A 45365-nucleotide genomic window follows, 5' to 3' on the forward strand; every position below is an offset into this window, starting at 1 on the left:
TGAGACAGGTTTTTTCGTTCACTTTCCCCCAATAATCCGCTTATATAGTTCCTAAACTCCCGTTTTTGGGCTTGATGCGTCAATATATCATCAAAGCGTTTGCACCATCTATTGAAACAAGGGGGCATGGCGGCGGGAGTTGTCTCTTTCATTTATCACACCATAACGTGAAATGGTTGCCATGTCTGTATTATACCTTTTTAGAGTCTTGTTTTTCGTTTAAGCACCGTTAATGTAATTCTCTGCCTTCTGTTGCTTCGAGGTTGGATAAGTGCGTTGAACTGCCTCGCGTGCGATGAGTCCACCCATTGAATGGGCAATGATATTCACCTTGGGCTTAAAGCCTTCCTTTTGGACTGTGAGTTCCCGAATAAAGTCGATCAAGCGAACGAGAGCTTCACCATACACGTTAAATTTTCGCTCGTCCAAGTCGTAGTACCGAAATACCCAGAGAGTTTGCCAGGGTTGCTCCACCGTTTCCAGCAGATGTAGCGCCATGCCGGGGTCGATAATGATCTTATTGCCAGAAAAATAGCCCAACTCCTTCAAGCGCATAAATTTTTCCACGATATCCTTATCTGTGGAGCGCTTCAGTTTCTCCGGTAGCAGCGGTTCGTAGGCATAAGTTTTACCGTAGTACCCGACGACGTTAGTGGTGTCTTGGTACTTCCAGTTCGACTTCATAAACCGCAGAATTAGCCCCTCGTAGATGTAGTTTTCACCTTGTTTTTGAGGGTAAACGGTACCAACATTAAATCTCTGGTAGGTGTCTTTTTTCTCGTCGGCAACGTCGAGTCCACCAAAACCTCGAATTAAAATGATTGGTTGGGGACTTCTTGTGGGTTCAGACATTGTGACCTCTGTACTTTGGGTATGAAGCACTATTGTCTACCTATTGGAGGAACCAGACTCCAGAGTTGTTTGCAGATGTTAATAAGCGCGATCGCATCTCTTTCTACTGCGATCGCGTTTGCATGAAGTGCTGTTCGTTGCTTCGCAGCAGCTTCGGCTTGAGCTGTTGTCACTTCTGCTTGAGCGGCTTCAGCTGGCTCTTCAGGAGGCGATCGCATCGATAAACCAGTCGATGTTATTTTCTACGCATCGCTCGCAAACATGAGAGAGCGATCGCGCATTGCGCCCATTTACCTGGAAAAAGCTCCCTATAAGCTCCATTCAGCCAAACCTGATTTTATTGTTGTCATATCTATTCCGGCTTTTTATGCCAGTTCCCATCATCTCCCTTTTCGTAATCGCGCTTTACTGCACTCCAAGCAACCTTGAAGGCAGTTTCTTCCTCTGTATACTCTTCGTTAGCATTGTTAAAGGCAGCGAGAAAAATTTCTTGGGCGTGCTTGGGTAGGTGATTTTTTACCGAATCTGGTAATTCGTCAGTTTGTTTATAAGGCATAAATTTAATCACCTGATTCATGTAATACTAACTTGCAATTTTAAAATTTTAAAATTCTATCTCTAAAGACCTATTTTCTAATTTAATTAACTAGAGATAGCAAATAAAATAACTTGAGTCTCTCTAGAACCTGAATCGATAATCTCATTATGAACCTCTACCTTGGCATTGATTTTGGCACCTCTGGCGCACGAGCCGTCGCAATTCACGCGGATGGGACGATCCAAGCTGAGGTGGAATATCTCTTTGAGGGAGCAGCATTGGCTGCAAGCTGGGAGAAAGCTTTGTTTTCCTTGATTGAGCAAATCCCTTTGGAAGTACGCGGGGAAATTAAAGCGATCGCGATTGATGGAACTTCTTCCACAGTGCTGCTGTGCGATGACGCTGGTAAACCTGTTACTGAACCTATCCTCTATAACGATGCGCGAGGGGTGGAAGTCATGGCGCAGTTGCAGGAAATTGCGCCCCCAAACCACACGGTATTAAGCGCTACCTCCAGCCTCGCCAAACTTTTATGGTTGCTTCAAAATTCAGAGCAGGTACAAGGGTCTACTCCTATAATTCAAAATTATTACTTCCTTCATCAGGCAGATTGGCTGGCATTTTTATTACATGGAAAACTGGGCATAAGTGACTATCAAAATTGTTTAAAATTAGGCTACGATGTCGAAAATTTATGTTATCCAGAATGGTTAGTAAATCTCAAGTTACCCGTTCATCTTCCTGAAGTTATTGCCCCAGGGACACCTGTTGCTGAACTAAAACCTGAAATTACTACTAAGTTTGGATTACCCAAAGATTGCGTAGTGTGTGCTGGCACTACGGATAGTATTGCGGCTTTTATCGCTAGCGGTGCCAAGTCTCCCGGTGAAGCAAGTACCTCCCTCGGTTCAACGCTAGTGCTGAAGCTGTTAAGTCGCACTCGCGTAGATGATGCAAAATACGGGATTTACAGTCATCGCCTAGGAGATTTGTGGTTAGTTGGTGGTGCTTCTAATACGGGTGGTGCAGTGCTGCGAAAATTTTTCACCGATGCTGAGTTAGAAAGCCTCAGCAGTCAAATTGATGCAGAAAAAGAAAGTTTACTGGATTATTATCCGTTGTTAAAAGAAGGCGATCGCTTCCCCATTAACGACCCCCATCTACCGCCACGACTGGAACCCCGTCCCGATAATCCAGTAGAATTTCTACATGGTTTGCTCGAAAGTATTGCCCGTATTGAAGCACGAGGATATCAACTTTTACAACAACTCGGTAGCACTCCTCTAACTGGCATTTATACGGCTGGAGGTGGTGCGAAAAATCCCGCTTGGGCAAAAATTCGTGGTCGTTATCTACAAGTCCCAATTGTTCCGCCAATGCACACAGCCGCTGCATATGGTTCGGCGTTATTGGCTATGCGCGGACTCGATATCAAGTGAGAATGTTTCCTTTATTATGTAGAGACGTGATATATTGCGTCTCTACATTTTTTTTACAAATTTGTACATCAATACACTATCGATATACTTACCTATTGCTAATTTCATATTTTTAGGACATCTTCCTTCTTCTTCAAAGCCAAATTTTTTGTAAAGAGCGATCGCGCTGCGATTTGTAGAGAATACTGCTAGAGTCACTTTTTCTATCAGCGGCTCATTAGCTGCCCAATCAAGCAGTTCTTGCAGCAAAAACGAGCCGATGCCTTTTCCTCTCCATTCTCTGCCAACAAAAATGGAGAGTATCCCACTATGAGAGGTGCGTCTTCGGTTTCCGTTCTCAAACTCAACAAATCCGACAACTGTGTTGTTAATCTCAGCTACCAAGTAAAGCTGCCCTGGTTGCTGAGAATGCTGTTCAATTGTTTCTTTTTCCTCCGATTTGGTTAAGTTAAATTCCTCAGCCTCAGTCACCATATACTTGCCTTCCTGAGCGACTGAAAATTGAAGATCGACGAGAGCTTTTGCATCCTCAATCAAGGCACTCCGGACTGTAACAACATCTCCAGTTTTCGACTGGTATTCCTTTGGGGCGATTTTACTCACGACTCAATCAATTGTTTTGAGTTTTGAATGAATCAGCTCTCCTGACTGTTTATTCCGCTCGTTGCAGTTGAGCAATCTTAGGATCGATGATTTTTATACCGATGCCAGGAAATCTCACAGCGAGAGTAATTTTGCTTCCTTGCCCGAAAATGTTCGTAATTTGACCGACACCAAACGCTTTGTGGAGGACGCGATCGCTCACGCTCCAATTCTGCCCTAGACTGCTGGCACCATTGGATGTTTGTCTCGGAGATGTTGACGCCATACCAGCGCGACTATTAGCAGTTGCCTTGGGTAAATTACTACTCAGCAAATCTGCGGGTAACTCCTTGAGAAACTGAGAATGAATGGCTGGTTCGCGGGAACCCCAGAGGCGACGTTCGCGGGCATGGGTGAGATAGAGTCGTTCTTGAGCGCGGGTGATGCCCACATAACAGAGGCGGCGTTCTTCTTCCAGCTGCGCCGGATCGTTGAGAGTCCGAGTATGAGGAAGCAATCCTTGCTCCATTCCTACTAAAAAGACGACTGGAAATTCTAGTCCTTTGGCAGAGTGCAACGTCATCAGCGACAAGCGCGATCGCTCTTCTTTCACATCATCCAAATCAGAAGATAGGGAAGCACTTGCGAGAAAACCCTCTAAGCTTGAATCTTCGTTTTCTTCCTCAAATTGCAGAACAGCGTTTTTGAGTTCGAGGACGTTTTCCAATCGGTTTTGCGATTCGTCGGTGCCTTGACTTTTCAAATCCTGAATATAACCAGAATCTTGCATCACTCCCTGCACGATTTCCGAAGCTGGCAGAGTGTCCAATTGTAGCTGCCAGTGGCAAATCATCTGCACAAAACTGTTAATAGACTTCGCCGCCCGTCCAGCTAAAGTCTTCACAGAGGTTTCGTCTTTGAGGATTTCCCACATCGATACGCCTAATTCTTGGGCGACATCCGAGATCGCATCCAAGGTCGCTTTGCCAATACCGCGCCGTGGAGTATTAATGATTCGCGACAAACTCAGCGCATCCGCTGGATTCACAATGAGCCGCAGATACGCGATCGCATCTTTAATTTCTTTGCGGTCGTAAAATTTTAAACCCCCAACAATGTTGTAGGGAACACCCGCACGCACCAAGCACTCTTCAAAAGCACGAGATTGAGCATTCGTGCGGTAGAGAATCGCAAAACTCCCCCAGTCTAACTCTGGATCTTTATGTTTCAGGTTGCGAATTTGATGCACGACGAACTCAGCTTCTGTAATCTCGTTGTCGGCTTTGTGACAAAAAATTTGTTCGCCTGCCCCGCGTGTCGCTTTGAGAATTTTATCAATCCGCTGAGTGTTATTTTCAATGAGTTTATTTGCCGCTTGGAGAATATTTTCCCTAGAGCGATAATTTTCCTCCAGCTTCACCATCGTCCGCGTATCGTCATCCGGCAAACCATCCCCAAAATTTTCTTGAAATTCTAGCAAGATAGTGAAATCTGCCATGCGGAAAGAGTAGATGGATTGATCTGCATCACCAACTACAAAAACTGAGCGATTTTTCCAATCCCACTCATTCTTCCTAGTTTCTCCATTCGTCGTCAGCAGGCGAATCAGATCGTACTGAATCCGGTTGGTATCTTGATATTCATCCACCAAAATGTGACCAAATTTTCGATGCCAGTAACCTAAGACTTGCTCGTTTTGTTGAAATAGCTTTACCGGAATCGCAATCAGATCGTCGAAGTCAAGCGCGTTATTTTCTGCCAGCCTATCTTGGTATTTGCTGTAAACTTCCGAGATTACCCGTCCGCGATAATTTGACTGTTCTGCCTCAAATTCTTTGGGGGGAAATCCCTGATTTTTGGCGTTGCTGATGGCATAACGAACCGAACGCGGCTCAAACTTTTTCTCATCCAGGTTCATTTGTTTAGTGACAATCTCTTTCACCAAACTTTGAGCGTCGGACTCGTCAAAAATTGAAAAATTGCGGCTCCACTTACGTCCTCTTTCGTCTTGATATTTCTCGATATCGTATCGAAGGATACGAGAGAACAGACTGTGAAAAGTACCAATCCACAAGTCTTTGATGTAAATTTTATAAACGCGCGATCGCAATCTTGTTTGTTCATCCGCTGGTAACGCTGTCAGCGGCTTCCCATATTCTTTTTCAGCGAGCTGTTCGGCAAACAGCTTTTCCATCCGCTGCTTCATCTCCCGCGCGGCTTTGTTGGTAAAAGTCACCGCCAGGATATTTTCCGGATCGACCCGGTGCTTCAAAATGAGATTGGCAATTCGATAAGTCAGCGCCCTCGTTTTGCCGGAACCAGCACCGGCAACAACCAGCAAAGGCCCGCAGAAATGCTCGACAGCGCGACGCTGGGAGGGGTTGAGGTGGCTAAGGAAGTCAGTAGTGGTGGTCATGGTTCAACTGGAGGGATGCGACGCAAGAGCGTATTTTAGCAAGGCTATCCCATACTACCTAACCTGGTTGACCACCATTGCCGTCCCTCCCTTAAGAGAGTGCGATCGCCCAGCATTAACTTTATCATCCCGAATGTGCCACTACGGGTAAGATTCATGCAGACATTTCGCCTGCATCAAGTCCCCACTCGTGCTTCAGAAAGGACTTGTACATATTTTCTTTGACAATCATTTGCTCGTACAGCATAATCAAAAATTCCTGTGCTTGTTCGCGGGACATATTTTGCACTTGGTCTGAGAAGCTTCTAATACTGAATTTTTGCTCTAAAGATAATTCAATTGGCTGATTCATAGCGAGTTCCTTTACTCGTCATAAGATGAAATTTGAACCGATTTTTGATTCTCCCTTGTTGTTTGTTATTGACCAGGGAAATGACTGGTTTTTAAATGTTGTGTAGCATCAACAAGAAAACTTGGTATTAGACGCACAGTAACTTAACCGACACTCAACGCCATTTTTGTAACCTGCATACAAGGGAAATCTGAGACAGAGACTTCGTGAAACTCAATTCACGCTCTTGTAAACTTGTCAAGTCCAAACACCGGATTTATGCAATTTTTTAAATAAGTTAACATTATCTAGCAACGGTCACAGCAATAACTATTTGCAACGCCTCTGCTGCCGTATCCAGCAAGGCTACAAAGTGACAATTCCTTGTTCAAGTGAAGTCTAATATTGATACTATGGCACGCATTTCTCCAGGACAAACGCTGCTAGAACGCCATCGGCAGCAATTTCCAGCTCTCGCGAATAAAGCCTATTTCAACTATGGCGGTCAAGGCCCAATGCCTCAAGCAGCATTGGATGCGATTTTCCAATCCTATGAATACGTGCAGCGTGTGGGGCCGTTTTCTAATGAGGTAGGGAGTTGGGTAGTACGGGAGGCAACGGAAACGAGAGGTGCGATCGCGTCTTCCCTGGGTGTTCCCACCGAAACCATTACCCTGACTGAAGATGTCACCGTCGGCTGCAATATCGCCCTCTGGGGCATGGACTGGCAAGCCGGAGAACATTTACTAATTTCTGACTGCGAACATCCAGGCATTGTGGCAACTGTGCAGGAACTCCAACGGCGCTTTGGAATTGAAGTATCCTGCTGTCCGCTCATGGGAACTTTGAATGAAGGCGATCCCGTAGCAGCGATCGCAGAATATCTGCGCCCCAAGACCAGAATGGTAGTGCTGAGTCATATCCTCTGGAACACGGGTCAAGTCTTGCCGCTGGCTGAAATTGCTGCCGCCTGCCGCAACCATTCCACCGAAAATCATCCCATCAGAATTTTGGTGGATGCAGCTCAATCCGTGGGGTCAATGCCGCTAAATTTGACAGAATTGGGGATTGATTTTTATGCTTTCACGGGTCACAAGTGGTGGTGCGGGCCAGAAGGCGTCGGTGGTCTGTACGTGCGACCGGAAGCTTTAGAAAGCCTGAATCCCACGTTTATCGGCTGGCGCAGCATTCTTTACAATTCATCCGGTCAACCGATTGGCTGGCAACCGGATGGGCGAAGATATGAAGTCGCGACTTCTGCCTATCCCCTCTATGCTGGGCTTAGGGCAGCGATCGCTCTTCATCAGCAATGGGGAACCCCAGAATCTCGCTTCCAAAAAATCCTGGAGTTGAGCCAATACCTCTGGCAACGTTTAGCCGAACTTCCTCACATCAAATGTCTGCGAAATGCACCGCCGGAATCCGGTCTTGTCTCCTTCCAGCTTTCAGGAGAGGGCAATCACCAGCAATTAGTACAATCTTTAGAAAATCAAAACTTGCTGGTTCGGACAATCCGCAATCCCGACTGTGTACGCGCCTGCGTTCACTATTTCACCCTGCCATCTGACATTGACCAACTTGTTGAAGCCATTCAACAATTGAGTCAGTAGTTATCGATCGTTAGACCTTAGGAATTAGCAACTAGACTCATGACTAATAACTACTGATTACGAACGAATGACTGCTAAACATCCAATTTTATACATCGCTATCACCAATCATGGCTTTGGTCATGCAGTCCGGGCGGCATCCGTCGCGGCGGCAGTTCAGCAAATGTATCCGGAAATTTTGCTGATTCTGGTAACAACAGCACCCCGCTGGTTACTAGAATCTTATATTCCAGGAGATTTTATCCATCGCCCCCGCGCTTTTGATATCGGCGTTGTGCAAGCTGATAGTTTCGCAATGGATAAAACCGCGACTTTGGAAAAAGTGCAACAAATTCGCGCTCAAGAAAAATCTATCATTGCCAGTGAAGTAAACTTTATCCGTCAAAACCGAGTGGGTTTGATTTTGGCAGATATTCCACCGTTAGCAGCGTCAATCGGCAAAGCCGCTGGGATTCCTTGTTGGATGCTGAGTAATTTTGGCTGGGACTTTATCTATCGGGCGTGGGGAGGAGAGTTTATTGCAATTGCGGATTGGATAAGCGAATGTTATGAAAAATGCGATCGCTTGTTTCGCTTGCCCTTCCACGAATCGATGAGCGCTTTCCCACAGATCGTCGATGTCGGTTTAACCGGCGGCACTCCCCGCCACAGCCCAGACACACTACGATCTAAATGGGGAATTACCACACCGACCGAGCAAACCATCTTGCTCACCTTCGGCGGCTTAGGGTTACAAGAAATTCCCTACGACAATTTGCTAAAGTTTTCCGATTGGCAATTTATCACCTTTGATCGGAATGCACCCGATTTACCCAATCTCATAAAAATTACAGATCAATCTTACCGCCCAGTCGATTTTATGCCAGTATGCGGGCGCGTCGTTTCCAAACCTGGATACAGCACTTTTGCCGAAGCTTTGCGATTGGGAGTACCGATTGTGACGCTAACACGAGAAGACTTTGCCGAAGCGCCTCTGCTGCTTGAAGGTATCCAAAATCATACCTATCATCAAATTCTAAAACCTGCTGAGTTCTTCCAAAGCAACTGGGAGTTTTTGCATCAACCAATGCTTCCACCCCATCAGTCTCAGATGGTGGCGACAGATGGAACCGAAGCGATCGCCCGTGCTGTCGTCAGCTATTTCCAAAACCGTTAATTTTTTCGAGCCGCAATGACTCATTACCAACAGATCCTGACCGTTCAAACTCCTGGCAAATCTTTATACAAAATTACGCCCAAAGTTCAAGCGATCGTTACAGATTCGCGTATACAGACTGGACTTTGCACCCTGTTTTTGCGTCATACCTCAGCCAGTCTGCTGATTCAAGAAAATGCCGATCCAGATGTTCTCAAAGATTTAGAGAACTTTTTAACAAAACTCGTGCCGGAAAGCGATCGCTACTTCCACAATGCAGAAGGCCCTGATGATATGCCAGCTCACATTCGCACTGCTGTGACTCATACTTCTGAACAAATCCCCATCGCTGGCGGTAAATTGCTATTGGGAACTTGGCAGGGAATCTATATTTGGGAACATCGGCAGCGCGGTCATTATCGAGAAATTGTTGTTCACATCGCGGGTGACTAAGCTAGATGAGCGTTCCAAAACGCTAGTGACTTCAATCCGTAACTGCGACACAACTTTGTAACTAGCGATTGATTGCTTCTGGGTGGCGCTCAGCGCTGCTGGTTTCTACTTCTATTGGGTCTTGCTCGACAGGAAGTAATTTGAGCAGCTGTAAACCCAAAAGAATCAAATAAAGAGGATTAAGTAACCAATAGCGCTTCCACAAGCGTTTGGGTTCCTGTAAAAAGCGGAAAAGCCATTCTAAACCTAAGCTTTGCATCCAGAACGGAGCTTCAGGAATGTTGCCAGAATGAAAATCAAAAGCAGCACCCACCGCAACGAGCGGACAATCTAGCTGATGGCGATGATTAAAAGCCCATGCTTCTTGGCGCGGACAACCCAAAGAAACAAAGACAATTCCCGCGCCAGATTCCCGAATTTGTTTAGTGTATGCCGCATCTTCTTGCGGCGTTAAAGGGCGAAACGGAGGAGAAACTGCTCCGGCAATTATCAATCTGGGAAATTTTTCTTGTAGATTCTTCTGTAAAGTTTCCAGAACTGCTTCCGTAGAGCCATATAGAAAAATACTTATTTCTTTAGCAGCAGCTTGTTCGCAAATATTTAACATTAGCTCTGGACCCCGCACCCGCTCCGGGAGTATCTCTTCATCACGATTACGAAGAAGATTGAGCGCCCAACGCACCGGCTGACCATCAGGGGCAACTAGAGTAAATTGATTGAGTTGATAACCATGACCGTCTGGGTCAAGATAACCGGAGGTAATGCTATGGACATTCACTGCTGCAACGGTACAAGATTGGCGTGATTGGGCACTTTGAATAATCAAATCCGTACAGTCTTTATATTTAGTACGACTGACTCCAATTCCCAATATATTTGTCTTAATTGGAGTTGTTTTTAAAGTTCGGGTGTTCATCTTTACCTTGAACTCACATATATTTTGTAGAGCGATCATAATTTACCTTTGCAGTATAACTTTGCAAGTACTTTTACGAAATTTATTTTTAATGATTTTTAAGTATTGCTCTTTGAAAATAGGGCAAAAACTGAATCAACTAGCTGTAGCTTAAGATTTCTATGTCTATTTTTTTATTCCTCAGTGAAATAGGTAATTTATTACCAACTTTTATTTTTTATTTCATCAGCAAAATTGCTGAATTCAAATTGGTAGACGGGAAATGATTTTATCAACTTGGCTAGGTTCTTTCACTGTCTTTCACTTCTCCTTAGAGTTTTCAATGAATGATTATTTTCTCGTCGTTAAAGGAAAATAAATGGCTCTGATTCTAAGAAAAGTTAGGAAGCGAGCGAGCCGCGAAGCGTCTAGGGGCATTTTTGCCGAAAGCAAAGCAACCACAGACCTTACAGCCTTTATGCAGACAAGTTTATGCGAGAGTGCAGTGGCAATATATGCGTGTAATCACTGAAACCTGGAAGGGACACTCACAAATATTCAGTGATGTTCCTCACGCAATATAGACAGGAAATTAGGGAGGATGATAACAGAAGAGTTCTCACAAGCCTTTTGTCTGTCAAGTCGGCATCCGAGATTAACCGAGCAAAGAACAAAAAATAGCGATCGCGCGTCAATGATTAAGTAAGTTTAACGGTCAAAGTTTCTAGAAACGCTCAAATCTCACAGCCAGCATCCGGTAAAAGCAGAGTCGCAGTTGTAGATAAAGGACAGACAGTTAAATTTAGCTTTTTGAAGACTTGAAAACGTAACACAGGAGAAGCATCATGAATGTATCCCAGTATACAGTAAAAAATATTTCCCTGACAAGCTGGTTCTGGATGCCTCAAGAAGAGGTTTCCCAAAAGGTAGCCCCGATTCAACAACCCACAAAAGCACGGACGCGGTTGAACTTCCTGCAACCTCTGCGCGAGTGGATTGACAATATACAAGTGCGCGATCGCGAACTCGCTCATCGCCTGTGCAAGTCAATCCCCTCCCAGTGCCCCTTTGAGCGCGATATCAAAGTATTTGGTCGCACCCTGTTTCACATTCCTCCAATGTGCAAGCTGAATCCGCTTTACGAAGAAGTCGTAAGCCTACGTTTCCGGGCACTTTGCTATCTAGCAGATGAATGTGGAGAAGATGTCACCGCATACTGCTAAGATTCCTTCTCAGGCGTCTTAAATTAAAGACGTGAAGATTCTGTGCATTATTGATAAGACATCATGGCTATCATTGCCCTGAGAGGCTGGTATCTCCAAGAGTATGAGCCGATTAAAGAATTAGAGAAACGTCCCCACGATCTGCGATTGAGCAAAAATAGCTTGCTGAAGTCTGGATTACGGGCAGATTTTTTAGAAGACAGCCAGGATGTTAAGCGCTCAGCTTGGTTTGGTCGTTATCTAGAAGGGGAATCGGTAGAGTTTTACATCGAAGGCAGCGGTGGCTACATAATCTCCAACATTGACCTGACAAGCCACGAGATTTATTTCACTAAACAGACGGTGATGGCGAATCTGGAACCGATTATCTTCCTCTGCCATCAGACTGAATATGCGGCGTCGAGTGAAGCCCTGCGAGAGGGACTGGCTAACGCCCTAGAAGCATTAAACACGCGATCGCGTCTTCCTTTGACGCTAGAAGTATCCAACCGCCCCACAGGTGCCTCAAATCGCCTCAACACCACGCAGATGCGAAAAATTCGGAAGAGTCTGCTATTTGTTGCTGATGGGACACCTATCACTAGCATTTCCAGGGAAGAAACGCCCCTACTCATTCCTAGTCCGAATGTTTGTGTAGAAATTGGCTACGCCTTTCAAAGTAAGCGTTCTGAACAAATTCTGCTAGCTCAAATGGAGCGTTCGGAGATGTCGGGACAGTTTCCCTTTGACCTTCCCAACCATCAACAACTGTTGTTTAACAGTGCGTCGGAACTGCATCAGACTTTACCGCCCCTGCTAGAAACCCTGCTGCATCGGTTTAATCTGTTTTCCTAGTCATTCGTCACTGGTCATTACAGTATATAAATTTCAACCTGTGAAAACAGGTTCTAGCCGTGAAGCCTGAATTTTAATTCAAGGCTCTGAAGCCAGTGCTATTCGTCATTCGTTGGTTGCTACAGACTAATAACGAATGACCTTTTGAGAAAATTCTGTAGAAATAGCCTGTTATTTTCGACCATTCTCAGCTCATAATAATCAGGACGGATTGAAAATCAATCGACTGTATGCCGAGAACTCCCACCGAATACGCTGTACACCTGATGATAGAAGGTGGTCACAAAGCAGAAGTGCGTTTTGCAACCATTCAAGAGTTTCAGAAGTGGTACAGCGGCGAGCTGATGCCCAAAGCCGCCTCCACGGACTTTATCAGTGTGCCGATCAAAAATATCCAGGGCGAGTACATGGTTATACGTCCCGTCAGCATTAGGGCAATCCGAGTGGAACCTGTCTTCGCCGGAAGTGTCGATAGAAGTGACTACGAATAGCTATCACTTTCCCTTTTGGTGTAAGTAATGAGAAAGACATTGGCTTTACTGTCCCTGAGTTTTGGTGTAACTCTGGGAAATGTCACTTTGCCTGCCCTCGCTAAAGATCCCCTGTCCGTTCCGCTGATACCAGTCAACTCAAACCTTTTAAATCTCGTCTGTTGCCGGTCAGATGCACTGGGACTTGATGAGCAAATCTGGGGGCAAAACGGTCAAGCCGGAGACCGAAAAGCTTTAATCGCCTCGATTGATAACAGTCTGCGATATTTACAGACAAACAGTGCCGCTCAAGCCTACCAGCAGTATCCGGTGCCGGGAATCACCCGCGATCGCGTCCGCCGATCTTTGGTTCGCTTTCGGCAGCTAGTTCTCAACTCTGGTTCGGCTGCCGAACTGCAAGCCGCAATCAAGCGTGAGTTTGTCTTGTACCAGTCTGTAGGCAAGGACAACAAGGGGAACGTTCAGTACACCGCCTACTACGAACCAACCTATACAGCCAGCCGCAAGCAGACGGCAGAGCATCGCTATCCTCTCTATGGGATGCCGTCAAACTTCAACTCTTGGCCCAAACCCCACCCCACACGGGTTCAGCTAGAAGGGGAGGATGGCTTGCTGGGAGCGAACAGTCCGCTAAAAGGGCTAGAACTCGCTTGGATGAGCGATCGCCTGGAAGCATTCTTGGTACAAATCCAAGGTTCTGCTCAGCTCCAGATGACTGATGGAAGCGTGATGACGGTCGGTTATGCGGGTGGAACCGATTACCCCTACACCAGTGTTGGGAAAGAACTCGCTAAAGATGGCAAACTGCCCCTATCCGGTCTGACGTTACCTGTGCTGATCAAATACTTCCAGCAAAATCCTTTAGAGCTGAGTAACTATATCCCGCGCAATCAGCGCTTTGTTTTCTTCAACGAAACCAATGGTGCCCCAGCGATGGGAAGCGTTGGGGTGCCGGTCACAGCTGAGCGTTCGATTGCAACCGATAAATCTTTGATGCCTCCGGGTGCCTTAGCTTTAATTCATACAAGAGTTCCCTACTTTAATCGTGCCGGTAAGATCGAACAGCGTCTGGTGAGTCGCTACGTACTCGACCAGGATAAAGGAAGTGCAATTCTGGGTCCCGGTCGCGTAGATTATTTTATCGGAACGGGTAAACGGGCGGGCGATCGCGCGGGTGTTACCGGCGGCAACGGGCAACTGTATTACCTGCTGCTAAAACAGTAAATTTTTTAGCGTCCCCCAACCTAAGAAATTGAGGCGATCGCGTCCTAATCCTACCTAGAAATTAAAAGTAAAAAGGCAAAAGTAACAAGTTTTTACTTTTGCCTTTTTAAGTTTTTACTCTTTCCTTGTGTCCTATTTAATAAGGAGGTTCGCCGTACTCAAATTCATCGTGATAATCGTATGAACTAGACACCCCTGCCATCTCCATTTTGGGCGCGGGGGTTTCCTCTTTCGGTTTTTCTTTTCCGAAGTCTTGGTACTCCTCAAAAGTCTTGCAGATAAGCGCAGACTCGTCAGAACTGGAAGAAATTAGATATTCTGTCAAATTCTTAGCAGTAGGATGCTCATAATCTACTGTACTAGCCACCAGAGCCGTATTTGTGCCACTGCCCCTTTCCTCCATTTCAATTAACGGACAAAAAATTCCATGAGCATGAAACAACGGCCCTTTTGGTGTTAAAGGCTGCTTGCGATACTGAGCATAAGCCTTTTCCAATTCAGCAATAAATCCACCGACGACTTGACCTTGTTTCATCTCGCAGTAGGATTTTCCAAAACTAGCACCTGCTGCACCATTCACCGTCAATTGCAGTGGCAAGTGATGCAAAAGCTTTTGTTTCTCCCCGACTAAAAAAATCAAGTGGCGAGTGAACGTCTTAAACTTGAGCTTGTCTGCCAAGAAAGCATCGTAGTTATCTTTAAACGTACCCAATTTCATCCCAGTTTCACGGTCTTTCACAGACAATGGACCCCGCCTCACGATGACTAAGCGGGGGGTAGTAGTGATAAACAGCGTTTCGACTCCGGTGCTAAACTCATGCTGCACCTGGTCCCAAGTGGCATCCGGTTTAAAGCCAACCGCATTAGCGTTATCTAGCTTAATTGCCAATCCGTGCGGCTGGATGCCAGTTTTCCCATATCGAGGATTGATCATCTGGCACCAAGGGATAACTTGAGAAGGTGGTGCATTGAACCTGTCGTCGTCGAAGTCAAAATTCGCAGATGCGTTCATGGTCTTAGGCATCCAAGTCGTGTGCTGATCAAGTTTACAAGTCTGGAGCAAGTGGTGATATCCGAAAAGATACCGTAGAAATGATAAAAGTAACACAAGTGCAGCTAACCGGCTTTATTGACACTCCTACTCCAGTTGAATGCCAGCAAGAAGCAGTGTTTCTTAGAACAGCTTGCTAGGATCGAACCAGCACAGTAGGAAGAGGTTCTTTGCGTTCTGAGTGCAGGAACGGTTGTCCAGTGAGAAGATTTGGGGGAGTTGCTGCTGGATTTTTCTCAACAAACGGATTGAAAAGCGTGGTTGAAAGGGCAAGCAATTCAGTAAAGGAGCGATCGCACTTTTCTTCTGTGCGCTTTTGGCATCTACTCTGTATACCCTGTTTGCATCACAGACAAATTTTTGCTTTTTCAGTAGATTTTTAGACCGACCGTGTATCATAGACTACAGATATTTGTCTCAAAATATCCGATGCAAAGACAGGTTGACTATTGCATAGCAGCCAGGAAGGGTTAATATTTACTATCCTTTACCAAAGATATTGATATTGATAAAACTTCGTTGGTTTTATCAAAATCTACAACATGGAAACATCCTTTGAACTAACCCTGCAAATCGTTATCACGGTTGTTGCAGGTATCAGCGCCCAGGTTTTAGCCCAATATCTTCAGGTTCCTAGCATCGTCTTTTTGCTGCTGTTTGGCATTCTCCTGGGACCTGATGGCTTGCGCCTGCTACACCCGCATTCTCTAGGTACGGGCTTAGAGGTCATTACTGCTCTGGCAGTGGCAGTGATTCTGTTTGAGGGGGGGCTGAACCTAGAGCTGAGAGAGTTGGGAAAGGTTTCCGGCAGCCTGCGAAACTTAGTGACGCTGGGAACGCTGATCACGCTTCTGGGCGGCGGTATGGCAGCTCACTGGCTGGGTGAATTTCCCTGGCCTATCGCTTTTCTCTACGCTTCCTTAGTGGTCGTAACGGGACCAACCGTGATCAGTCCTCTGCTGAAACAGGTGCAAGTAGACCGGCAAGTAGCAGCACTTCTGGAGGGAGAAGGCGTCTTAATTGACCCGGTAGGGGCTATCTTGGCTGTCGTCGTGCTAGACACCATTTTGAACGCTGATACCGACCCCATCGAAGCTTTCATCGGTCTCGTCTTGCGCTTAGGCATCGGCGGCGGCATTGGCGTTGTCGGTGGCTGGTTGATGGGTTGGATTATCAAACGCGCCAAGTTTCTTTCAGAAGACTTAAATAACCTGGTCGTTCTGGCTGGGTTGTGGGGCTTATTTGGTTTGGCGCAAACAATCCGCAGTGAGTCGGGGTTGATGGCAACCGTGATGGCGGGAATTGTTCTGGGTGCCTCCTCAATCCCAGAAGAACGGATGTTGCGGCGATTTAAAGGACAATTAACGATTCTTGGCGTTTCGGTTTTGTTCATCCTGCTGGCAGCTGACTTGTCCATCGCAAGTGTATTTGCGCTGGGGTGGGGAAGTTTGTTTACAGTTCTGGCACTGATGTTTATCGTGCGACCGATAAACATCGGCTTATGTACCTTCAATAGCGACCTGAACTGGCGGCAGAAACTGTTTTTGTGCTGGATTGCTCCTAGAGGAATTGTTTCGGCGTCGGTTGCTTCTCTATTTGCCATTTTTCTAACCCAGCGGGGCATCAACGGCGGCGATTCTATCAAAGCGTTGGTCTTCCTGACGATTATCCTGACCGTATTTTTGCAAGGACTGACAGCACGTTGGGTCGCTCATTGGCTGCAAATTAACCTCCAGGAAGCAACGGGCGCTGTAATTATTGGTTGTAATCCCTTAAGCCGCCTGATTGCCCGTTTGTTTCAAGAACAAGGAGAGTCTGTAGTGCTGATTGACACAGACCCCGAAGCGTGCCAAAAAGCAGAGCAGGAAAATCTGCGGGTATTCTTAAGCAGTGGTTTGGATACGGAAGTTCTGGAAGAGGCGGGACTCGACTCGATGGGAACCTTCCTGGCAATGACCAATAATGGGGAGGTGAATTTAGTGTTGGCGCAGCGTGCTTCTGAGGAGTTTCGTCCTCCTCGTGTGTTGGCAGTATTTCCCCAAGCAAACACACCGACTAATAATAGTAAGGTTCACCAAGCTTTCATTCCTAATTTATCAATTAAGAATTGGAATCAATACCTGAACGATGGACAGGTGAAGTTAGGCAAAACGTCACTCAAAGAGCCTGGTTTTTCGTTTCAACAAGCCCATCTACAAGCCTTAATTCGTTCTGGAGAGCTAGTACCCTTACTATTTTTACGGGAGGGGCGTTTCCAAGTGGTGCCTGCGACAGAGGATTGGGAAGCGGGAGATCAGATTATTTATGTGCTGCATGACCCTCGACCAAAACTCTTGAAGCGTTTATCGGGTGCGAGTCCATCTTCTCGTTTGGCGCTAGAGAAACTGCCGGAAGTCGAGGAGGTGCCCATCTCATCTGCAAGTGTGGGTGTCCTTTTGGGAGAACTCAAACCAGAACCTCAAACAGAACCTACAGAAGCCTGACAAAAGACAGTCGCGGCTACGCCAATCTGCCTGGGAAGCAAGAAAAGCGATCGCATATTCTTGCAATCGGCGGTTGAAACCGCACAGCGACAGCAAGCACACAACCGAAACCTGCCAGGAGCAGGCTACTAAGTGGAACTAGATTTGAGACTATAAATTTGCTATTTCTGTGACTCAGCACTGCTAAGGCTGAGAGATTTGGGATCGTTCTGTGCTTGCGCGGATTCTGACTCGGCAGCTAAGTTAGTGGCAGCTAATTTTATCTGAAGCTGCTTTTGCTGTCTTTCCTGGACTAATAACCCGCCTAGATGAATCAGTGCGATCGCGATCGCTCCCCCGGATAAAATGTAGCTGTGTAGGGTGTAGAGGTGTTCAACAGTAGCTGTCGTGATAGCTCCACCACCTGTAACGATGTCTCGCAGTTGAGAGCCAATAAAAGGAATGGCTTCGATGGTTCCCAATTCAATGCTCAGACGCCAGTAGCCGAGTTGAGTCCAGTCGAGAATCATCGCCGTCCAACCGAGCGCGATCGCAGTTAATGTCAATAAAATGCCACTAATCCAAGCGGTTAGCCAACTATTCGTAAATTGTCGCCCCAGAAACATCACGACAATTTCGATTAAAGACACGGCAATTAACCCATTTCCGGCGAGATCGTGAACGCGGAGAATCACCCAGCCATTAGAAACTTCATTTGCGATCGCTTGCAGGGAATCATAAGCACCACCCGCCGCCGGTTCGTAGTAGAAAGCTAACAGAATTCCAGTCACAGCAGCGATTAGGCTCAAGGTTAGAATCCCAACAGCCAGGATCGTAGCCAGACGCCGAAGGACAAATTCATACTGCTCGGTTTTCATGGCTAAACTTTACTTTTCTTAACATTAGTCAAATGCTAGCCAGTTACAGAAGGAATTTCGTTGTCCTAACAGCGTATGCCTAAAGGCTGAATCGTTGTGATGAGTCATGAGTGATTCGCCAACCGCCAATGACTCATCAGCATTACCCATGTCATGCCAAATACTCCGCCCAAGACGGTAAAGCGACTGGCGAACCGTACCAAATTCCAGGAGTTCTGGGTGAGTGCTTGACACCTTCGATAACCAGATTGGTTGCTCCCTCCAGATGAGCGGCTTCAATCGGCGTAATCCCATCTCCCCAAGTGTTACCAATCCCGCAGGTAAGTTTGTAACTGCTATAGGCTAGCCACTGCCCCGGACGCCTCGCCCCGAAGATAGATTTACCGGCAACGCAGATGTAACGCACCGTTGAGTAGAAGGCTCCTGGATAGTTCATCTTGACAAAATCTAGATTTTTCCGCGTCCAGCGTTCCCCGCTGATATGGGGCGTTCCCAAGGTGACAAGCGTGGCAACATAAGGGTGAGCGTGCCACAAACCAGCGTCTTCTGTGACATCTCCGTGAATAGAATAAGGTTTTTCCCCCAGGTAGATCCGGGAAATCCAGCCGCCAGCGGAGTGACCAATCAGGTTAAGCTGAGAAACGTTGTATTGCTGCAACATTTGTTTTACCGTGCGGTCGAGTTGCCGCAAAATCGGAATCATCGACCGTCCTCCTACAGTGGGCACCCAATCCCGACTTCGCAAGGGTACGGTTACAGTGGGGAAACCCGATTCTTGTAGAGATTGTTCGAGTGGACGGTAGGCGATCGCGCCTTCGAGATATCCGGGCAAAATGACAGTCGGTAAAGGCATTTGAGATTTTAGGTTTTGGCTTTTAGATTTTAAATTTTATTGTGCAATCAGGTATCTTGTACGGCATTGGCGTGGGTCCCGGCGACCCAGAACTGATTACTGTGAAGGGACTCGGTATTTTGCAACGGGTGCCGGTGGTGGCTTTTCCCGCTGGGTTACACGGTAAGCCAGGAATCGCTCAGCAGATGGTGGCTCAATGGTTGAATCCCCGCCAAGTGCAATTAGCGTTAACTTTTCCTTACGTACAAGAAAGCGAGATTTTGACTCAGGCGTGGCAAGTGGCAGCCCAAGAAGTCTGGCAATCTCTAAAATTGGGTCAAGATGTGGCTTTTGTTTCGGAAGGCGATGTCAGTTTCTATAGCACGTTCACCTATTTGGCGCAGACGCTGCAACAACTGCATCCTGAAGTAATAGTGCAGACAGTGCCGGGAATCTGTTCCCCTTTGGCGGCGGCAGCAGTGTTAGGAATTCCACTGACAATTCGCGCTCAGCGCCTCGTTGTGTTACCAGCGATCTACACGGTAGGAGAGCTGGAAGCCGTTTTAGAATGGGCAGATGTGGTGGTGCTGATGAAAGTGAGTTCAGTTTACGAGCAAGTTTGGAAAGTGTTGCAGCAGCGTGGGTTGCTGGAACGTAGCTGGGTAGTGGAACGGGCAACGCTACCAGAGCAGGTAATTTATGCGGGGTTAAGAGATCGCCCGAATCTGAAATTGCCTTACTTTTCTTTATTAATTGTGCAAGTAAACGAGTCAGTGGATTAATTTCTTCAGGAACTTGAGGAGAGTGGCAACTTTTGGGCTTTTTTTCCAGTCTTGGCGATTGGGTCAGAGAACCTGAAAATTAACTTTTAAGCATTTTAGACTGAAATAATTGAGATTAAAATTCAGAATCTGAAACTAATATAAAAGCGGAGTGCTTGTTTTGATCGCGATCGCGTGCTTGCCGCACGTACCCACCTGACCTGATTCCCAGCCTGTCCTGTCGCTGAGGAGTGTAACTTACCTGCTATGTCCTATCTCTCATTCATTAGAAACCTGCCTGAAAAGTTAACTCAGCCGCCTCTGATTGCAGCTTTGGCTTCCGTGGGCATCCACGGAGTGCTGGCGATGACCCTTCCCAGTTTATCCGCGTCCTCCAAACCGGAAGAGCAGAAGCCGCGAGGGACTGTCAAAGTTGTGGAGTTAACACCGGCAGAGCAAAGCCGCATTCCGCAACTTGCACCGCCGCCCGTGTCGCTGCCACCGAGTCCCAACCAAACCCAGCTGTTGCCACCTTTGCCGCCGCCGTCTTCCGTATTGCCGCCGATCCCTAGCTCCCCACCCTACAAATTTCCGCTGAACTCCACACCGCAACCTAACACTGGGGCTGGGTTGCCGGAGATTTTTCAGAGATCGAGCGATCGCCGTCAGCAAAGAGCTAGGCAAAATCCTTTCAATCCCAACAACCCAAACTTTATCGTAGGACGGCTTCCCGATCCCCCCAAAGTTCCCCAATCGGGTTCTCGGAAAGTTACACAGCAAGAGATTCGCCGTCGCCTGTTTCAGGGATTGCCCGCTGGTGTCCAGCCGGGGCAGGACGACATTTCCGCTCTATTTCCGCCGCCACCGCCCACTTCCGATCAACAGACACCTTTCAACCCTTCTGAGGAATCTTCTGGAAAACAGCCCCCTATCGATTTTGGACAACAGACGCCTAGCAATCCCAAGCCACAGAGGTCAATTGATTTTGGACAACAGACACCGAATTCGGAACCACAAATAGCAGCGAATTCCGAACAACAAACGTCTAAAAATTCTGAGCAACAACCTCCAGCGACTTCCGGACAACAGACGCCTCCTCTTTCTCCACAACAAATAGCAATGGCGCGGCGCGAACTGCAACGGCAGCAAGTCCTTGCTGATATACGGCAGCAACGTCGAAACTACGCCTATGACGGCAATGGCACTCGTGATGACGATTACAGACAAAAGTTAGCGGGTTGGGGTTCTAGACTCAACAAAGTCCCATCGAAAGAACAAGAAATTACGCTGACTTCTCAATTTCGTGCGTGCTTTATTAAGAAGCCGGAAGCAACTGCTTTAGTTGGGGCGCAGGTGGATGCTAAAGGTAGTGTCACGACCGAACTGCTTAGGAGTTCTGGTTACAACATTTTGAATGAGAAAGCGCAGGAAGTCGTTAAGGCTCATTCTTTTGGTGCAAAGGAACAAGTTTATGTTGTTCAGGTCAAGTTTGCGTACAACGAAAAAGATTGTCCGCCGATGACAGCTTCACGAGAAGCTCGAAATTCTCAAGAAGTTCAAGATTCTAGAAAACCACGAGATTCTCAAGAATCCTCTGAGCCTCAAAAACCACGGGATTCTCAAAATTCCCAAAACTCACCTGCGCCGAGAAAACTACGAGATTCTCAAGAAGCTCAAGATTCTAGAAGACCACGAGATTCTCAAGAATCCTCTGAGTCTCAAAAACCGCGGGATTCTCAAAATTCTCAAAACTCCCCTGAGCCGAGAAAACCACGAGATTCTCAAGAATCCTCTGAGTCTCAAAAACCACGAGATTCTCAAAATTCTCAAAACTCCCCTGAGCCGAGAAAACCACGAGATTCTCAAGAAGCTCAAGATTCTAGAAAACCACGAGATTCTCAAGAATCCTCTGAGTCTCAAAAACCACGAGATTCTCAAAATTCCCAAAACTCCCCTGAGCCGAGAAAACCACGAGATTCTCAAGAAGCTCAAGATTCTAGAAAACCACGAGATTCTCAAGAATCCTCTGAGTCTCAAAAACCACGGGAATCTCAAGAATCCTCGGAGTCCAAAAAACCGCAAGATTCTCAAAATTCTCAAAACTCACCTGAGCCGAGAAAACCACAAGAATCTCCGGATTCTCAAAATTCTCAACAGACACCCTGAACATAGTTCACAAGAAGCGAAGACAGTATTAGACAGTCAGTTGGGTTGAGGAACGAACCCCAACCAATACTTATGCGTGTTGAGGTTCGTTCTTCAAGCTAGCCTACAACTCTCAATAAACTCAAAACTCACGTGGGAGTAAGCGGCTAGTGGTTGGAATCCATCTGGATTCATTAAAAGCGCCCTCTTGCAGGATAATAAACCCTTGGACTTTTGCGACTTCCTCTATGGCTTTAGATGCTTCCTTCTTGGCTCAGCTGCAAAATTCATCTGAGCGCTTAATTCAGCTACTGGATAACTTTGCCCAAGCACGGGTGCTGGTTGTCGGGGATCTCACCCTCGATGAGTTTCTGACGGGTCAAGTGGAACGAATTTCTCGTGAAGCACCTGTGTTGATTCTGCGCCACGAAAATACCCGGCAGGTACCTGGGGGTGGAGCAAATGCCGTCTATAACCTGGCAACGCTGGGGGCACAGGTGAAGGTGGCTGGATTAGTCGGAAAGGATGACCAAGGGCAAGCATTGCGCCATATCTTTGAGGCATCTGGAATTGATACCAGTGGAATGTTGCTCGATCCAGACCGCCCGACGGTGACGAAAACCCGGATTTCTGGTCATGCTCGGCAGTCGGTGACTCAGCAGATTGTACGAGTTGACCGGAAATCGGATGAGTTGCCAGATCCAGATTTGCAGCTACAGCTTGCTGAGTATATTCAGCAACATCTAGATACAGTGGATGCAGTAGTTTGCTCAGATTATGGCGATGGCGTTTTTACTCAGCCTGTAATTGAGGCGGCGTTGTCTCACCAGAAGACAATAGTGGATGCTCAAGTCGGTCTCCAAAGATACCAAGGAGCGACGCTGTTTACGCCAAATTTGCCGGAGGCGGAGCAAGCGGTGGGGTATGCGATCGCGTCTGGGCAAATCACCCAAGCTGGACGCGACCTCTTGGCACTGACTCAAGCTCAGCAAATGCTGATTACTCGCGGTGAAGAGGGCATGAGTTTGTTTGACCGCAACGGGACGGAGCAGCATATCCCAGCGTTCAACCGTACCGATGTGTTTGATGTGACTGGGGCTGGAGATACTGTGGTGGCGGCGCTGACGCTAAGCTTAGTTGTTGGGGCATCATTTTGGGAAGCGGCGGTGTTGGGAAATTTGGCGGCTAGCATCGTGGTACGCCAATTTGGAACGGCAACCACTAGCCCAGAAGAGATGAAGGCGGCTTTGCTGGCGTTGTTAGAAGAAGAATAAACGAACCGCAAAGACGCAAAAGACGCAGAGGGAAGAAAAGGAGAGAGTTTGATGAGAGGAAGCCGTCGGTTGTTGGTGACGGGTGGGGCTGGGTTTATTGGTTCCAATTTTGTGCATTATTGGTGTGAGGCTTACCCTAACGATCGAGTGGTGGTATTAGATGCGCTCACTTATGCAGGGAATCGGCATAATTTGGTGTCCTTGGAGGGGCAAGAAAATTTTCGGTTTGTAAAGGGGGATATCTGCGATCGCGCTTTATTAGACTCGCTATTACAAGAAGAAAATATCGATACAGTGGCTCACTTCGCCGCTGAATCTCACGTTGACCGCTCAATTCTAGGTCCCGGTGCCTTCATTCAAACCAATATTGTCGGCACATTCACCCTATTAGAAGCTTTTCGGAAACATTGGGAAACAAGACAAGAGGGAATTTTTCTTCATGTTTCCACCGATGAAGTCTACGGTAGCCTCAATCCTAGCGATCGCGCATTTACAGAAACAACGCCCTATGCCCCAAATAGTCCCTATTCCGCATCGAAGGCGGGTAGCGACCATTTAGTCCGCGCCTATTACCACACCTATGGCGTCCCCACCATTATCACCAATTGCTCTAACAATTACGGCCCTTATCAGTTTCCTGAAAAGCTCATTCCCTTGATGTGCATCAATATCTTAATCGGCAAATCTTTGCCTGTTTATGGTGATGGGCAGAATATCCGGGATTGGCTATATGTTGGCGATCATTGTAGCGCTTTGGATGTAGTGATTCATCACGGCAAACTGGGCGAAACCTACAATATTGGCGGCAATAATGAAGTTAAAAATCTTGACTTAGTTAATATGTTGTGCCAGCTAATGGATGAATTAGCACCTAATTTACCCGTGCATCCTTGCAAAAAATTGATCGCATTTGTGAAGGATCGACCGGGGCACGATCGTCGCTATGCGATTGATAGCACTAAATTAAAAACTGAGTTAGGGTGGACTCCTTCTGTAACGGTTGAAGAAGGTTTACGACGCACTGTTGAATGGTATCTCACTCACCGCGATTGGTGGGAACCATTACTGTCTGAGGAGTACCAAGCCTATTATCGCCAGGTTTATGTTTCTTAAAAGGTTCCTACCTTAACTCGAATGGCACTGATTTAAGAGCCGTAAAATAAATTTCTGCCTTCACCACGCAAACCCATTGAAACGAGTTGAAATCGCTATCTAGTTGGCTTTAGCTAACTTTAGGGATTAGCTAGCCCGAAATTTGTTTCAGGGCAGAGCTGTGGGTAAGGCTAAGCTTAAGCCAGTGCAATTCGATTTAAGTTTCTTATGCCCCAGATCCAAAGGGCCAAGTTGTGTATAAGAAAACGCTCACGGCGGCGATCGCGAGTAATCCCTGAATCAAATTTCCAATCAGCGAACCCACCACAATGCCTATCCCGGCTTTCAGCGCTAGCTTGATTCTTGGCTCAAATTCCAAATCGCGTCGGTAGAGAAACTCTCCAGTAATCGCTCCCAGTAGCGGTCCGATCAAAATTCCGATTAGTGGACCCGCAACCAGAAAAGCGGGTAACAATCCCAAAAAGCCCAACACCAAGCCAACAATGGCTCCAATCTGCCCCCACTTGCTAGCCCCTGCTTGTTGCGCCCCCAAGTAGGTTGCTAAGAGATCGACGCCAACGCTAAGTAGCAACACTAGGATAGCAACGCCCAGCGCCACAGACACGCTGCTAAAACTGTGAACGGCTCCCCAAACCACAATAGCAATCACAATCAAGCTGGTTCCAGGAATGCCGGGAACCACTGCGCCCACGACGCCAACGAGCATGAGGACAACGAGAAGCCAGTAGAGAATCGTCATGTATATTTAAATTCCAGCGGGTGCAACATCATCTAAGTGGTAGCTGAGAGTAACGTCTAATTTTTCAGCAATCCCAGCTATCCAGTTTTCATCTTGCTGGGTGTAACTGCGCGGAGCATTGGCACCTAAAATCAAGACGCCTTGATTGCCAATCGGCTGACAGATCGCTCCTTGAGTATTCTCTGGTAGATAGTCAAATTCAATCCGTCCTGGGTATATTTTTAGAGCCACTAGATAAACGGGTTTTTGTTTTTCCAACACCCGCTGTAAAATTGGCCCTGGTTTTACTTCTGGGTTGACGCCTAAGATACCCCGCCGCAATAACACTCGTCCTTTGTACCAAACGACGAGCGATCGCGTCCCAGTGTTCGTAAGCAACAGATGCGATGCCCAAGCCAGTTCTATCTTTACGGCTTCCGGTAAGTCGGGTGCTAGTTCAAACCCTTCCTCGCCAATCAATTCGACAGCTTCGGGCGAGCGCGGCTGTACTTGCTGCCACAGTAACCCCGTTAAAATTAACACCGCACTGACTATCACGCCCAACGCATCCGAACGAGCTTGAGAATCCGCTAGCTGCGGTGTCAATAAACGGTTAATCAACAGCAGCACCCCTGCCAACCCACCAACCACAAAAGGAAGTTGTCGTAAAACCTGATTTTGATCTGGCTTAGCCATTTTCTTAGTGCTGAGGATTGAGGGCTGAGGAATGAGTAGGAATAAAAGAGTAGAAATTTTCTCACCTTTTAACGTAATTCATTCTTCATCCTTCAGTTCAGATTTCATCCGGCTCAATGATCCGTTGAAACAGATAGCCAGTGCCTCGCGCCGTCAGTATTAGCTCTGGATTGCTTGGATCGTCCTCTAACTTTGCCCGAAGGCGCGAGATATGCACATCCACCACGCGAGTGTCTACGTGGCGTTCTGGCGTATATCCCCACACCTCTTGCAAAATCTCAGAACGGGAAAAAGGTTCTCCAGAACGGCTGACTAACAACTCCAGCAGACTGAACTCCATTCCGGTAAGCCGAATTCGCTCATCGCCTTTATAGACTTGCCGCTTATTGGTGTCAATCTTGATATTCCCGACATGGATGACCCCAGAACTGGGAATCCCAGAGGCACCCGTTTTGTCTACCCGCCGCAACACAGAGCGGATGCGGGCTTCCAGTTCCTTAGGTGAAAAAGGCTTGACAACGTAATCATCTGCACCCAGCTCTAAACCAGTGATGCGGTCGGCGACATCCCCTAAAGCCGTTAGCATGATAATTGGCACATCCGATTCCTTCCGCAATTCCTGACAGACGCCGTAGCCATCTAGCTTTGGCATCATCACATCCAAAACTACTAAGTCAGGAGTGGCATTGCGAAAGGTATCCAGCGCTTCTTCTCCATCGGCAGCCGTCACAACATCGTAGCCAATCATGGAAAGGCGCGTTTCCAGAATGCGACGGATGCTAGCTTCATCGTCAACTACCAGAATTTTTTCTTTATGGCTTTCCAAGCTCGTCAACGCTCCTTAAGTTCCGATTTCTAATCGTTAATTTTAGATACCATTACATTAAGATATCATTCTGTTTAGTCGGTTTGGAAAGCCTGAAATCCTCACAGTTGCTGGATTTTTATATTCTCTTATTCCTTGCGATTTATTAAGATTCTTTAACAAATCGAGAATGGTGCATGGCAAAGCCGCGAACTAACTATGTTTGTAACGAATGTGGGTCAGAATCTTCACAATGGTTTGGCAAGTGTCCCGTCTGCGGCACCTACAACTCCCTGGAAGAGCAGTTTGTGTCCCAGCTTAATTCTTCCCTTCCCAGCCGGGGTTTGCAAAGCTCACAGCGCAATGGAAAATTAGCTGCCAAAGCACCCCAGGCGAGGGCATCGCTGACATTCGCGCAAATTACCGACAAGTATCAGGAGCGATGGACTTCTGGTTATGGAGAATTCGATCGCGTACTGGGCGGGGGGGTTGTTCCTGGCTCTTTGGTGTTAATTGGTGGCGATCCGGGCATTGGTAAGTCAACGCTGCTGCTGCAAACGGCGAATCAGATGTCGCAGATGTATCGCATTCTCTATGTCTGCGGGGAAGAATCGGGACAACAAGTGAAACTGCGAGCTTCGCGTTTGGGTGTTAGCAACCTGAATCCGGATCGGGAAAAAAACGGCGATCGCGTGTCTCTCCAGCCAGAAATAGAGGCATCTGTAGAGACATCTGTAGAGACATCTGTAGAGACTCCGGTGACATCTATCTCAGCGGGTGCGGATCTGTATGTGCTGGCGGAAACCGATTTAGAAGAGATTATCAGGGAGTTGGAATCTCTGAAACCGAATGTGGCAGTAATTGATAGCGTGCAGACGATTTACTTACCGTCTCTAACGTCGGCAGCGGGATCGGTGGCGCAGGTGCGGGAATGTACTGCTGCATTGATGAAGGTGGCAAAGAGAGAGAGTATCACCCTGCTGATTGTGGGACACGTTACCAAGGAGGGCGCGATCGCTGGGCCAAAAGTCCTAGAACACCTAGTAGATACCGTATTGTATTTTGAAGGCGATCGCTTTGCGTCTCACCGGCTTCTGCGTTCTGTCAAAAACCGCTTCGGCGCAACTCACGAAATTGGCGTTTTTGAAATGGCAGATCGAGGACTCCGAGAAGTTTCTAATCCCTCGGAGTTATTTTTGGGCAATCGGGACGAAGTGGTTCCGGGTACCGCTCTTGTCGTCGCTTGCGAAGGCACTCGCCCGATTGTCGTGGAACTGCAAGCCTTAGTGAGTCCAACCAGTTATAGTTCCCCCCGCCGCTCAACGACGGGTGTTGATTACAACCGACTGCTACAAATTTTGGCAGTATTAGAAAAACGAGTCGGCATCCCTTTATCTAAATTAGATTCTTATGTGGCTTCAGCGGGCGGTTTGAGTGTAGAAGAACCCGCTGTTGATTTGGGAATGGCGATCGCAGTTGTGGCTTCTTTTCGCGATCGCGTCGTCGATCCCCGCACTGTCTTAATTGGCGAAGTCGGCTTAGGCGGACAAGTCCGCGCTGTCTCCCAAATGGAACTGCGCCTGAAAGAAGCCGCCAAACTAGGCTTTAAGCGAGCAATTGTCCCCAAAGGGCAAACTTTCCCAGAATTGGGATTAGAAATTGTACCCGTCGCCAAAGTTATCGATGCCATCATTGCTGCTATCCCAGCCTCTCATCATCATGATGATGAAGAAATGCTAGATGATGATGATGAATAGACGGCATTAAGGTGCAAGTGGTAGCGCTTGGGGAATGATGCGCGATCGCCTTTATTGCGTTTTTTAAGCATCTTGTATCATTTTGGAATCTATCCATTTCTCCAATTTTTGCAATATACGCTCTCTCAAAAACCGTTATTAAGCGGAACCAAGGAGAAAGCGAATATAGCAATTCTATTTGAGTTGTGAGCCAGCTCTTCAGATCCCCGACTTCTCTAGGAAGTCAGGGATCTCGCTTTCCCGCATCATTTAGGCTTGCTGTATATTGGCTCAAAAAAATGAATTTATTTATATTCCCAATTATAGAAATTTAACTTTCAATCCCTTAAGAAAATAAACTTTTTATAAAACTAAATAGTTTTATTTGTTAATATTTATCCGCAATTTTATCCGTAATATTACTGATGCACAAATACAAAAAAATAGGCTGAATTAAGAAAAGGGTTAATAATAATTAACCGTCTGGGTGCAGATAATCGATCCTGTTATTGATGAAGAACTCTGGTAAACCTTAACAGAGAGTTACAGCCAATCCAGCACCCAGATTCAGTTTAATTTAGCAATGAATATTACTACCAAGAAAAACGCATGGAAGCTTGAAAGCTCAGTTCCATTATGGTTTTTCGCTTTTGTTCCTTATAAAATAGGCGAAGGTCTACTAATTATACTAATGCCCCTATTTATCATTCAGGTAGTAGGGGGAACCGTCGCTGATGTCGCTAAAGTAAACTCACTGATCGCCCTAGTAGGTATGTTTGCCTTCATTTTATGGGGCAACCTATCAGATAAGATGGGCTATCGTACTCCCTTCTTAATATTGGGATTTCTGGGATTCACTCTCTGCACATCAATGCTCAGCTTTAGCGATAACCTCTCACAAGTATTAATTCTTGGCAGTGTGGGGGGCTTTTTCATGGCAACGATTACCCCAGTAGGTTCAGCATTAGTACTGGATAGTTTTCCCGAACAGGAGTGGCCTAAGTTCTTCGGTAAATTCTATCAGGTAACAGGATGGAGTTTTGTCGCTAGTGTTCTATTCGGGATGACCTGGCTCAACTTTGCTTCCAAATTCGTGAGTAATGTTGCAGCAATGCGCGGATTATTATTATTTGCAGGTGTTGTTTCGTCGCTGAGCTTACTTCTGTGCTTTCTTTGGGTAAAAGAACCCAAGTTTGTTCGCCAACGCCGAAAATTTAATCCGAAACTGCTAGGGCAATTGACTGTAGGAGTGATTGAAAGGCGAGCAGTTTTTTACCCATCCCGCGCCCTCTACTTTGTACTGCGCCCAAGCTCTCTGAGCCAAGCGGTTCAGCCCCTAGGAAGCCCTCTAGGGCGTTATTATCTATGTTCTTTACTATTTTTCGTTGCCATCAACCTGGTTATTGTGCCCTTCCCGGTTTTTCTCACCAACACATTAAAAGCTACGAATACTCAGGTATTCTTGATTGCCTTAGTTAAGTCAACAATAGAGTCTTGGTTGTACGTTCCTGTCGGTCATTGGGTGCATCAGCGACCTGGTATCAAACTCCAAGCGCAGGCTACCGCTCTCAGGGGTGGCGTTTTTGGAATTTTTGTCTTGTTGGCTTTAATTCCGCCTCAACCGAGCAGTCTGGCGTTCGTTGGATTAGCCCAGATATTAAGCGGTATTACTTGGGCAGCGATCGCTGTATCTAGTAGCACGGCAGTGGGTATACTGGCTGGCAAAGACAAGGAAGGTTCGGCAATTGGGTTTTACAACGCAATAATTGGGGCATCAGGCGCACTGGGTAGCTTGGGAAGCGGATACCTTGCTGCTACCTTTGGGTATAGCGTTTGTTTTGGGATAGGCGCACTATTGACAGCATTCACTGCATGGTTGCTTTGGCAACTACAGCCTGTTGTATTAGCCAAAACGTCCTGAGTGGCTTTTGGGCTTTGTAAATAGAAGATACTAGGCAACAATTTTTGAAATGGCCGGGCAAGTGCAAACAAAGACAAATTCTTGAGCGCGATCGCTTGCACTCTGTCTGATTCTGTCTGATGAGGATGCGATCGCATTGCCCCCAATTGTTTCTTGTCTATTTTTATACAACTGTAACTAAATAAACACCTGTCCTCATTTACATCCTGCCCAAGTTTGATATTCTGCTAACCACAAAAACAAATCGAAGAATACGGAAGCTTTATCTAATCTTCATAATTTAGTTAAGTATTAATATTCAGCAAAACTCCTTAAAGCCAAGGAAATAGCAGCTTTATAGTTTTACCTACTCTATTTGTAGGTAAATCAAGATATTTTTTTGATAAAGATTCCGTGAACCTACTGGGAATTCATAGCAAGCTATGTAAGTATTTTTAAGTAGACGCCTGTATTTTATAAATATTATGTACAACTCTTCCGAAAGCTCACCTTTAAGCACACGTACAAATTTTGATACGCACAGTGGATGGATTTTGGGAAACCCCATGCAAATCAGCCGACGCAACCGCCGCTTGCTCTTTTGCGCGTTCCTGCTTTTAGGGTTTGTAGGGTGTGTTTTTGGAATATTGCTGGGAGCGGGTCTGGATATTGGAAAAGCTATACTGGCATTTATCGTCTTGTGGGCAGGATTGTGTACTCTTAGTGCCCGCTAAGCGTAAAACGAGAACGATTTTATAGGTCTAGTAGGAAATTAAGCAGATTTTACTCAATTTGCCTAAATAAAGACCTAAATAAAGAAAAGAAGCGCTCAGTTTGCATTCAAAAATTCCAGATATCCATTGCTGAGTTCTTTTACGGCTAATTCATAAAATTGCTTGCCGTGTTCGGGTGTTGCCAAAGCGGGATTAGAACCCATACGCCCATCGGGATAACGGTTACGGAAATCAGTAGCACCATAAATTGGGTGGCCAGAAGCGACTTGATCTGAGAGGGGCGCTTGTTTAATGGCTTCTGGATAGACGTACTGAGTGAGGGCAACTTCACTAGGGGTGGCATGAGAACCTTCTTGGTCTTTATATAGCTCTTTTGCCAGCTTGTAGACAGAACTGCACATGAACCAGTTGCCGACTTGACACTGCACTAACTGGGCATTAGGAATATTTAAATCAGCTAAATGAGCGTAAGTTTCCGAGAAAGCCGCCTTTAGCGTCGCAATATTACCGCCGTGACCATTAATAAAGAAAAATTTGGTAAATCCAGCCCTAGCTAAACAGAGGATATAGTCTCGAATTAGCTGAATCATGGTGCTGGGGCGCAGGCTAATTGTGCCAGGAAAAGCCGTATGGTGCAGCGCCATGCCAACATTGATAGTAGGGGCTACCATTGCGTCAATCGCTTCGCCGACCCCGCGCGCGATCGCTTCTGCACAAATTGCATCTGTCCCAATCAACCCAGTTGGCCCGTGTTGCTCTGTCGAACCAATCGGGAAAATTATCCCCTGAGAACGGTTGAGATAGACTTCTACTTCAGGCCAGGTACTTAAGTGCAGCAGCATAATCAGAATAATCAGAAATGTTGGGCGATCGCTAAAGATAAATTTGGGCGAAACAGCGCACCGACTCCATCCTAGCTGGGTTGAGGGGTCATGTACTCGAAAAGGAATCTCTGAGGCAGCAATTTTGTTGTATGAATGAGGATGGAATTACACTCTCAAGTTCCCCAATTATGCTTTCCCTCGACCTCCCGAAGAACCCATCTAGTCCAGAATTAGGGCGAACGAGCCAGATCTTAATTGTTGAAGATGAGGATCTCATCCGGGAAATGATAGTTTTGGCTCTAGAAGAGGAAGGTTTCGAGGTGGTAACAGCCGCCGATGGGCGTACCGCTTTGACATTTCTTCAGGGTGAGACCCCTGCTACGGTAGATTTCCCCTTTGACCTGATTATTCTCGATTTAATGCTTCCTCAGGTCAATGGCTTGGATCTTTGTCGCTTGTTACGGTATCAAGGAAATCCAGTCCCGATTTTGATTCTCAGTGCTAAAGCAACTGAAACTGACCGAGTTTTAGGTCTAGAAGTGGGAGCCGATGACTATTTAACCAAGCCATTTAGTATGCGGGAGTTAATTGCCCGTTGTCGTGCCTTATTGCGACGCCAACGACTTGGCGGATTGCCCCAAGCGCCAGTGCTGCAATTCAAGGATGTGACGCTTTATCCCCAAGAGTGTCGCGTGATTGTTCGGGGCGAGCAAGTTAACCTATCACCTAAAGAATTTCGCTTACTGGACTTATTTATGAGTTATCCGCGTCGAGTTTGGTCGCGGGAGCAGCTGATCGATCAGGTGTGGGGTCCAGATTTTGTGGGGGACAGTAAAACAGTAGATGTTCACATTCGCTGGTTGCGAGAAAAATTAGAACGCGACCCTAGCCAACCAGAATACGTAATTACGGTACGTGGGTTTGGTTATCGGTTCGGCTAAAAGATGCAATATGAAGAAGGAAGTATGAATTTTCAACCTTCCTTCTTCATCAGTAGATGGGCACAACTAAACACGGCTGGTAGCGGGCAATGGTTAGGAGGCGCTGTTTTTATGAATCATTCCCCCCAACCATTGCCAATCTCACCTTACGTTTATTGACACCCACCTCTACTAACTTTGTATTTTCAACTGATAGCTTAAATGACCCTCATCGCATTTTTTGTGGGGCTAACTTTAGGAATTGGGTTTTGGATCTGGCGGCGGAACAAGCTTTACCGCCAGTTAGAGCAAATTCTTGGGTTGCTACCTTCAAGTGTAATTGGGGTATCTTTACCGCTGGTTTCGCAGCTACGCAGTGGAATTGCTTTGGCAAATCAGCAGTCTCTTCAGCTAAAGACGCAGTTGCAAATGAATCAAGAGATTCTGCAAGTGGCACCCATCGGCTATCTGGAGGTGGATGAAGAAAACCAGTTGATTTGGTGCAACGAGCAAGCCCGCATTTTATTAGAGCTTCATCGATGGGAACCAGGACAGGTGCGTTTGCTGCTGGAGTTAGTGCGATCCTATGAACTCGATCAGCTAATTGAGCAAACTCGACACCAGCAAAAGCCTTGTGAACAAGAGTGGGTATTTCACCCAGATTGTTCGGATGCAGCGGTAATTGGGGAGATGCGATCGCTTACTTTACGCGCATCTAGCTTGCCCTTAGCCTACGGACAAGTAGGTGTTTTTCTAGAAAATCGCCAACCTTTAATCGAACTTTCCCAATCGCGCGATCGCTGGGTTTCTGATTTAGCCCACGAACTCAGAACCCCCCTCACCTCCATCCGTTTGGTAACGGAAACCTTGCAAAAACGCTTGCAGTCTACAAAAGAGCGCTCATTAATTGACCGCCTCCTGCCAGAAGTCAACAGACTAATGAACCTAGTTCAAGACTGGCTAGAACTAAGCCACTTAGAGCAAGATCCCAGCAAACACCTCACCCTAAAATTAGTAGAACTGCGAAGCTTAATTCACTCTGCCTGGGAAACAATAGAGCCTTTAGCACGACAAAAGCAACTCAGCTTCAGCTATTCTGGTTCCGACACCTTACTCATCAAAGCCGACGCATCTCGTCTCACCCAAGTATTTCTCAACTTACTCGACAACAGCATTAAATACAGTCCCCTTGAAGGAGCTATCCGTGTTGAAGTAAATCTTATTCCGAATAAGGATATCCCTAACTTGGTTCAGATCAATATTATTGATTCAGGGATTGGGTTCCCTGAGTTCGATTTACCCCATGTTTTTGAGCGGCTCTACCGAGGAGATCCCTCCAGGCGGCGTCAGCACAACTCCTCTGGAACTTCTGAAGAATTGTCAGTTGTGGTAACGACTGGCAGCGGTTTAGGCTTAGCGATTGTACGGCAAATTGTCATCGCTCATGGCGGCTCCGTCAAAGCGAAGAATCATCCAGAAACCGGCGGCGCATGGCTGCAAATTGAATTACCTTCCTTTCAATCCCCGCTTGAAATTTAAGGTTAGCCATCGTTGCAGTTTCGATATTCACTTTGAGTTTTTTGCACCATTTAAGAAAATTAGTATTAACCAATCATGCTAGTCAGACAGAACTCACAATTTAAAAGGGTTCTGAAACACTAAGATGACCAAAGTATGATTCGACTAAATGATTTTTCAAGGGTTTCAGCGACTGAACTTGGATCGTTAAGTTATTAACTGTACCTTCCAAAATCAGCCCCTAGAAATTACATCTATCCTACGATAGGTTTTCATTTAGTCTATATGCATACAGCCAAATCAACAAATTTAAGCCATCTTAGAGAGTACAGTCGTTTTGTTTTTCTACCAGCAGAGGTGAATGCTTTCCTCTAAACACGTGCATACGGAACGGATACACTTCGATCGCAGAACTAGGGGCTTATTAAGGGATGTTTTGCGAATGGGAGCCTTAGTAGAAAACTCCTTTCGCCTCTCGCATCAAGCCTTATTTTCCCGTAACCTGGCAGCCGCTAGGGAAATTCCCTTATTGGATAAACAAATTGACCGATTTTATCGCCAAATCGAGCTAGATTGTGCAACTTTAATGACCCTGGAAGCTCCGGTTGCACAGGATTTGCGTTTACTCAGTGCTTGTATGCAGCTGGTGCGCGACTTAGAACGCATTGGTGATTACGCCAAAGACCTAGCAGAAATTGCGATTAAACTCTTTCCTTACCCTCCTCATTCTTGCCTACCGCAGATTGAGGTAATGTCCCATCATGCTCAAGCCATGCTGGCGTCGAGTTTAGTCGCGCTGGCAGATTTGGACGCAGCCGCCGGGAAAGCTGTCAAGCAGCAAGACGATGCCGTGGATAGCGCTTACGAAACGGTTTATCAAACCTTAGCCTTTCAGCGGGATATCAAAGGGGTGGTTGAACCGATTCTGTTGATGGGGTTGATCATTCGGCATTTGGAACGAATGGCAGACCACGCCACCAATATTGGTCAACGAGTTGCCTACATTGTCACGGGAACCCGGTCTTAAAGGCTACAGTCACGGCACGGCAGTGCCCATACTGATTTAAGAGTAAACTTGCACTCATATAGCATTTTTTACTTGCGTTCTATACAGTTCGCGATAAGGGTCTACAGCTAGCTACCTGTAGACCCCTATCGCTGTATTTCCCTCTCATTGAGAAGTGATATAACTGTTACCCTCACTGCTGCTAATGGACTGCATCACTATTACGCTGACACAGTTAACCCGTATTTTGAAGGCAATGGCGGTGGCAATAATGCCCTATCCCGCTTTGCCGAACGCAACCCCATTTATCGGATTGGACCTTTAGGTGCTGGTGTCGGCTTGAACTACAAGATTAGCAACGCTCTGAAGTTGGACTTAGGTTATCTCTCCAACACAGCCAACAATCCCGAAGATGACAACGGGGTTTTTAACGGTAACTACTCAGGTTTGGCACAGTTAGTTTTTGGGACTAACCGATTTAAGGTTGGATTCACTTACATTCACGCCTATGATAATGGCGGCAATAATGCTCCCCGCTTTGCTATGGGTGGTACTGGCACTGGTCTTGCCAATTTGAATCCAGCGACGCTAGCTGCTGCGACTACAGGTGGTCTAACCCAAGCTCAGTTGAGCAGACCCGTTTCGAGCAACTCTTACGGGTTAGAGGCTTCCTTCCAATTAACCCCTCAATTTGTTCTAAATGGCTGGGTGGGCAAAACTGACGCTCGTTTGATTGGCTTAGGCGATGCCGACATTTAGAACTTTGCCCTTGGTCTTGCTTTACCGGATTTTTGCAAAAAAGGCAATTTGCTTGGCATTATCGCTGGAGCCGAACCAACTCTCAGAGGTCTAAATGTTCCTGGCCCAGAAAACTTCGAGCGTGATTTTGCCTATCACATTGAAGGTTTCTATAAGTATCAGATGATAAATAACATCTCAATTACTCCGGGCAGTATCTGGCTGACATCTCCTAACCAAAACAGAGATAATGATGACATCATTATTGGTACGATTAGAACAACGTTTACCTTTTAATTAGCGGTCAGGGTGAGGATCGATAGTCACAACTGACAACTAATCATATAAACTAATCTAATCGCTTAATCGCCAACTTTGCTCTTGCCGATTCGGAGCGCAACTTGAAAGCCTCTAAATCGGCTTTATTTGTTGGGTTCCTAGCTAGCGGATTGTCAGGATTGCTTAACCTGTAGATTACCAAATCCTTACCTATCCCTAAACTGACACAACTAGCATTAGAGGAAATTATGTCGCCTACAAGACAATGTTGAGCTTGAGTTGGCAGTGTTTCATGTTTAATAATGATGGAGTTTCTCAAGAAGACTCCCTATAGCGTTCCGTTAATCCGGGATTGTTTCCCTTGAGTTCAGTTAGGTGTGAGGAGATTAGATGTCTAAAATTTTGTGGAATACTCTAAAATTAGGGCCAGCGATCCTAGGTGCATCCTTATTAGTTTGCAGTAGCACGCTTGCCGCACAGACGCCTGAAACTCAAATGGCGAGCGAGCCGATAGCTGCCACTAACCAGGTGACTGATTTATTAAAACCAGCCGACCAATCCCAGCAAGCGCAGCAGACACCTGTTCAAGAACTGGCTGTTCAACCAGAAATTAGTTCTATTCCAGTTTTCACCAACGGCACGTCTGCCCAAGAAACGCCGGTTGCCGAAGCTGAATTAGTGAGTCCGAAACCAGTTTTAGCAGATAACGCGATCGCGCAACCCACTGCTGATGCTGTCCCCACGAGCCAAAACAGCGAATTAGAACAAATCGACCAATACACTAATGAAGTCGGGACGACCGACTCAATGGATCAAGTCACCAACGTCTCGCAGTTGCAAGACGTAGAACCGACGGATTGGGCTTACGAAGCACTGCGGAGTCTGGTAGAACGCTATGGTTGTATCGCCGGGTATCCCGATGGTACCTTTCGCGGCAACCGGGCACTGTCGCGTTATGAATTTGCCGCCGGGATGAACGCCTGTTTGCTGCAAATCGAAAAACTGATTGCGGCAAGTTCGGCTGACTTTGTCACTAAAGAAGATTTAGCGACGCTACAGCGGCTAATTGATGAATTTGGGGCAGAATTAGCCACCTTAAGAACGCGAGTAGATAACTTAGAAGGTCGCACGGCATTTCTGGAAAGCCATCAATTCTCTACAACGACTAAGCTGACTGGCGAAGTTATCTTTGCGCTTGCTGACGTTTTTGGTGAAGAAAGGGCTGGCGGGGGCGACATAGACGCTAACCTCATTTTTGCTGACCGTGCCCGTTTGAATTTTGACACTAGCTTCACGGGCAAAGACCGCCTGCGAACCCGCCTGCAAGCTAGAAACATCTTTCAATTTGATGCCGGTAGCTCGTCATCAACGAACCCAAGACCCAACATTACGGGTACCAGCATGACCCGCTTGGGATTTGACGGCAATAATGGGAATGATTTCGAAATCGACGACTTTTACTATCGTTTTCCTCTAGGTGACAAGCTCCTAGTCCAAATTGATGCCGCCAACGTTGAATTCAATGACAACGTCTACACCTTTAACCCCAATTTTGAGAGTAGTGGAAGTGGCTCCATCTCCCGATTTGGGCGTTTCAACCCCATATACCGACTAGGTTCTGAGGGGACTGGGTTGACTGTGACCTACAACTTTAGCAAGGCATTAAACCTCTCTTTAGGTTATCTAGCTCCTCGAGGCAACGATCCTTCAAACGGTTACGGGGAATTCAGTGGTGCCTATGCAGGTTTAGCTCAACTTGTTTTCCGTCCTAGTGACGCCCTGAATGTGGGTTTGGTTTACGCCCATACTTATGAGAACCAAGAAAAAGGCGTCAGCTTCATGTCGAGTACGGGTAGTAGATTTGCCAACCGGCCCTTCGGGAACATTGCGACTTCAGGCAATCACTACGGACTGAATGCAAGCTTCCGGCTTGGTTCTGCCATTACCCTCTCAGGCTGGGCAGGTTACTCAGTAGCTACAGCTGAAATTAGTCCGGTTGGTCTTGCAACTACAGGATCTAATGCAGATATTTGGAACTGGGCTGTAAGCTTAGCCTTCCCAGACTTGGGCAAAAAAGGGAACCTACTTGGTTTCGTATTTGGGATGCCGCCTAAAGTGACCGACAACGATGTCAGTAACAATGAAGATCGGGACACCTCATATCATGTAGAGGCTCTGTATCGCTATCGGCTGACTGACAACATTGAACTCACCCCAGGGTTGTTGGTGATTCTTAATCCCGAACACAACGATAACAACGACACACTCTACGTAGGAACGCTGCGAACAACCTTTAAGTTCTAAGCACCTATATTTCGGGTAGGGGCGGGGGATTCCTCTCCCGCTCGTCTCTGACCCCACAAAGGATACATTTACGCCAATAAAATGCTGCGTGCGATCGCTCCTATCTGAACTTATGCGATCGCACCTTCGCGTGCAGATCTAAGCCTTCAAAACTCCTTCGAGCTGCGCTTTCCTGCTGGCAATCATCATCTTTGCTTAACCTGTAGATTACCAAAGCCTTACCTTTACCTAAACTTACAGAACTAGCATAAAGATCGGCAGGGGTAGCATTTTAATTTTGTAAATACGCTATCTTGTAGAGTTGGTTTTCATCTGCTCTAGTTCATTCCTACTTCCTGGCAGTAAATAAAACGACAATAACCGCCAGGAAAGAACATGCACCTAGCATTTTTGACAATTCTTCAGCGTCAGCTTTTTAAAGACTCAAAGATTCAGTATGTTTTCTCCAATGCATTCAACACGACGGGCTTTTCTCGTTCCCTTTATTGCCCTCTCACTCAGCGTGACTGCCTGTCAGTCGCCAAACACAACTCCTACCACCAGTCCAACGGCAGGAACCCCTGGTAGCGCTACTCCTGCGGCAGCAGGCGGTGGTGGCGGTGGCAACGTCTCCTTAACTGGTGCCGGTGCCAGTTTTCCAGCTCCTTTGTATCAGCGGTGGTTCTCGGAGTACAACAAGCAGAATCCCAACGTCCAAGTCAGCTATCAATCGGTTGGTAGCGGTGCTGGTGTGGAACAGTTCACCCAGGGAACTGTGGACTTTGGTGCCAGCGATACGGGGATGAAACAGGAGGAAATCACCAAGGTTAGCAAGGGTGCCGTGTTATTACCCATGACAGCAGGCAGCATTGTTCTAGCCTACAACCTGCCCGATGTCAAAGGTCTCAAGCTACCGCGTGCAGTTTACACCGATATCTTCTTGGGCAAAATCAAGAAGTGGAACGATCCCAGAATTGCCCAAGCCAATCCTGGGCTGAATTTACCAGACAGGGAGATTACTGTTATCCATCGCTCCGATGGTAGCGGTACTACAGCAGTCTTCACCAAACATCTGAGTGCGATTAGTCCGGCATGGAAAAGTGGTCCTGGCGACGGTAAAACGGTCAACTGGCCTGTCGGCGTGGGTGCCAAAGGCAACGAAGGTGTCACCGCTCAACTCCTGCAAAGTGATGGTGCCATCGGTTATGTCGAGTACGGCTACGCCAAGCAACAAAACATCCCTGTAGCGGCGCTGGAAAATAAAGCGGGCAAGTTTATTGAACCCTCCAGCGAAAGTGCGGCTAACACGCTAGCCGCAGTGACTCTGCCCGCAGACTTGCAAGTTTCTATCACCGACCCAACCGGCGAGAATTCTTACCCAATTGTCACCTATACCTGGGTCATGGCTTACAAAACTTATGAGAATCCTGACGAGGCAAAAGCCCTCAAGGATGTCTTGAAGTGGTCGTTAAATGAAGGACAAAAGTACAGTGAAGAGCTAGGATACGTGCCTCTTCCCCAGCCTGTTGTCGCCAAAGTTCAAGCAGCAGTGGATACCATCAAGCCGTAAGTTTCAGCGTTAGATATTGCCCGAATCGGCAAGAGGCTAATCCTTTCTGAACCAGAATGTTAGTCAAGTAGGCACTGCTTACCCTACTTGACTATGAAGACTTTACAATGAAGTTTTTGGGATTGGATAGTTAGAATCTAGAACTTCCAATCCTGAATTCGCCTAGCACTATATCGCCTACAAAAGTAAAAACTTGGCAAAATTCAGAGATTCCCGGTAGACGTATACCTAGCTCTTGATATAAGATTAAAGGCTGTGACTTTTTGGCGAAACCAATGAACGCTCAGGAAATCATCCGCTCGATTGAAGCGGAGCATCTGAAAAAAGAGTTGCCCATTATCCATGTGGGCGACACCGTTAAGGTTGGGGTAATTATCCAGGAAGGCGGTAAAGAACGGACGCAGCCCTATGAAGGCGTCGTCATTGCCAAGGGCGGGAGCAGCATTAACTGTACGATTACCGTGCGGCGGGTATTCCAGGGAGTAGGCGTTGAGCGGGTATTTCTGCTCCATTCTCCCCGAGTTGAAAGCATCAAGATTATTCGTCGGGGTAAGGTGCGTCGTGCTAAACTATACTATCTGCGCGATCGCGTCGGGAAAGCCACTCGCGTTAAACAACGCTTTGACCGTAGCCTGTAGTCCAATTTGGACAAGGCTATTCCCGATTGACGCCGCTAGGGGTTAAACTTAAATAGAGAAAAGTTCAGCCTCTCGCTCTCAAATCCACCTGTGCGCTCTTAGTTCAGTTGGTAGAACGCAGGTCTCCAAAACCTGATGTCGGGGGTTCAAGTCCTCCAGGGCGCGCTCTCATCACAAAACAGGACTGAGAACTGAAGAGTGTTCGCGAAGTAGCGCAACAGCGCCAACTAAGTGAAAACATAGAGGGACTCAGAACTTAGGCATCAAAGCTCTGCCCGAAAGCATTCCTGTGGTTGCATAGTCAGCCTCAAAAACGTTTACTTTCGGGTAGACTTGTGTTGTGTAGGTGGTTCATCAGTATTGCCTAAGTCAGGTGCTAGACCCAACGATTGCATCGGTATCTGCGTAGATTGGCAGCACATTAGGCTGTACACAGCTAAAAGCGGTAGAAATGAACTGCTCAAGAGCTGTATTAACGGGAGAGATATTGTGGCAAAGAAAAACGAAGCCGAGAGCGAAGCAAAAACAACTGGGTTTAATATATCAACCTTTTTTCAGGAAACCAAAGACGAACTGAATAAAGTCGTCTGGCCCAGTCGGCAGCAATTGCTCAGCGAATCTGCTGCTGTGCTGTTAATGGTAACTCTTTCGGCAGTTTTAATTTATCTGGTTGATGGTTTCTTTGCTTGGGCAGCAAAGCAGGTGTTCGGATGAGTTTTGCAACCGACAATCCACAGGATTTCAATCAACTCGAAGACACGTCAGATGGCTCGGTAAAATCCCGGTGGTACGCTGTTCAGGTGGCATCTGGATGTGAAAAGCGTGTCAAGACAAACTTAGAACAGCGGATTCAAACTCTTGATGTTCGCGATCGCATTCTCCAGGTGGAAATTCCTCAAACTCGCACCCTGAAAATGCTCAAAGATGGCACTCGCAAGGAGTCGGAAGAAAAAGTCTTTCCCGGCTACGTGCTAGTCCGGATGCGGCTAACTCCTGGGGCAGATGGTGAATTGGAGATGGACGATGAAGCTTGGCAGGTTGTCAAGAACACCCCAAACGTGATTAACTTTGTCGGTGCAGAACAGAAACGCCGTTACGGACGGGGACGCGGACACGTTAAACCCTTGCCGCTGAGTTTTTCAGAAGTCGAACGTATCTTTAAACAAGCTACCGAGCAAGAGCCAGTAGTGAAAACTCATCTGGCTACAGGAGATAAAATTATTGTCCTTTCTGGTGCGTTTAAAGATTTTGAAGGCGAGGTCATTGAAGTCAGCCCAGAAAGAAGCAAGCTGAAGGCGTCACTATCCATTTTTGGACGCAATACGCCGGTAGAATTGGAGTTTAATCAGGTTCAGAAACAAAGCTAAATAGTTAAGATGGCAAAGAAAGTTGTTGCAATCATCAAGCTAGCTCTTAATGCGGGCAAAGCTAACCCTGCCCCGCCAGTGGGACCAGCGCTCGGTCAGCACGGGGTCAATATTATGGCGTTCTGTAAAGAATACAACGCCAAAACAGCAGATCAAGCTGGGATGGTAATTCCGGCAGAAATCTCAGTCTATGAAGACCGCAGTTTTACCTTTGTTCTTAAAACACCACCGGCATCCGTTCTGATTCGTAAGGCAGCTGGCATTGAGCGAGGCTCCAACGAACCAAACCGGAAAAAAGTGGCGTCAATTTCAAAGGCACAGTTGCAAGAAATTGCTCAAACTAAAATGCCGGATCTCAATGCCAACGACATTGATGCGGCAATGAAAATTGTGGAAGGAACTGCCCGGAATATGGGCGTTACTATTAACGAATAGCGATTCTTTGATTCGCTAATTGCAAGCACGCGGAAAGCTGGCAACGTAAACCCAATCGGGGGAGAGGTAACATCTCGTTAGTGACCCCAGGAGAAAAATATGGCAAAGAAAGTATCCCGTAGGCTCCAAGAGCTGCAAAAGAAAGTCGAAGATCGACCCTACGAACCCACAGAGGCTCTCAACCTTTTAAAAGAGACAGCCACTGCCAAGTTTCCTGAATCTGCTGAGGCGCATATCCGCCTGGGAATCGATCCCAAATATACCGACCAACAGCTGCGAACAACCGTTGCTTTGCCCAAAGGAACTGGACAGACAATTCGAGTTGCCGTAATCGCCAGAGGGGAAAAGGTCCAAGAAGCCAGCAATGCCGGTGCTGATATTGCCGGTTCCGAAGAGCTGATTGACCAAATCCAAAAAGGCATGATGGATTTTGACCTGCTGCTGGCGACACCGGATATGATGCCCCAGGTAGCAAAACTGGGACGTTTGCTCGGTCCCCGTGGCTTGATGCCCAATCCCAAAGGTGGGACGGTGACGTTCGATCTAGTGCAGGCGATCGCTGAATTTAAAGCTGGTAAGTTAGAATTCAGAGCTGACCGTACTGGGATCGTCCACGTTTTGTTTGGCAAAGCTGCCTTCCCAACTCAAGACTTGCTCGTGAATCTTAAGGCGTTACAGGAAACGATTGACCGTAACCGTCCTTCTGGAGCCAAGGGTCGCTACTGGCGCACAGTGTACATATCTGCGACAATGGGGCCATCGATTGAAATTGACATCAACGCCCTGCGCGATCTAAAGCTGACTGAAGCTGCCTAAGATTCAGCCCTGTAGGGGCAAGGGTTTCCCACCCTTACAGGAACAATCGATTGAGTAAACAACAGGAGCAAGATTTAAAGTTTTCAGCCCAATTAACTGAATAGCACGCGCCGGAGACAGCAGGAGCTGATGGCTTAATTTCCTGCCTAGGTTTGCGACTTTACCGCATTAAGGTCAATCTTCTCGCCACACGCAACATGGCAGAAGCTGCACCAAAAATGCGAACCCTGAAAAGGGTTCCTTGGGATATTGCGTAACCCCGGCTCAACCGCTGGGGTTTTTAATTGGGCTTTTTTAGGTTTGGCATTCTGCATTTTCTAAAGGAGGTGAAAGATACATGGGTAGAACGCCGGAAGATAAACGGGCGATGGTCGCTGAAATCAAAGAAACTTTAAATGTGGCTCAGCTGGCAATCGTCATCGATTACCAGGGGTTATCAGTTTCGGAGATTATGGACTTGCGGCGGCGGCTGCGTCCCAGCGGCACCGTTTGCAAGGTGAGCAAGAACAAGCTGATGGGAATTGCCATTGAGGGTGATTCCAACTGGCAACCGATGTCAGAATTCCTTAAAGGTTCTTCTGCTTTCTTGCTAGTCAAGGACGATTTGAGCGGCGCAATTAAGGCTTACCAAGACTTCCAAAAAGCCACTAAGAAGACAGAACTTCGTGGTGGTGTAATGGAAGGTCGAGCTTTGAGCCAAGCTGACATCAAAGCGCTGGGAGATTTGCCTTCCAAGGAACAACTCATGGCGCAAATTGCTGGAGCTATCAATGGCTTGGCAACCAAGATTGCTGTGGCTATCAACGAAGTTCCAGCTTCGCTGGCAAGAGGACTACAAGCGGTCTCCGAGCAGCAGCAAGAAGGTGGCAACGGCGAAAGCGATGCAACTGCTACTGCCTCAGCGCCTGAGGAATAAATTGGCGGTTACAGGTACAAAGTCTGCCGATGAAGGCAGCTACCTAAACGCCTAAAGAATGGATTCGCGGCTACACAAACAAAGCTTGCCTAGGCAGGCTGTAACAAAAATAACGTTACTGGAGTTTTGAAATGTCTGCTACAACTGACCAAATTCTCGATCAACTAAAATCACTGACTCTGCTGGAAGCTTCTGAACTCGTTAAGCAGATTGAAGAGGCTTTCGGCGTTAGTGCTGCTGCCCCTGCTGGTGGAATGATGATGATGGCGGCTCCTGGTGCTGCTGCTGCTGCGGAACCAGTTGAAGAGCAAACTGCGTTTGACGTGATTCTGGAAGATGTCCCAGCTGATAAGAAGATTGCCATTCTTAAGGTAGTCCGCACCATCACGGGTCTGGGTCTGAAAGAAGCTAAGGACTTGGTAGAATCCACTCCCAAGCCAGTTAAAGAAGGCGCTGCCAAAGAAGAAGCTGCTGATATCAAGAAGCAGTTGGAAGAAGCTGGCGCGAAGGTAGCAGTTAAGTAAAAGGCTAATGGCTAATGGCTTTTTTCAATGAGCCATTAGCCATTCAGTAGGCGGGATAAATTATTTGTAGGATGGGAAAGCGATCGCGTAACTCATGCAGATTTGGGGTTTCCTTGCGTTTTTCCAGCTAACCTACGAAAATCTACGAAAATCTTCAATTTAATTGCATCCGCCTACTTAGCAAAAAATCACCGAATAGAAATGAAGTAATTTCCTGAAGCTAAACAGGAATTACGATTCAGGAGTCTAAAGAAGGCTCCTTTTTTTTTGAGGTGATTTTTTAGGTAATCTAACCTGAGTTCGGGTTAAGCCGAAGGGAGGAAAAACGCATTGATATTGAGAGAGGGCTTCTTAGGCTGATGGCAATAGGCAATTAATCCACAGACCAAATTCACCAAGAAAT

General features: G+C 46.8%; 42 protein-coding genes, 1 tRNA gene, 2 pseudogenes and 1 other annotated feature. Of the genes and pseudogenes, 30 read left to right on the top strand and 15 right to left on the bottom strand.

The genetic code is table 11. From position 1 onward, the window contains the following. From H6F52_RS03335 to H6F52_RS03350, 4 genes and pseudogenes are all read right to left on the bottom strand, one after another. Positions 1-152: pseudogene (locus tag H6F52_RS03335) on the bottom strand (IS701 family transposase); the annotation flags it as partial. Between the two features lie 67 nt (positions 153-219). Next, complete coding sequence (locus H6F52_RS03340; RefSeq protein WP_190531898.1) at positions 220-852, bottom strand: alpha/beta hydrolase; 633 nt, start codon at positions 850-852, stop codon at positions 220-222. A gap of 29 nt (positions 853-881) precedes the next feature. Further along, complete coding sequence (locus H6F52_RS03345; RefSeq protein ID WP_190531900.1) at positions 882-1070, bottom strand: hypothetical protein; 189 nt, start codon at positions 1068-1070, stop codon at positions 882-884. Between the two features lie 134 nt (positions 1071-1204). After that, the gene (locus tag H6F52_RS03350; RefSeq protein WP_190531902.1) at positions 1205-1408 is read right to left on the bottom strand and encodes a ChaB family protein; all 204 of its coding nucleotides are present in this window, start codon (positions 1406-1408) and stop codon (positions 1205-1207) included. Between the two features lie 149 nt (positions 1409-1557). Here H6F52_RS03350 and H6F52_RS03355 point away from each other — a divergent pair, with 149 nt between their 5' ends. Further along, the gene (locus tag H6F52_RS03355; protein WP_190531904.1) at positions 1558-2829 is read left to right on the top strand and encodes an FGGY-family carbohydrate kinase; all 1272 of its coding nucleotides are present in this window, start codon (positions 1558-1560) and stop codon (positions 2827-2829) included. A 42-nt stretch (positions 2830-2871) separates the two neighbouring features. On the opposite strand, the gene H6F52_RS03360 is transcribed toward H6F52_RS03355, so the two are convergent. From H6F52_RS03360 to H6F52_RS03370, 3 genes are all read right to left on the bottom strand, one after another. Next, positions 2872-3432 (bottom strand): GNAT family N-acetyltransferase, encoded by a 561-nt coding sequence (locus H6F52_RS03360; protein WP_199300363.1) that lies wholly within the window; start codon positions 3430-3432, stop codon positions 2872-2874. A gap of 49 nt (positions 3433-3481) precedes the next feature. Continuing rightward, positions 3482-5827: a DNA helicase PcrA gene (gene pcrA, locus H6F52_RS03365; protein WP_190531906.1), complete on the bottom strand. Its 2346-nt coding sequence runs from the start codon at positions 5825-5827 to the stop codon at positions 3482-3484. A gap of 154 nt (positions 5828-5981) precedes the next feature. Then, positions 5982-6179 carry an NblA/ycf18 family protein gene (locus tag H6F52_RS03370; RefSeq protein WP_190531908.1) on the bottom strand — a complete coding sequence of 66 codons (198 nt, stop codon included), beginning with the start codon at positions 6177-6179 and terminating at the stop codon, positions 5982-5984. A gap of 392 nt (positions 6180-6571) precedes the next feature. On the opposite strand from H6F52_RS03370, the gene H6F52_RS03375 reads away from it, so the two are divergent. From H6F52_RS03375 to H6F52_RS03385, 3 genes are all read left to right on the top strand, one after another. Beyond that, a complete protein-coding gene (locus H6F52_RS03375) occupies positions 6572-7768 on the top strand; it encodes an aminotransferase class V-fold PLP-dependent enzyme (RefSeq protein ID WP_190531910.1) in 1197 nt (398 codons plus the stop codon). A gap of 67 nt (positions 7769-7835) precedes the next feature. Further along, on the top strand, positions 7836-8924 hold the full coding sequence (locus H6F52_RS03380) for a glycosyl transferase (RefSeq protein WP_190531912.1): 1089 nt from the start codon (positions 7836-7838) through the stop codon (positions 8922-8924). A gap of 15 nt (positions 8925-8939) precedes the next feature. Continuing rightward, a complete protein-coding gene (locus tag H6F52_RS03385) occupies positions 8940-9356 on the top strand; it encodes a secondary thiamine-phosphate synthase enzyme YjbQ (RefSeq protein WP_190531914.1) in 417 nt (138 codons plus the stop codon). Positions 9357-9417: 61 nt separating this feature from the next. Here the strand turns inward: H6F52_RS03385 and H6F52_RS03390 are convergent, their stop codons facing one another. Further along, positions 9418-10272: a WecB/TagA/CpsF family glycosyltransferase gene (locus tag H6F52_RS03390; protein WP_190531916.1), complete on the bottom strand. Its 855-nt coding sequence runs from the start codon at positions 10270-10272 to the stop codon at positions 9418-9420. An 824-nt stretch (positions 10273-11096) separates the two neighbouring features. On the opposite strand from H6F52_RS03390, the gene H6F52_RS03395 reads away from it, so the two are divergent. From H6F52_RS03395 to H6F52_RS03410, 4 genes are all read left to right on the top strand, one after another. Beyond that, positions 11097-11474 (top strand): Mo-dependent nitrogenase C-terminal domain-containing protein, encoded by a 378-nt coding sequence (locus tag H6F52_RS03395; RefSeq protein ID WP_190415239.1) that lies wholly within the window; start codon positions 11097-11099, stop codon positions 11472-11474. A gap of 63 nt (positions 11475-11537) precedes the next feature. Continuing rightward, on the top strand, positions 11538-12308 hold the full coding sequence (locus H6F52_RS03400) for a hypothetical protein (protein ID WP_190415237.1): 771 nt from the start codon (positions 11538-11540) through the stop codon (positions 12306-12308). 230 nt (positions 12309-12538) lie between these two features. Beyond that, entirely contained in the window at positions 12539-12799 is a 261-nt protein-coding gene (locus H6F52_RS03405; RefSeq protein ID WP_190415235.1) for a hypothetical protein, read from the top strand. 27 nt (positions 12800-12826) lie between these two features. Continuing rightward, the gene (locus H6F52_RS03410) at positions 12827-14023 is read left to right on the top strand and encodes a murein transglycosylase A (protein ID WP_190531918.1); all 1197 of its coding nucleotides are present in this window, start codon (positions 12827-12829) and stop codon (positions 14021-14023) included. Between the two features lie 136 nt (positions 14024-14159). Here the strand turns inward: H6F52_RS03410 and H6F52_RS03415 are convergent, their stop codons facing one another. Next, positions 14160-15035, bottom strand: coding sequence for a DUF5895 domain-containing protein (locus tag H6F52_RS03415; protein ID WP_190429188.1), 876 nt, complete (start codon positions 15033-15035; stop codon positions 14160-14162). A 581-nt stretch (positions 15036-15616) separates the two neighbouring features. Here H6F52_RS03415 and H6F52_RS03420 point away from each other — a divergent pair. After that, entirely contained in the window at positions 15617-17557 is a 1941-nt protein-coding gene (locus H6F52_RS03420; RefSeq protein WP_190531920.1) for a cation:proton antiporter, read from the top strand. A gap of 161 nt (positions 17558-17718) precedes the next feature. Here the strand turns inward: H6F52_RS03420 and H6F52_RS03425 are convergent, their stop codons facing one another. Together H6F52_RS03425 and H6F52_RS03430 are read right to left on the bottom strand one after the other, a co-directional pair. After that, positions 17719-18414 carry a cytochrome b N-terminal domain-containing protein gene (locus tag H6F52_RS03425; RefSeq protein WP_190531922.1) on the bottom strand — a complete coding sequence of 232 codons (696 nt, stop codon included), beginning with the start codon at positions 18412-18414 and terminating at the stop codon, positions 17719-17721. Between the two features lie 151 nt (positions 18415-18565). After that, entirely contained in the window at positions 18566-19267 is a 702-nt protein-coding gene (locus H6F52_RS03430; RefSeq protein ID WP_190531924.1) for an alpha/beta hydrolase, read from the bottom strand. A 41-nt stretch (positions 19268-19308) separates the two neighbouring features. Between H6F52_RS03430 and H6F52_RS03435 the strand changes: the two genes are divergently transcribed. From H6F52_RS03435 to rfbB, 4 genes are all read left to right on the top strand, one after another. Next, entirely contained in the window at positions 19309-20028 is a 720-nt protein-coding gene (locus H6F52_RS03435) for a precorrin-2 C(20)-methyltransferase (protein ID WP_190531926.1), read from the top strand. A 246-nt stretch (positions 20029-20274) separates the two neighbouring features. Further along, on the top strand, positions 20275-22173 hold the full coding sequence (locus H6F52_RS03440; RefSeq protein WP_190531928.1) for a hypothetical protein: 1899 nt from the start codon (positions 20275-20277) through the stop codon (positions 22171-22173). A gap of 227 nt (positions 22174-22400) precedes the next feature. Next, on the top strand, positions 22401-23426 hold the full coding sequence (gene rfaE1 / locus H6F52_RS03445) for a D-glycero-beta-D-manno-heptose-7-phosphate kinase (RefSeq protein ID WP_190531930.1): 1026 nt from the start codon (positions 22401-22403) through the stop codon (positions 23424-23426). 51 nt (positions 23427-23477) lie between these two features. Continuing rightward, positions 23478-24539: a dTDP-glucose 4,6-dehydratase gene (gene rfbB, locus H6F52_RS03450; protein ID WP_190531932.1), complete on the top strand. Its 1062-nt coding sequence runs from the start codon at positions 23478-23480 to the stop codon at positions 24537-24539. A gap of 205 nt (positions 24540-24744) precedes the next feature. Here rfbB and H6F52_RS03455 read toward each other — a convergent pair whose 3' ends face one another. The 3 genes from H6F52_RS03455 to rpaB all read right to left on the bottom strand — a co-directional run bounded on the left by H6F52_RS03455 (position 24745) and on the right by rpaB (position 26779). Continuing rightward, positions 24745-25278, bottom strand: coding sequence for a DUF456 family protein (locus H6F52_RS03455; protein ID WP_190427552.1), 534 nt, complete (start codon positions 25276-25278; stop codon positions 24745-24747). 6 nt (positions 25279-25284) lie between these two features. Beyond that, the gene (locus H6F52_RS03460; RefSeq protein WP_190531934.1) at positions 25285-25953 is read right to left on the bottom strand and encodes a cofactor assembly of complex C subunit B; all 669 of its coding nucleotides are present in this window, start codon (positions 25951-25953) and stop codon (positions 25285-25287) included. A 97-nt stretch (positions 25954-26050) separates the two neighbouring features. After that, complete coding sequence (rpaB, locus tag H6F52_RS03465) at positions 26051-26779, bottom strand: response regulator transcription factor RpaB (protein WP_190415215.1); 729 nt, start codon at positions 26777-26779, stop codon at positions 26051-26053. Positions 26780-26955: 176 nt separating this feature from the next. Here rpaB and radA point away from each other — a divergent pair, with 176 nt between their 5' ends. Together radA and H6F52_RS03475 are read left to right on the top strand one after the other, a co-directional pair. Next, entirely contained in the window at positions 26956-28515 is a 1560-nt protein-coding gene (gene radA, locus H6F52_RS03470; RefSeq protein WP_190531936.1) for a DNA repair protein RadA, read from the top strand. A 562-nt stretch (positions 28516-29077) separates the two neighbouring features. Further along, positions 29078-30415, top strand: a complete 1338-nt coding sequence (locus tag H6F52_RS03475) for an MFS transporter (RefSeq protein ID WP_190531938.1) — start codon at positions 29078-29080, stop codon at positions 30413-30415. A gap of 808 nt (positions 30416-31223) precedes the next feature. Here the strand turns inward: H6F52_RS03475 and H6F52_RS03480 are convergent. Further along, a complete protein-coding gene (locus H6F52_RS03480; protein ID WP_190415210.1) occupies positions 31224-31970 on the bottom strand; it encodes a creatininase family protein in 747 nt (248 codons plus the stop codon). 170 nt (positions 31971-32140) lie between these two features. Between H6F52_RS03480 and H6F52_RS03485 the strand changes: the two genes are divergently transcribed. The 15 genes and pseudogenes from H6F52_RS03485 to rplL all read left to right on the top strand — a co-directional run bounded on the left by H6F52_RS03485 (position 32141) and on the right by rplL (position 44962). Continuing rightward, on the top strand, positions 32141-32893 hold the full coding sequence (locus H6F52_RS03485; RefSeq protein ID WP_190415208.1) for a response regulator transcription factor: 753 nt from the start codon (positions 32141-32143) through the stop codon (positions 32891-32893). 201 nt (positions 32894-33094) lie between these two features. After that, positions 33095-34411, top strand: coding sequence for an ATP-binding protein (locus H6F52_RS03490; RefSeq protein WP_190429550.1), 1317 nt, complete (start codon positions 33095-33097; stop codon positions 34409-34411). 340 nt (positions 34412-34751) lie between these two features. Then, positions 34752-35417 (top strand): phosphate signaling complex protein PhoU, encoded by a 666-nt coding sequence (gene phoU, locus H6F52_RS03495; RefSeq protein ID WP_190415204.1) that lies wholly within the window; start codon positions 34752-34754, stop codon positions 35415-35417. Positions 35418-35564: 147 nt separating this feature from the next. After that, complete coding sequence (locus H6F52_RS03500) at positions 35565-36155, top strand: iron uptake porin (protein WP_242033839.1); 591 nt, start codon at positions 35565-35567, stop codon at positions 36153-36155. A gap of 18 nt (positions 36156-36173) precedes the next feature. Further along, positions 36174-36431: pseudogene (locus H6F52_RS25630) on the top strand (carbohydrate porin); the annotation flags it as partial. Positions 36432-36803: 372 nt separating this feature from the next. Beyond that, on the top strand, positions 36804-38717 hold the full coding sequence (locus tag H6F52_RS03505; RefSeq protein WP_190531940.1) for an iron uptake porin: 1914 nt from the start codon (positions 36804-36806) through the stop codon (positions 38715-38717). Positions 38718-39153: 436 nt separating this feature from the next. After that, positions 39154-40266, top strand: coding sequence for a phosphate ABC transporter substrate-binding protein PstS (gene pstS / locus H6F52_RS03510; RefSeq protein ID WP_190531942.1), 1113 nt, complete (start codon positions 39154-39156; stop codon positions 40264-40266). A gap of 275 nt (positions 40267-40541) precedes the next feature. Continuing rightward, a complete protein-coding gene (rplS, locus tag H6F52_RS03515; RefSeq protein ID WP_190415198.1) occupies positions 40542-40904 on the top strand; it encodes a 50S ribosomal protein L19 in 363 nt (120 codons plus the stop codon). 92 nt (positions 40905-40996) lie between these two features. Further along, a tRNA-Trp gene (locus H6F52_RS03520) sits at positions 40997-41069 on the top strand. Between the two features lie 324 nt (positions 41070-41393). Continuing rightward, entirely contained in the window at positions 41394-41618 is a 225-nt protein-coding gene (gene secE, locus H6F52_RS03525) for a preprotein translocase subunit SecE (RefSeq protein ID WP_190415197.1), read from the top strand. Then, complete coding sequence (nusG, locus tag H6F52_RS03530; protein ID WP_190415196.1) at positions 41615-42271, top strand: transcription termination/antitermination protein NusG; 657 nt, start codon at positions 41615-41617, stop codon at positions 42269-42271. The genes secE and nusG overlap by 4 nt, the downstream gene beginning before the upstream one ends. A 9-nt stretch (positions 42272-42280) precedes the next feature. Then, positions 42281-42706: a 50S ribosomal protein L11 gene (rplK, locus tag H6F52_RS03535; protein ID WP_190415195.1), complete on the top strand. Its 426-nt coding sequence runs from the start codon at positions 42281-42283 to the stop codon at positions 42704-42706. Positions 42707-42805: 99 nt separating this feature from the next. Then, positions 42806-43522, top strand: coding sequence for a 50S ribosomal protein L1 (rplA, locus tag H6F52_RS03540; protein ID WP_190415194.1), 717 nt, complete (start codon positions 42806-42808; stop codon positions 43520-43522). Between the two features lie 92 nt (positions 43523-43614). Then, positions 43615-43814, top strand: a sequence feature (ribosomal protein L10 leader region). Positions 43815-43859: 45 nt separating this feature from the next. Further along, entirely contained in the window at positions 43860-44438 is a 579-nt protein-coding gene (gene rplJ, locus H6F52_RS03545; RefSeq protein ID WP_190531944.1) for a 50S ribosomal protein L10, read from the top strand. Between the two features lie 131 nt (positions 44439-44569). After that, positions 44570-44962 carry a 50S ribosomal protein L7/L12 gene (gene rplL, locus H6F52_RS03550; RefSeq protein ID WP_190415192.1) on the top strand — a complete coding sequence of 131 codons (393 nt, stop codon included), beginning with the start codon at positions 44570-44572 and terminating at the stop codon, positions 44960-44962. Positions 44963-45365: the final 403 nt, after the last annotated feature.

This window comes from Coleofasciculus sp. FACHB-542 (genome assembly GCF_014695825.1).
In the GTDB taxonomy this organism is placed as follows: Bacteria; Cyanobacteriota; Cyanobacteriia; order Cyanobacteriales; family FACHB-T130; genus FACHB-T130.

What these genes read in the sequence shown, in the direction of transcription:
- H6F52_RS03340 (WP_190531898.1), bottom strand. Translation starts at nt 852, where the DNA reads ATGTCTGAACCCACAAGAAGTCCCCAACCAATCATTTTAATTCGAGGT.
- H6F52_RS03345 (WP_190531900.1), bottom strand. Translation starts at nt 1,070, where the DNA reads ATGCGATCGCCTCCTGAAGAGCCAGCTGAAGCCGCTCAAGCAGAAGTG.
- H6F52_RS03350 (WP_190531902.1), bottom strand. Translation starts at nt 1,408, where the DNA reads ATGCCTTATAAACAAACTGACGAATTACCAGATTCGGTAAAAAATCAC.
- H6F52_RS03355 (WP_190531904.1), top strand. Translation starts at nt 1,558, where the DNA reads ATGAACCTCTACCTTGGCATTGATTTTGGCACCTCTGGCGCACGAGCC.
- pcrA (WP_190531906.1), bottom strand. Translation starts at nt 5,827, where the DNA reads ATGACCACCACTACTGACTTCCTTAGCCACCTCAACCCCTCCCAGCGT.
- H6F52_RS03370 (WP_190531908.1), bottom strand. Translation starts at nt 6,179, where the DNA reads ATGAATCAGCCAATTGAATTATCTTTAGAGCAAAAATTCAGTATTAGA.
- H6F52_RS03375 (WP_190531910.1), top strand. Translation starts at nt 6,572, where the DNA reads ATGGCACGCATTTCTCCAGGACAAACGCTGCTAGAACGCCATCGGCAG.
- H6F52_RS03380 (WP_190531912.1), top strand. Translation starts at nt 7,836, where the DNA reads ATGACTGCTAAACATCCAATTTTATACATCGCTATCACCAATCATGGC.
- H6F52_RS03385 (WP_190531914.1), top strand. Translation starts at nt 8,940, where the DNA reads ATGACTCATTACCAACAGATCCTGACCGTTCAAACTCCTGGCAAATCT.
- H6F52_RS03390 (WP_190531916.1), bottom strand. Translation starts at nt 10,272, where the DNA reads ATGAACACCCGAACTTTAAAAACAACTCCAATTAAGACAAATATATTG.
- H6F52_RS03395 (WP_190415239.1), top strand. Translation starts at nt 11,097, where the DNA reads ATGAATGTATCCCAGTATACAGTAAAAAATATTTCCCTGACAAGCTGG.
- H6F52_RS03400 (WP_190415237.1), top strand. Translation starts at nt 11,538, where the DNA reads ATGGCTATCATTGCCCTGAGAGGCTGGTATCTCCAAGAGTATGAGCCG.
- H6F52_RS03405 (WP_190415235.1), top strand. Translation starts at nt 12,539, where the DNA reads ATGCCGAGAACTCCCACCGAATACGCTGTACACCTGATGATAGAAGGT.
- H6F52_RS03410 (WP_190531918.1), top strand. Translation starts at nt 12,827, where the DNA reads ATGAGAAAGACATTGGCTTTACTGTCCCTGAGTTTTGGTGTAACTCTG.
- H6F52_RS03415 (WP_190429188.1), bottom strand. Translation starts at nt 15,035, where the DNA reads ATGAACGCATCTGCGAATTTTGACTTCGACGACGACAGGTTCAATGCA.
- H6F52_RS03420 (WP_190531920.1), top strand. Translation starts at nt 15,617, where the DNA reads ATGGAAACATCCTTTGAACTAACCCTGCAAATCGTTATCACGGTTGTT.
- H6F52_RS03425 (WP_190531922.1), bottom strand. Translation starts at nt 18,414, where the DNA reads ATGAAAACCGAGCAGTATGAATTTGTCCTTCGGCGTCTGGCTACGATC.
- H6F52_RS03430 (WP_190531924.1), bottom strand. Translation starts at nt 19,267, where the DNA reads ATGCCTTTACCGACTGTCATTTTGCCCGGATATCTCGAAGGCGCGATC.
- H6F52_RS03440 (WP_190531928.1), top strand. Translation starts at nt 20,275, where the DNA reads ATGTCCTATCTCTCATTCATTAGAAACCTGCCTGAAAAGTTAACTCAG.
- rfaE1 (WP_190531930.1), top strand. Translation starts at nt 22,401, where the DNA reads ATGGCTTTAGATGCTTCCTTCTTGGCTCAGCTGCAAAATTCATCTGAG.
- rfbB (WP_190531932.1), top strand. Translation starts at nt 23,478, where the DNA reads ATGAGAGGAAGCCGTCGGTTGTTGGTGACGGGTGGGGCTGGGTTTATT.
- H6F52_RS03455 (WP_190427552.1), bottom strand. Translation starts at nt 25,278, where the DNA reads ATGACGATTCTCTACTGGCTTCTCGTTGTCCTCATGCTCGTTGGCGTC.
- H6F52_RS03460 (WP_190531934.1), bottom strand. Translation starts at nt 25,953, where the DNA reads ATGGCTAAGCCAGATCAAAATCAGGTTTTACGACAACTTCCTTTTGTG.
- radA (WP_190531936.1), top strand. Translation starts at nt 26,956, where the DNA reads ATGGCAAAGCCGCGAACTAACTATGTTTGTAACGAATGTGGGTCAGAA.
- H6F52_RS03475 (WP_190531938.1), top strand. Translation starts at nt 29,078, where the DNA reads ATGAATATTACTACCAAGAAAAACGCATGGAAGCTTGAAAGCTCAGTT.
- H6F52_RS03480 (WP_190415210.1), bottom strand. Translation starts at nt 31,970, where the DNA reads ATGCTGCTGCACTTAAGTACCTGGCCTGAAGTAGAAGTCTATCTCAAC.
- H6F52_RS03485 (WP_190415208.1), top strand. Translation starts at nt 32,141, where the DNA reads ATGCTTTCCCTCGACCTCCCGAAGAACCCATCTAGTCCAGAATTAGGG.
- H6F52_RS03490 (WP_190429550.1), top strand. Translation starts at nt 33,095, where the DNA reads ATGACCCTCATCGCATTTTTTGTGGGGCTAACTTTAGGAATTGGGTTT.
- phoU (WP_190415204.1), top strand. Translation starts at nt 34,752, where the DNA reads ATGCTTTCCTCTAAACACGTGCATACGGAACGGATACACTTCGATCGC.
- H6F52_RS03505 (WP_190531940.1), top strand. Translation starts at nt 36,804, where the DNA reads ATGTCTAAAATTTTGTGGAATACTCTAAAATTAGGGCCAGCGATCCTA.
- pstS (WP_190531942.1), top strand. Translation starts at nt 39,154, where the DNA reads ATGTTTTCTCCAATGCATTCAACACGACGGGCTTTTCTCGTTCCCTTT.
- rplS (WP_190415198.1), top strand. Translation starts at nt 40,542, where the DNA reads ATGAACGCTCAGGAAATCATCCGCTCGATTGAAGCGGAGCATCTGAAA.
- nusG (WP_190415196.1), top strand. Translation starts at nt 41,615, where the DNA reads ATGAGTTTTGCAACCGACAATCCACAGGATTTCAATCAACTCGAAGAC.
- rplK (WP_190415195.1), top strand. Translation starts at nt 42,281, where the DNA reads ATGGCAAAGAAAGTTGTTGCAATCATCAAGCTAGCTCTTAATGCGGGC.
- rplA (WP_190415194.1), top strand. Translation starts at nt 42,806, where the DNA reads ATGGCAAAGAAAGTATCCCGTAGGCTCCAAGAGCTGCAAAAGAAAGTC.
- rplJ (WP_190531944.1), top strand. Translation starts at nt 43,860, where the DNA reads ATGGGTAGAACGCCGGAAGATAAACGGGCGATGGTCGCTGAAATCAAA.
- rplL (WP_190415192.1), top strand. Translation starts at nt 44,570, where the DNA reads ATGTCTGCTACAACTGACCAAATTCTCGATCAACTAAAATCACTGACT.